The organism is Shewanella gelidii (assembly GCF_014647855.1).
GTDB classification, from domain to species: domain Bacteria; phylum Pseudomonadota; class Gammaproteobacteria; order Enterobacterales; family Shewanellaceae; genus Shewanella; species Shewanella gelidii.
This window is the reverse complement of record NZ_BMPZ01000003.1, coordinates 461,371-512,178: the sequence shown is the minus strand read 5'-3', so window position 1 is coordinate 512,178 and position 50,808 is coordinate 461,371. Positions and strand designations below refer to the sequence as shown.

Below are 50,808 nucleotides of genomic sequence, written 5' to 3'. Positions count from 1 at the left end.
GGCTTAACCATACAACCCTGATGGGTTTTACCAGCGATGGTAGTGGTTGGTTGCTATAACTTAGTATGAATATGAAGCACTTGATTAAAGTGAGAACAGCTTTCCGAATTATTATTTACTGTTTAATCGAGTTAGATGGTAGATAAAAGAATTTGTCTGGAAACCATAGAGCTTCATTTCCAGGCGCCTAATTAAAGTATAACCTGCAGAAAGCGTAAGACAGGGATATACGAGAAGACTTAAGCTGATATGGCTCAGTCGGTAGAGCGCATCCTTGGTAAGGATGAGGTCCCCAGTTCGATTCTGGGTATCAGCACCACATTATAGAATTTGTTTGGAAACCATAGAGCTTCATTTCCAAGCGCCAATTTATGTAGAAAAGCCACCTGAATAGGTGGCTTTTTTGCGTTTAATGCCTGAAAAATTATCGGTCAGGGACACCTAAACATTATATTATTTGTGCGCCGTGGAAGTCCTTGGCGTTTACAATGTCATGTAAACAAGTCTATCTTGGCGCTACTCAGCGTTAATTTGAACATGTGATGAACTGCTTTTAGTATTCGATAGGAAGCAACGCTTATATCAAAACCTTTGGGTTACAGCGAGTGATAGAGTTGAATTATCGAATTCAGGTTTCATTTTATGAATGGTTACTGCAAGAGAAGTGCAACAGCGTTTAGAATTTTCGCTTTACAACAAAGCGCCATTCCCAGTCATTTACTTCTTCCCCTGATGTAAAAGGAAGGGTCAAGTCGATATGGGCGACATTACCGTAGCTAGAGCGAGATGAGTAGAGCCTGGCGCCTATGCCAATACTGCCTAAGACACCACTTTCTTCGTTTCCGGCGTCTGCGCAGCCATAGGCATGCCCGATATCAATAAAGGCAGCCCAGCCTAACTCAGCAAGTTGATAAAGGTTAATGTTAGGATAGTTACGGACCTCAGCGGTGACTAACCATTGCTGATCCCCATATTGATAGTCATTTGGATATCCCCTGACACCGGTTTCATCCCCGAGGGTAAATGGTCGATCTAGATAGTTGTTCTGAGATGAGCTTACTCTTGTTTTGGCATAAGCCGTCCAGCGTGGGTTAATTTTGTAAAAGTATTCTGCTTGTAAGTTTGCCTGATAGAAGTCAGCTTGCGTTGTACCGAGCGTCGCTTTGGCATCAAATGAAAGTAAGGCCAGTTGGTTGGCAAACTTATAGCCTTTAGTAACATCGAAATTGAGGTGGTAGCCAAGGTCATCATGACGGTCTTTGGTTTCCACTCCTACTTTAATTTGGTATTGCCAGCCTAAATTGAAATCTTCGTTGTAGTTGATGAGGTTAACATTGGTCAAAACATGATAATCATCTTCGATGTGTTGATAGCTAACCCACGGATAGGTGAATTCTCGATCTTGAGGAAGTGGTTCTTGGGTGAATTCGCCGGTATGTCTAAATGAATGATGATCTTGTGTTGCACCGACCATGATACGTTTAGTGACCTGCTTATCGTGGTGGAGTCGCCAACCATAAGCAAAGTTTAGATATTCTATATCGTGGTGAAACTCATTCACATCACGACCATTTTGCCGCAATGTATCCACTTGTTTGGTGTGTGCAAAAGACGATTGATACATGTGCTCACCATTCAAAGTGTAGAAGGGCTTTACAAAACGCATCTGTGAGGACTGCCCATCGCTGTTATCGTAAAAACTGAAGCCGAGCGTGGCATGTTTGATCCATTTTAACGGTGCTTTTACCGCAAATTTGTAGCCGGTCCGATCATCGTCGGAGGAGTATTTAATGCGGGTTTTAATGCCCAGTCCCAGTAGGTTGTCCTCTTTGATACCGGCTGAGAATTTGCTTTCGCCACCACTTCGACCAACACTCATGGTCGGGAGTAAAGACCAATTATCCCAAGTCTCGACAATCACGACTTCTCCGTCTTCTTTGATATCGGCATTTGGATCTTGGTGGGCAAAACTAATCTTTGCGTCTCTTAAAAATGGCTCAGCACGCAGTAATCGTTGTGCTTCTTCCAAGTCATCTTGATCAATTTCATCATGAGCGCCAAAGCTGAGTAAGTCGAGTATTGTCGACTCTTTGGTGTTGATGTGTAAGTAGTTTGCCCAGTGGTGTAGAAAGAATGCGTTGGGTGCTGACTCATCAAAGATTGGGTGGCTAATCACAACAATTCTGGCGACCTTTTTCGGTTGCTCCAAGGTTTGACTTGTGACTGGGATTTTTGGGTCGGTTGCACTTGCGACCTGTGGTGTAAATGAGAGCAGCACAGTGAAAAAGAGTGGTTTTATTGATAGCATAAATTCACTCCTTTCTAGTCACTTAATTGTGATAACGGCTCGATAAAGAAAACATAGTGCTTGCTTTATAACAGTTGGAATTTGGAGTGAAGTCAAGGGAATTCAAGTAAATTGAATGTTCTGATTGGTTTGAAATTCAGGTAGAGGATCCGCAAGCCCATACTACATCAGGGCTGCGGCATAATATTGGTCTTACAGCGTTTTTTTCGGTGGTACAACAACGTTAGCAAATATTAACCCAGCGACCAGTGACATAAAAATTAAGAATACTTGTGCGCCAATATGAGACTGATTGAGCATGGTTTCACCTACAATCAATACATTTAGACCGATATACGCTTTACTGCCCGGAACCAGAATTACCAAGCCTTGTAGCAGCGCAATCGATGCCGGTGCTTTCATCCACCTTGAGAAAAGGTTGGCATAGATACCAACGGCTAACGCCCCAAAGAAAATGCCAATAGACGGATCGAAATAACGCGCAGCGAGTAGCGAAGAAAAGAAAGCCACGATCCCTGCCAAAATACCCCAGGGTGAATCCTGAGGTCGCGCTTTAAAAATCACAACAAGGGTCATTGATAGGATCGGTACGGCTAGCCAAATAGCCCATTGTGGAATCAGAGCTGGTTCAACATAGGTGGTTTCGCCAAATAGTGCGCGGCCAAGCACCATACCTAATATGGCGCCGAAATAGAGCTTAAATAGCGACATCATGGCGTCCATAATTCGAGCAGTGCCCGATATTAAGTCCCTCGCTGCAAGTTCTGAAAGCCCAAGGGTTAACGCAAGGCCTGGTATAAATACGATGATGCCTGAAAGGATGACAACGGGAATATTGATGCTGGGATCAAATTGCGCAATCCCACAAGCGACGATTGCGCATAGAATTGCGGACAGTGGTTCTAATGTCTCTGTTAAGCGTTTGGAATGCTCAGCTCGATATACCAGACCAAAAACCATTAAACCGAGTAAGGTCGACCAGAGAACGTTATTCCAACCAATGCCCATTAGCATGGCAAAGGCACCCGCAGTTGTGCCAAAAGACAGAAAGGTCGACCAAGTGCTGTAAGGTGCCGGTTTGTTTGCGATCTCTTCTAGTCGATTTAGTGCTTCCGTCAAGCTGCGCTTACCTGACACGAGCTCTTCAACAAGTTCATCTGTTCGTGCAAGTGAGCCTAGATCAAGCTCCCCAGGCTTAACCCGCGCCACATGGTTATGCTGCTGATCCTCATCGTGTTGCAGCACAAATGTCATCGCGGTAGGAGAGATAAGAAAGTAACCATCGATTTCAAGAAAATCAGACACAGCTTTGAGGTGGGCTTCGAGGCGGTAAGCTGGCGTGCCGAACTTATGCAATGCCTTGCCAAGCCGAATAATAAAACGTCTTTTTTCTAAAAACTCTGGAGTGTTCAAATGGGTAAGCTCTAGTTTGCAAATAACACGATATTGGACGCGCGCATCTTATATCAGATTGGCTTGAGTTTTAACCAAAATAACAGCGAAATATTCGATTTTGTGGGTGTAGTTGGCGTGAGAGTCAATTCCAAGTATGCTGAATTAATCACCAAATGTATATGAAGGACGATGAATGGTTCTGGTAGTCACGGGTTTTTACGGCAGTTTAACGGCATTACTTATACTTGCTTTGACATTCAATGTGGTGAAAATGCGTCGCCGCTTTAAGATTGGTGTCGGTGATGGCGGGAATATGCAGTTAAAAATCGCTAACCGGGCACATGGTAACTTACTTGAGAATACTGCAATCGTGCTCCTATTGTTGGCAACGGCGGAGGCAAATGGTCTCGGGCATTTTTGGTTACATAGCCTTGGGCTGATTTGGATTGTGGCTAGGGTGTTGCACGCAATCGGTTTGGTACAAGGAGAAGGCGGTTACCACTTTGGGCGAGCGAGCGGCACGTTGGCAACTTGGCTGGTGATATTGGTTTTGGTCTTGGTAAATATCGGATTGTTCTTGACCTTGTAGCTCGATATGTTGTGCTAGGTGAGCGCGGATTATTGATGCGCTGGCTGTTTTTTAGTCACACTTGAGTGCTTTTGCCTGCTATACTCCGCGTCCGGTAAAGAAATGAGCAAATAACGAAGCGTGATTTGCTCATCGGTACATTAATTATCGAAACACATCCATCGATAGAAAAGCTAGTAGGTCAGATTGCATGCAAGTCGAGTCAACCCTCTTTAAATATCCTAAGTTTTGGGCCGAGAGCTTCGGCACTTCGCCATTTTTGCCGATGTCTCGCAAAGAGATGGACAAACTAGGCTGGGATAGCTGCGATGTGATTTTGGTTACTGGCGATGCATATGTTGATCATCCCAGCTTTGGTATGGCTGTGATTGGTCGCGTGCTAGAGGCGCAAGGGTTTCGAGTGGGAATTATCTCGCAGCCAGATTGGTCAACTAAAAAGGATTTCATGAAACTTGGACGGCCGAACCTGTTTTTTGGGGTAACCGCCGGCAATATGGATTCAATGATTAACCGCTATACCGCTGAACGTCGCATGCGTCATGATGATGCGTATACGCCGAACAATGAAGGCGGAAAACGACCTGATCGCGCTGTCACGGTATATACCCAACGTTGTAAAGAAGCATTCAAAGAGATCCCTGTTGTTATTGGTGGGATCGAAGCAAGTTTGAGACGGATTGCCCATTACGACTATTGGTCTGACAAAGTTAGGCGCTCTGTTATATTTGATGCCAAAGCTGATATTTTAATGTATGGCAATGCAGAACGGCCGTTAGTTGAAGTTGCACATCGTCTGGCAGCTGGAGAACATGTCAGTACATTACATGATGTACGTGGCACCGCCGTGATCCGTAAAGAGCCATTGCCTGAATGGCGAGGAATGGACTCGCGCAAGATTGACCAGCTCCATAAAATTGATCCAATCCCAAATCCTTATGGTGCAGACGATGTTGGTTGCCGTGATTTGTCAGGCCCCAGTGATGTCAAAGTGTTTGATAGCGAAGCTCCTCAAGCCATCAGTGTGCAGCCGCCGAAGCCAAAACCTTGGGAGAAAACTTACGTATTGTTGCCCGCCTACGATAAAGTTGCGGCCGACAAGTATCTGTATGCGCACGCATCACGAATCCTGCATCAAGAGACCAATCCAGGTTGTGCCCGTGCCTTATTTCAGCCCCATACCGACCGTGGTGTGTGGGTAAATCCACCTGCTTGGCCACTCTCGACAGAAGAGATGGACCAAGTTTTTGGTTTGCCCTATCAACGTGTTCCGCACCCAGTGTACGGAAAGGCAAAAATTCCTGCGTACGACATGATTAAAACCTCGGTAAACATTATGAGGGGCTGTTTTGGTGGTTGTTCATTTTGTTCGATTACAGAGCATGAAGGGCGAATCATTCAAAGTCGTTCGCAAGAATCTATTGTGAAAGAGATTGAGGATATTCGCGATAAAGTACCGGGTTTTACCGGTGTGATTTCAGATCTGGGTGGACCCACGGCCAACATGTACCGCTTGGGGTGCTCGAGCGTAAAGGCTGAAAAAACTTGCCGTCGTTTATCTTGTGTTTTTCCGTCGATATGTGGGCATTTAGATACCGATCATAAAGCTACGATAGATTTATACCGTACCGCGCGTGATATTCCCGGCATTAAGAAAATTTTGATTGCATCAGGTGTGCGCTATGACTTGGCAATTGAAGATCCACGCTATGTAAAAGAGCTGGCAAAATATCACGTAGGGGGGTATTTAAAAATTGCCCCTGAACATACAGAAGAAGGGCCGCTGAGTAAGATGATGAAGCCCGGTATGGGCAGCTATGATAAGTTTAAAGAGTTGTTTGATATGTACTCTCAAGAGGCTGGAAAGAAACAGTACCTCATTCCATATTTTATCTCTGCACATCCTGGGACGACCAATGAAGATATGGTGAATCTTGCTTTATGGCTGAAAAGCGAAAAGTTTAAGCTTGATCAGGTGCAAAACTTTTACCCGTCTCCGATGGCAAATGCCACGACAATCTATCACACCGGTTTGAACTCACTGAAGAACGTGAAGCATGGCAGTGAGGAAGTTACAGTGCCAAAGAAAGGTCGGCAAAGGAAATTGCATAAGGCGTTGCTACGTTACCACGACCCTGCTGGCTGGCCGATGATCCGTGAGGCACTGATAGAAATGGGGAAAGAGTATTTAATCGGCAATAAACCAGAGTGTTTGGTGCCACCAGAAGGAAGAGCTAAGCGGCTCGCGAGCCAAAAAGGTGGCTCGAACAAGGGAGCTGCAAATCGGGGCAAACAAGGCTTAACTCGTTTCTCTGATAATCAGTTTCAACACGATAAAGCGGGTACTAAGCGCAAACAAGGCGCAAAGAATAAACCAAACGCAGCTGGAAACAAAACGCAAGAGTTGACGGGGAACGGCACGAAATCTCAGTCAAAGCCAAAACCACAGTCCAAAGCGAAGTCAAAAAAAGGCTGGGCGACACCCTCTAAATATGCCCGATAAAAGCGGTATGGCAGTTTAGGAGCAACCCATATAAAAAAGCGCCATAAAGGCGCTTTTTTATATGATGCTGTTCAGAGATAAAGACTAACGGTCTTCGAAGGTAAACGATTGTCCTGCGAGTGCCGCTTCATACATTAAGCCGCCCTTGGCCAATGTAAAGACAGCCATGTTGTTAATGTACGCTCCGAGTGCTGCATTACTTGAATCATCAGCATGGTTACCTGCTCCGGCAGAGTTACCGGTTGACCCTGCCTGGGCATTGGCACCTAACGTAATGGCTACTGCAGAAGCTTGTGCGCCAAACTCGAAGGTTCCGCTGGTGAACTCGTTATAAGCTTGTGCATTCTTAAAGAAAATAATTTCGCTATAGGCTTGGCCGCCTAACTGAAAGCCGATGGAGACTTGGGTGACCGTTGTGTCTCCGGTATAAGTGCCGCGCTTGTATACACGCCCTTTCCCGTAAGCCGCGCCAATGCCAATACCACCTTTGCCAATGGTAGGAAAAAGCGCATAGCCATAGGCATTGTTAAAAAACTTTTGCGTTTGGCTGGCAGAGCGAAATTTTTTAAGTGCGGCTTGATAATCATCACTTGCGTCAGCGTAGGGGGTAAATCCTACCCCCAAAGCTAGGGCCAAAATTGCTATTGCGGTACATAAAAACCTGCTCATGAATGTTCTCCGATCACTTTAATGGCTTCAGCTTACGCTGAATTGGTAAAGATGTTAATCATTGCCAAATTAAAAAGCGCATATACAAGCCTGTTTTTCTCTAGCTGACAGCTCTGGTTCAAGTTAAAGGCGTTGACCTTATTTCAAGCTCTCATAATAAGCGGCAAGATTCGCTATGTCTGCATCACTTAAGGGGGCTGCCATCGGTGCCATGATCGCATCGGCGCGACTACCGTCTTTAAATGCTTTCAGCTGCTTCTCTACATACTGCGCTTTTTGTCCCTTGAGGTTGGGGTACATAGGGATCATTGAAATACCATCGGCCCCATGACATGCTGCGCACACCGCTGCTTTGGCTTTACCAGCTTCAATATCAGCAGCAGATACAGACATAGAAAATAGACTGACTAATCCAACGATAAGTAATTTTTTCATCGTGCTTCTCCTAGAGTCGTAATAACTCTTTTTGTTTGGCGTCGATACCATTACTGCACGTCTTTGGTATCCTACATTCGATTGCTTAATTTGTTGATTTTTAGTTTAGGTCAGACAATATTAACGCGAGCTGAATAGTGGAATGTCGACTTGGCTGCAGAATTATTAAGGCTCATTTGTATAACGAGGTATTTTTTATGGCATCGAACGGGTGGGGCATCACGTGAACTGGCAACTATTATCTTTTGCGGAATTAAGTGTCGATCAGCTCTATGAGCTACTGAAGCTTCGTGTAAATGTATTTGTTGTCGAGCAAGATTGCGCGTATGCAGAACTTGATGAAAAAGATCGTCATCCACAAACCATGCACCTACTCGCATTTGAAGAGGAGCAACTTTGTGGATACGCGCGCATTATTCCGCCAGGAGTGAGTTATTTGCAAGCGAGCATCGGGCGAGTCGCTGTCGCTGCTGAATTTCGAAATAAAGGCGTTGCTAAGCAGCTCATGCTCAAGTCTATTGAGACGACCAAAGCGCACTGGCCAACACAAGGCATTCAAATAGGTGCTCAAGAATATTTGAGCGGTTTCTATCAACAACTTGGATTTGAAGCCGTATCGGAAGTTTATTTAGAAGACGGTATTCCACATCTAGATATGCGGCTTAACTAAAGCGTTGCAAATCTTCGGCAACAAAAAAGCGCGTGATGAACGCGCTTCTTCGTGACGATCCTGTGGATCGCTAGTGACGAATCTGGATCTCGGGTTGATAGTCGATATCACCATCTTCTGTAATGGTGGCAATATCATTTTGCTGGGCAACAATTGCCAGCGGTCCAGACTCTAATTGACGGACAAATAATAACCTATAGCCATAAGGGTGAAGGTTATATAGGGCCATTTTTTGCTCAGCGTTCATGGCTTGCCAATGAACGTTATGATGCAGCGCAGTCCCTCGCCTTTCACTTACTTGTTGTGCTATGTATGACATAGTTATGTGTTCGCTATTTGAATATTTATTCGCGTAATCGGTAACTTATCACGCTTTTAATGCTGATACAGTATTTAACTGTGTTAAAAATGTAGCAAATTGCGTAATTCTAAAGTTTGAGCTAGCTCAAGTTTATGTTTGTTAAAAGCCATATGCTGAGTATTTTTTACCTGTTTTATAAGGGGTTGATAAATTGATCAAATACATTGAGCCGGTATTTCGCCCGCCATCAGAATGGAAATCTCTAATCCTACAAGTCACCAATGGGTGCAGCTGGAACCAATGTACCTTTTGTGACATGTATACCCAGCCCCAGAAAAAGTATCGCGCACAGAAGATAGAAAAGATCGAACAAGAAATTCGAGCGATCGCTGCTTCAGGGGCTATTGTGCAGCGAGTATTCTTAGCCGATGGAGATGCAATGACGTTGCCATTTGCTCGGCTAGAAGCGATATGTATGCTGATCCGCTCGTTGTTGCCACAAGTTCAGCGCATTAGTTGCTATTGTCTCCCAAGAAATTTAAACAACAAAACTCCCGAGCAACTAGCTCGGCTGAGATCGCTTGGGCTAACGTTAGTGTATGTTGGCTGCGAAAGTGGTGATGATGACGTGTTGCTTCGGGTTCAAAAAGGTGAAACTTTTGCTACATCTTTGGCGGCTTTACAAAAACTCAAGACCGCGAATATTAAGTCATCGGTGATGATCTTAAATGGATTGGGCGGCACTGCGCTATCAAAGCAGCATGCCGTCAACTCGGCAAAATTGATGAATGCAGCACAGCCAGAGTATTTATCTACCTTGGTTGTCACTTTGCCTTTGGGAAAAGTGCGAATGGATGAAGCTTTCGATGGTCAGTTTGTTTTGCCTGATCAACAAGGGCTTTTTCGTGAGATGCACGACCTATTGAGTGCGCTGGAACTAGATAAAACCATATTCCGATCCGACCATGCTTCAAATTATTTGGTCCTGAAAGGAATATTGGGACGAGATAAAGCGCGGCTCGTTAATCAAGTCGAACAAGCGATGGCTCAACCACAAAGTATACCGTTGCGTGAAGAGTGGCAAAGGGGTTTATAGCCCCTTCGCCAGAGGAACAAGAAGGCTTTAGTTTTTGCCGTGCTCAACAGTTTGCACATGAACTTCACGTATTGGGCAAGCAATATCAATCTTTGCGTCGGTTAATGCGCGGTGCAGCGCTAGGTTGATGTGAAACTTTGACTGGTAATATTGCTCAGTCGGCACCCAATAGCGCACGCCAATTTCAATGCCAGAATGATTAAACCCATTAATGCCAATTTGCGGATTGGTAACTGTGGCTTCTTGTGGATTGTTGAAAACAGTGCGGATGACGTCAATGGCGTGATTGGGATCCATGCTGTATTGAATATTGAAGTGATTCTCAACCAGTTTGTTTGCATGTGAATTGTGAATAATTTCGCCAACGATATGTTTATTTGGAATGCTAATGACTTCCCCTTCTTCATTGGTCAGTAGCGTTAAACCCAAGTGAATATCTTTAACTACGCCTGTGACGCCCTGTACGCTAATCGTATTCCCCACGATAAACGGTCTCGTCACAATAATGGTAATTCCGGCTGCGTAGTTTGACAGCATCCCTTGTAATGCCAACCCGGCGCCTAGAGATGCCGCACCAATTGCCGCCACCATTGGGGTTACACTAATCCCTACCTTGCCTAGTGCAATGATTGCGACCATCACGATGATACTGATTTTTACGAGATTGGTGATGAAGTTGCTAAGGGTGATGTCAATTTCATGCTTCTTGAACTGTTTGGCGACGATTTTGGCGACCTTGTTTGCAACCCATAAACCCGCTAAAAAAATCAGAATGGCGCCAATGAGTTGAAAGCTGTATTTCACAAGGAATTCAGTAATGAGATCGTATATTCCCTGAAGCTGCTCAAGTTCTTGTTTTAAATTGGGTTGTAACATTGCAATGTCCATATTTGGCGAGATATATCGATAGCTTACTGAATTCACTTGAGTTTGAATACATTTTGTTGGCAAAGTGCTATTGATTTGCACTAATTAAACCTGATCCCTAGCACATGGAAAAGTGGCCGAATCGTGAGCAAGCTCATGAAAACCAGCATTGGACGCTGAGTTCGCTTCTCGACCCATGTATCCTGAAAATAATGAAGGATTCGCAGAGGGTATCGAATGAAACATTGGATTGCCGTGTTTTGCCTCGTCGTTGCGAACTTTGTCCAGGCTGATACTTACCGTGAAGGAGATGTACTAATTCCAACGGTGATTGACGATCAATTTGGCAATGAGTTGGTAATTGATGAGAAGACACACATGTTGCTGTTTAGCCGCGATATGGAAGGTGGCAAGGTGGTGCAGCAAGCATTAGAGAAGTTTCCGCAGGGTGAGTTGACCAATCGTGTCGTTTACGTTGCCGATATCCATCAAATGCCTTTGCTCGTGGCTAAATTTGTCGCGATCCCCAAAATGCAGGATTTTGATTTTTCCGTGGGATTAGACCGCGCAGGTGAAAAAACAGCAGCTTTACCTGGAGAAGCGGAAAAGGCGACTTTAATTCTTTTAGATGGTTTAACAGTGAAGCAAGTAAAACTGTTTGATAAACCAGAGTTATTGGTGAAAGCGTTAGCAACAAGGCTATAGTGTTTTAAAGAGGGTGCAGCGATGAGTTGCGCCCCAATAATGGGTGTTGGCAAACTCAATTCGCTGCCCAGCGAATGGCTTTAATTAAAAGTTATTCGTGAGATTTTAGAATTTGATGGATTTCTTCTTTTAAGTGTAACTTCTTCAATTTGAGTTCTTTTACTTCAGATGTGTAGTCACTCGCATTGCTTTTCTCTAGTTCTTTGATGTCTTCATCCAAACGATTGTGCTCATCAAACTTTCTTTGGAAGTGTGCATCTTTGCCTTTAAGGTTTGTAATTAACTCTCTGTACTCTGGGAACATAGGCGTCGTCCTTTTTTGCAGTTTTAGATAAGGTCACAACTTCAAGTTACCGTGATTTAACTGAGCAGAATGTGAGCGAGATCTTGTTCTGTGCTCTTGGGCGAGCAAAGGGAATTATCTGTTTGTGAGAGCATGAAACGAATCATGTTTACCCTGATTGTGTGAATTGTATTAGGCGCGTTGCTGTTGGCAGCTTACCGCTAATTTCTGACTTTGTGTTGTTTTGGGGAAGTGAAGTTAAGACTGAACAATAATTATGCAATGACAGAGGAATTTTGGTAACTACATTACAGCTCTGGCTGGATAAAAGTGAATCAAAATGTGATCTAGCTAACCTTATCTTGTGCCTTTCTAGGTTAAAGTCGCATTTATTAGAATTTAATTACAAAAATTGAAAGGGGTTTTCACAATGTCTGATGTATTTCACTTGGGCCTGACCAAAGAGATGCTTAAAGGCGCGACGTTAGCGATTGTACCTGGCGATCCTGAGCGCGTTAAAAAAATTGCTGAGTTGATGGATAATGCAACTTTTCTTGCTAGCCACCGTGAATACACGACTTACTTAGCCGAAATTGATGGCAAGTCCGTTGTGGTATGTTCAACAGGTATTGGTGGCCCATCTACTTCTATTGCAGTGGAAGAGCTTGCACAGCTTGGTGTATCAACATTTCTTCGCGTCGGTACCACTGGTGCAATCCAACCACATGTGAATGTGGGTGATGTGATTGTAACACAAGCGTCAGTTCGTCTTGATGGTGCCAGTTTGCACTTTGCTCCACTTGAATTCCCTGCGGCTTCTAACTTTGAATGTACCACAGCGATGGTTGCAGCTTGTCGTGATGCTGGTGTGGAGCCTCATGTGGGAATTACAGCATCTTCAGACACTTTCTATCCTGGTCAAGAACGTTACGATACCGTTTCTGGGCGTATCACCAGCCGCTTTGTGGGTTCGATGAAAGAGTGGCAAGATATGGGGGTATTGAACTACGAAATGGAGTCTGCAACGCTATTTGCAATGTGTGCCACTCAAGGTTGGCGCGCAGCATGTGTTGCAGGGGTGATCGTTAATCGTACTCAGCAAGAGATCCCAGATGAAGCAACAATGAAGCAAACAGAAACTAGTGCAGTATCTATTGTGGTTGCTGCTGCGAAAAAACTGCTCGATTAAAGGGTGGTGATGGCATAAAAAAGGCGCCGACGGCGCCTTTTTTAATGCTCAAATCAAAGCACTATATGCTGTTGACCCATTTTAGAAGTGGTATTGAGCAATGATAGAGTATGTGCTTTGGTCAACGTTTTTCACGCCGTACTTGTTTTTCCAGTAGTCATACTCGAAACCAACAAAAAGCTTGTTGCTCTTTGCTTCACCCATAAGTGACTTACCAAGATCGTATTTGACTTGTGGATTGAAGTGAATGTTCTCTTCGTAGCCAGCTTTGTCCGCTGAGAATACCCAATCAATGTAACCATCGATGACAATGTTGGCATCGCCAACTGGTATGTCAAAACGGTACACCGGAGTCAACTGCCAGCCATCGCTATTGTTGCCAGAGCTAATTGGATCACGCTTGTAAGTGTTTAGGCTGAAGTAAGTAAAGCCTGGAACTTTTAGATCAAGACCCACACCGTAAAGGAAGCTCTCTACTGGGCCTTCACCTTCTTCATAAGTTAGCGCTAGAGATACGTCGGTCACTGGACCAAAACTTAAGTCTTTACCTAAGATCTTACCAGCGCTGAAACGTGGAGAGATTTCACCATAAGTAGTAGAGCTATCAGCACCATTAAAAGTGATGAAGTCTTGGAATGCGAACCAGTCGCCATATTTCCAAGCGCCAGCAGTTTCAACTGTAACCGTTGTTTGGCGATGTGAAGGAGCAAGATCATAGTCATCACCGTGTAATACAGTCACGCTAGCGTCCCACCATTGGACCAAATCGTCAGCCAAAACTGGTTGCGATACTAATAAAGCTAAGCCTAGGCATGCCTTTTTCATCATATTTACCTTTCAGTTTGCCAAGTCGATTATTTTCTATTTGGCATAATTATTAATATTTGTAGGGGACTTACATCGCAGAGGCAATGCCACTTTCAACGGCAACTACTCTTCCTGTTGAGTATCGGTGAGTGTGGATTGTTCGTTGTAGCAACATAAAGTGGGGGCAATATAGGGAAAATCACTGCAAGACTCAAAGTATTTATCATCGTTCAGTAATATTTTTGCTGTAGGCGCGATGCATTGACGACGTAATGTGAGCAATGTCTAAATTACGGCGGTAAAATAGCCATTTGGCGATTGTTGATTGAACGAATCGTAGAAATTTAGTTCAATCGGTAGAGGTGAACATCATGACATATTATGTCGATATTGCCGAGAATAGCTGTTATATTAGGGACAAGTTAGCCATGCATGCTAGGAGGCAATATGGCATTTTCAAATCCAATTGTGATTTGGTTAGTTGTGGGTGTTGTGATGATGCTTGCTGAATTGGTAATTCCTGGTGGGATTATCATTTTATTAGGGGGAGCTGCGGTTATTGTTTCTGGCGCACTTGCTCTTGATATTGTAGAAGGCGTGGTACAAGCGCTGACACTTTGGTTTATTGCTTCTATTGCACTCGTGATGAGTTTCCGCCAGGTAACACAAAAGCTGGTGGGCGGAGATTCGCACGTTGGTAACACTGATGAAGAACTCGATCTTTTCAATCAAACCGCTCTCGTTAAACAAACCATTGGGCCGGGGCAACAAGCTGGCAGAATCGAGTTTCAAGGGACGGATTGGACTGCGATTGGAGATGGCAGTGAAATTGTTGCTGGAAGCCAAGTCAGAGTGATTTGTCGGGAAAATATCGCTTTGGTTGTTGAACCCATTTCTGATTGTTAATTCTACTTTTTAAGGAAGGACTCTATGTTGCTATTTACTATAGCATTTCTAATTTTCTTGTTTATTTTATATAAACTGCTTTTGATTGTTCCTATGCGTGAAGTGAATGTGATTGAGCGTTTAGGTAAATTTCGCACAGTGTTGCAACCAGGGTTTCATTTTCTGATCCCATTTTTTGACCGTGTTGCTTATCGCCATGACACCCGCGAAGAGGTGCTAGATGTACCACCACAAAGCTGTATCTCTAAAGATAATACCCAGCTTGAAGTGGACGGACTGGTGTATCTAAAAGTCATGGATGGTCGTCTCGCAAGTTATGGAATTGAAAATTACCGTAAAGCTGCAGTGAACCTCGCTCAAACCACAATGCGATCAGAAATTGGTAAATTAAGCCTAAGTCAGACATTTTCTGAGCGTGATAGCCTCAATGAATCGATTGTGCGTGAAATCGACAAAGCCTCTGATCCTTGGGGAATTAAAGTGCTGCGTTATGAAATTAAGAACATTACGCCTTCACGTCACGTGATTCATACGCTTGAAAAGCAGATGGAAGCTGAGCGTAGTAAGCGAGCTGAAATTACCTTAGCCAATGCCGAGAAAGCCGCCATGATTAATATGTCGGAAGGTGAGCGTCAAGAAGCGATTAACCTCTCTGAAGGTGAAAAGCGGAAACGGATTAATGAAGCGCAGGGTACCGCACAGGAAATTGCTATTATTGCCCGAGCAAAAGCAGAAGGCATGCTGCTTGTTTCTGGCGCGCTGTCAAAAGAAGGGGGGCATGCGGCAATGAACATGCAGCTGAAAGAGCAGTTCATTAAGCAAGTTGGTGGCATCCTTGAGAATTCGGATGTTTCGGTTGTGCCAGCTGAAATGGCTAAGCTCGAAGGCTTCTTTGAAGGGATGGAGCAGGTTACAAGTGCAGTGAAAGCACCACAAGGAGGTCGCGCATGATTAGTATCGCAGGCGTCGTTATTTCATTAGATCTTATCGTCATGGCAATTTGGGGAATTATCTTTGCCATTTTTATCATCAAGCTGTTTCAGTCCATTCGCTTGGTACCAACCAAATCTGCCTACATTGTTGAGCGTCTAGGAAAGTATAAATCAACGCTGGATGCTGGGTTTCATGCGCTTATCCCCTTTATCGATAAAGTTGCATATATCCATGATCTTAAAGAAGAGACCATTGATGTACCGCCACAAGAATGTTTTTCCAGTGACGAAGTCAATGTCGAGGTGGATGGCGTTATCTATATCTCAGTCGTTGATCCAGTCAAGGCCAGTTATGGTGTGACAGATTATCGTTACGCGGCCATTCAATTAGCGCAAACGACAACGCGTTCAGTAATTGGAACGCTGGATTTAGATCGCACGTTCGAAGAGCGAGATTTGATAAGCGCGAAAGTGGTTGAAGTTCTGGATCAAGCCGGTCTCACTTGGGGGATTCGCGTCCACCGTTATGAGATTAAGAACATCACACCACCGGAAACGGTGAAAAATGCCATGGAAATGCAGGTCAACGCAGAGCGCGAACGCCGCGCATTACTCGCCAAGAGTGAAGGGGACAAGCAAAGTAAAATTAATCGCTCTGAAGGTTATAAAACAGAGATGATTAACCTCTCTCAAGGTGAAATGCAGCGGCGCATTAATGAAGCTGAAGGTAAAGCGGAAGAGATCCTGACTATTGCGAAGGCTACCGCGGAGTCCATCGAGCGCATCGCAGAGGTGATTGCTAAACCGGGCGGTGAAAATGTAGTTCGGTTGCAGCTTGGTGAGCAATATCTAAAACAGCTAGACGGTTTGGCTGAAGGTTCAAAGGTTGTATTACCTGGAAATATGGTCGACTTTGATCATTGGATGGATAGTATTGGGCTGCAGGAGAAAAAATAGCTTGTTGTGACCCAATACGTTTAAAAATCTAGTTATAAAATAGGCCCTCCTTACGAGGGCTATTTTTTTGGCTTAGCGCCACTGTTTCATGGAGAGCACAATATTTTGAATTCGTTTTTATTCCCTGCCGGATAAAAAAAGAGTGAAACCCGTGTAAAAATACCGTGGTGTTTTCTAAGAATCCGGATCTTTAGGTGAAAGCTATGCCAAATGACATCGCATGTTGTTGAGCATGGTCACACTAATTTCTTTGTTAATTCTTGATTTTTAAAACGATCACGATCACTTTGCGTTGGCGTGTTTTGTGATCAGGTCAAAGCAAAATTGCTTGAATGTGAAGTTAATGGCTGTTTTTTGAACGTTTTATAAAAACCGCAAAACATTAGTGTTTTTGCATGGAAAAAATTGAGATCTAGAGCGTGCAAATAATCTAATTAATCGGATCTGGACGATTTACAGGCTTCTCGAATAGGTCTAGCCTGAAATCACATTAGTTATTCCTTTAAATTAAGAGATGACTAAATCAGGGTGTAACTGACTGACTTATATTGAATTGTAGATTCAAAAAAAGGAGTTGTTTAGCTTACATCCTTTCAAAGCTGAGGTTGAAAATGAATTGTTAATATCCTTTGCTTGTGACAAGCATGGGAACGAGAGGTGAGTATTATGATCAAGCGAGTAACTTTATTAGTAGGTTTGGCAATCTGGTTAAAACTAGCAGTATCCCCTGTGATTATGGGTGCGCTTGTTGGTACCGCGTTAGGGGTTGTGCTTGAAGATATTAGTCATCATCTCATTTTTGGATTGAGCCTTGTTGGCCTCATTGTTGGGGTGCTTTGGGCTGAATGGAATCGTTTAAAAAGAGTCTATTAACCGACCTGTTCCTCAACACATTACATCGATTTAGATTCGTGGTTTGCCGGAGTTCTTAAGCTCCGGCATTTTCATGCTTGCCTACTAATTTACTCGCCTTTCTTGGACGCCTTTTTGCTATACTGCCTGCTCGATTTTTTTGGAGGCAAGAATGGACGTATCGACTTTATTAGATGGCTTAAATGACAAGCAACGAGAAGCCGTTGGTGCGCCGCAATCGAGTATGTTAGTGCTTGCGGGAGCCGGTAGTGGCAAAACCCGAGTTCTCACCCATCGAATTGCGTGGCTAATGCAGGTCGAACAACAAAGTCCTTATTCTATTTTAGCCGTGACGTTTACCAATAAAGCCGCAGCTGAAATGCGAGAGCGAGTTGAAAAAGTCGTGGGTAGCAATATGGGGCGCATGTGGATTGGTACTTTTCATGGCTTAGCCCACCGGTTGCTTCGTACCCATTACCAAGACGCAAATTTGCCGCAAAATTTCCAGATTATTGACTCCGATGATCAATTGCGGCTGATTAAACGCATTCTAAAAAGCCTCAATTTGGATGATAAGCAATATCCACCGAAACAAGCACAGGCTTATATCAATGGCAAAAAAGATCAAGGGTTACGTCCGAAGCACATAGAGAGTCATGGGTTCCCGATTGAGCAAACCCTCAGGCAAATTTACCAGGTTTACCAAGATGCCTGCGATCGCGCAGGCCTGGTTGATTTTGCCGAAATCCTACTGCGTGCCCATGAACTTTGGCTCAATAAACCCCATGTTCTGGAGCATTATCAAGACCGTTTCAAGCACATACTGGTTGATGAGTTTCAAGATACCAACGCAATACAATATGCGTGGATTAGAGTGCTTGCGGGTCAAAGCGCAAACGTGATGATTGTCGGTGATGATGATCAGTCTATCTATGGTTGGCGTGGTGCTCAAGTAGAAAACCTGCACCGCTTCTTAAAAGATTTCCCGGGATCAACCACGGTTCGATTAGAACAAAACTATCGTTCGACAGGCAATATTCTCAAAGCATCTAATGATTTAATCGCCAATAATAGCGGACGCATGGGTAAAGATCTTTGGACCGATGACAAAGATGGTGAACCCATTGCCGTGTATTGTGCCTTTAACGAAATGGACGAAGCACGGTTTATTGTGGGGCGAATTAACGAGTGGCATGACAAGGGCGGAAGTCTCAGTGATTGCGCCATTCTGTATCGCTCTAATGCACAATCGCGAGTACTGGAAGAGGCGTTGTTGCATAAAGGTTTGGCTTATCGGATTTATGGCGGCCTTCGCTTTTTCGAACGTCAAGAGATTAAAGATGCAATGGCGTACATGAGGTTGATTGCGAATCGAGATGATGACGCAGCGTTTGAGCGTATTGTGAATACGCCGGCTCGTGGCATTGGCGGTCGCACGCTGGAAATATTACGCAGTACAGCAAAGCAGCAAGAGATGACGTTATGGCAAGCGTGTTTGCGGTTACTGGAAGAGAAAGTACTGAGTGGCCGAGCCGCGAACGCAGTGCGTGGTTTTATGGATTTGATTGTGGGAATGCGAGAAGACACAGAGTCCCAACTTTTGTACCGCATGACAGATCAAGTCATTGTTCAATCCGGTTTAAAGGCGATGTATGAAGCGGAAAAAGGAGAGAAGGCACAAGCGCGAATTGAGAACTTGGAAGAACTCGTTACCGCAGCACGCAGTTTCGAAATCCCCGAAGAGCTAGAAGATATGGGCGAGTTGAATGCCTTCTTGTCCCATGCGGCGCTAGAAGCTGGAGAAGGTCAAGCAGATGCGTTTACTGATGCGGTGCAACTCATGACCTTACATTCCGCAAAAGGACTTGAGTTTCCTATGGTCTTTATGGCTGGCGTCGAAGAAGGGATTTTCCCAAGTAAAATGGCACTGGAAGAAGGCGATCGGCTCGATGAAGAACGTCGATTGTGCTATGTGGGTATGACGCGTGCGATGGAGAAACTATATATTACCTATGCTGAGTCTCGGCGTATTTATGGCCGTGAAGACTATGCACGTCCATCTCGGTTTATTAAAGAAATTCCCGAACAGTATGTAGATGAAATTCGCATGAAGGCAAAGGTGACTACACCGAGTTTTTCTCGTGGTTTTGCCAGCCAACCTTCTGCAGCCAGTATCAATCAAACGGGCTTTCAAGTTAGGCAAAGAGTGAAACACCCGAAGTTTGGCGAAGGTGTGGTTACTAACCATGAAGGTGCCGGTGCACAGGCAAGAGTTCAAGTAAATTTTGATGATTTCGGAAGTAAATGGTTGGTTGTGACCTATGCGCGATTACAGTCGGTTTAAAATCAATTGTGAGCTTGCGCAAGATTAAACTTGAATAGTTTTAGACCTCAGTCATAATGCTGAAAGATGGATAGGATTTACCGGGTTCAGGAGCAGCTAATATAGTGAATTTGAAGGAAAAAATAGACGTTTACAAACGTCTCACTCGCTTAGACCGTCCGATTGGGACTTTGCTACTCTTGTGGCCCTGTATGATGGCACTGGTTCTTGCCGCTGGTGGCATGCCTGACATCAAAGTCCTTGTTATTTTCGTCATTGGTGTGGTGGTGATGCGTGCATGTGGCTGTGTTATCAACGACTATGCCGATCGCAATTTAGATGCGCATGTTGAGCGCACGAAATCTAGGCCTTTAGCGGCAGGAGAAATATCCTCTAAAGAGGCATTAGCCTTATTTGTGGTCATGGGGCTGTTTGCTTTTGGGCTAGTTTTGATGTTGAACCCACTCGTGGTTCAGTTGTCATTTGTGGGGATTGCGCTCACCGTTATTTATCCGTTTACCAAGCGCTTTACCAATATGCCTCAGATGTTTTTGGGGATCGTTTGGAGCTGGTCGATTCCGATGGCATATGCAGCACAAACAGGAACTGTCCCGGCAGAAGCTTGGTGGCTGTTTGCTGCAAATTGGTTCTGGACGGTTGCTTACGACACCATGTATGCCATGGTTGATCGCGAAGATGACCTCAAAATCGGCATTAAGTCGACCGCTATTTTGTTTGGCCGATACGACCGTCATATGATCGCTTTGTTTCAATTTGCAGCACTGATGTGCTTTGTTATTGCGGGCTTAGTCGCAGAGCGAGGGATGCTCTACGCCTTTGGCATCATTGCGTTTTTAGGCTTTATTTTATATCAACAAATGCTGATCTCTGGGCGAGAGCGCGCGCCATGTTTTCAGGCCTTTTTAAACAATAACTGGGCTGGATTGGTACTCTTTATTACCTTGTCGATTGATTATGTGATTTAGTTGGTTGCTCACCTGATTGTTATTTGTTTTTTAAGGAGCTGTCGATGTGCAGCTTCTTTTCATTTCGGTCTAGCCAAAACTTCCCTAGTACTTTCAATGCTTATCGTGATTCGCAGCTTCACGCGGCGCTGTTGAAATAATGCATATAACTTGTTGAATCTTAAGTCGGCGCATATACTGAACAGCACATTCGTACGACGTGCTGTATGTGGTGTTGATGTTGACGTTAATCAACACGGCATGCATTTAAAAGTCTCGCTATTCAGGTCCGGCTTCACGCCAGGGAGCGCATTGATGGTGCGGAAACAACTACTTATTCTTTGGGTTGGTTTTCTCTGTTTGCTGAGTTTCGAACTTCATGCCAACCAGCAAACAAGAGTGATCCCGACCTATCTTGTTGCCGCGAAAAATTACCAGCTTAAAGACTTCACGTTGGCTTATCTGAAAGATCCAAGTAAACAGCTCGGTATTCACGACGTTGCGAGTGATCAAGCCAATTGGGGGCTCATTGCATCTCGTTTTATTGTTCCCAAAGCAGACGTGAACCATTGGTTTGCAATTAACTTGGTCAATGACACCCCTGTTAACTTAAAGCGATTCGTGCGTTTTGACGAAGCGTATATGAGCCAAGCAAATATATTCTATAAAAGGGAGGGGACTTGGCATTCCGAGCAAAGTGGCCTTTCGCAACCTTTAGAGAATCGCTCGCTCAGAAGTCGTTTGCCGAGCTTTGTAATTGATTTAGCACCGTATGAAACGAGAACCGTGTATTTACAAATGTACTCGGACTACTACTTGTTAACGATGGGGATAGTGATTGAACAGGCGGAGGCATTTCTCTCGAGTGAAAAGCGCTACACCGCGGGCTACTTTTTCTATTTTGGTGCGGCATTATCTCTGATCCTATACAACATGTGTCTGTTTCTATCGTTGCGGGAAAAGTTGTATGCATTTTATGTATTACATGGTTTGAGCTTTCTTGTTTTTGCATTTATTTATAGTGGCTTCGACTTACATGTGCACTCTAGCGAGTCGTTTAGATATATGCTGAATACTTCGCCAGCCTTGGCTTTAGGTTTTTTCACGCTGTTTACACGAGAATTACTGAAAACGAAAAAGAATGTGCCGGTTGCCGATTTAATGCTGCAAGTGCTTGTGGGGTTGTTCTTTGCTGCAGCCGTGGCAATTGCGATAGATATTCATCATTACTACTGGCTTATCGTGCTCGGTGTTCCGAGTACTTCCTTGCTATTAGCCGTGGGGATCTATTGTTATAAGCAGCGACTACAGTTTTCCGGAATTTATGTGTTTGGGGTTAGCTGGTACATTTTGGGCGTGTTTTTAATTGCTGGGGTTAATATTGGGTTTATTCCCTATGGCATGATTAGTCGCTATGGCTACCTAGCAGGATCGCTGGTTGAACTCAGCGTACTTTCTTTTGCACTCGCATACCGAATCAAACTGCTGCAGTCAGAAACATTAGCGTATCAGCAGCAAATTTTAACCAATGAACAGAAAGCTACTCAGCGATTGGAGCAACAAGTTCGAGAGCGTACATTGGCGTTGGAGAAAGCGAATCAACAGTTAGAGCAGCAAAATCGAATTGATGGCCTTACAGGGTTATTTAACCGTGCATATTTTGATGGGGCGTTAGCGACAGAATGGCTGCGGGCAAAAAGAGAGCAGCAACCTTTGTGTTTGATTATGTGCGATATTGATCATTTTAAAGATTTCAATGATCACTACGGTCACCAGCAAGGCGATGTATGTATTCAAGAAGTCGCTAAGAGTCTGCAGCAGTTTTGCTTACGCCCAAGTGATATATGTGCACGCTATGGTGGCGAAGAGTTTATTATCATTCTGCCAAATACCAGCCTCAAAAGTGGAGGTCAAATCGCGGAACGTATTCGACAACATATTTTGGAAAAAAGGATAGAAGATCAATCACCACAACAAGTCGTGACGCTGAGTTCGGGTGTTGTGGCTCTGATTCCTGATGCTGAGCGTCAGCCGCAATACCTGATACAACTTGCAGATAAAGCGCTCTATGAAAGCAAGCATCAGGGACGCAATCGAGTGACTCTTGTGGACCAGAATGAAGTATTTTCGGTGTTTGAGTTAAGGTAACGCATTGCATGTTAGCCGAGGCGAACACTCAAGCGGAGTTAACGTCATATACTGAGAACTTGCTGTCAATTCACCCTGTTGATATAGTGCTATGCGACTTACCTTTAGCTGTATGGCATTGATAAGTAAATAAAGTTATGTAACATATTATTCGAGCATTACACCATCTTGGTGAAGATTTTGAAGTTAACCAGCGACATATACGAGTCAATTTCCCATGGGTTCTCGGGCATTTGGATATTAAATTCGATTATGCTAAGAATCAATGGGTTTACCAATATCGGCAAATCAGGGATGTTTTGCTTGTGTTCATGTTGTTTGCCTACGCCGCAGTAACATTTAGTGAACATCACTTTGTCATACCTATGCTGATGTTGGCATTTGCGCTGACCAAAGTCATGACGAGTGTATTGAAGGAAATCCGAGTGATGGCGATTAAACAGCAGGTGAGCGCCGCGAAAACCTCATTGGCAAGTTCATTTACTGACACTTAGTTTTTATCCGCGAGGTTGTCTATTGACTCGAATCGATAGCTGATGGCTCTAGTCGATAGCTGATGGCTCCAATAGGTGCAATTGAAAAAGCCAGGGCTGACCATGCAACCCTGGCTTTGTATATTTCAACAAATACAGCTTTCGGTGACGAACTAACGCTTCATTCGTAATGATAAGTCCAGTGCTCGAATGTGTTTGGTTAAAGCGCCAACGGAAATGTAGTCAACCCCCGTTTTCGCATATTCGGCTAAGGTATCTAGCGTTACATTGCCTGAAACTTCTAATTTCGCGCCTTTATTTGCGGCTTGATATTGATGGTTAAGCTCCACTGCATCAACCATCATGGTGATATCAAAGTTATCCAGCATAATAATGTCAGCACCGGCATCGAGCGCGAGTGTTAGCTCTTTAAGTGACTCGACTTCAACTTCAACTGGTTTGTCTGCGTGCAATTGATTGGCTTTTGCCACAGCTTGTTCAATGCTGCCGCAAGCCATGATGTGGTTTTCTTTAATTAAAAACGCATCAAAAAGGCCAATGCGATGGTTTTTACCGCCGCCACAGGTGACGGCATACTTTTGCGCAGTGCGTAGCCCCGGAATCGTCTTACGGGTATCAAGCAGTTTGGTATGGGTGCCAGCTAAGCGATCGACATACAGCTTGGTCAAGGAGGCGACGCCACTGAGCATTTGAATAAAGTTCATTGCGGTGCGCTCACCAGTTAAGATCGTGCGCGCAGGGCCAGAGAGCTCACAGAGGACTTGGTTTGGCACCACAAGGTCACCATCATCCACGTGCCAATGCAGTGCAACTTCTCCACCGAGTTGGTTAAAAACCTGCTCCGCCCAAGCTTTACCGCAGAAGACGCCTTCTTCTCGGGTAATTAAACTTGCTTCTGCATATTTGTCTTGCTCAATGAGCTGGGCTGTGATGTCACCCGAGATTGCATCTAAGTGGCCTAAATCTTCATCGAGAGCCACTTTCACCATCAGACGAATATCATTTTCTAACATATTTGTTTCCTTGCACCCGAGTCAAACACGGCTAAAACGGTGATTTCCAAACCCCACGTGCGAATCCGATTCAATGGATCTTGGCAGATTCATTGAACGTCGTGATAAAGATTGAGTATTTGGATAATAGTATCCATTATTGTAACTGCTTCAAGGTTGATATTTGAAGTGATTTAGCGTTAATGGCCGATGTAATCATCTGGCGAAGGTTTTTCTTCGTTGAAATTGCAGGCTTACGTGGTCTTGAAATCTGCCACTTATTTTACTGGGCAGAAAACACCGCCTTGAATTCGCGTAAACAGGACTATTCCTGAATTGAGTATGTAGAGGTCAGTATTGAAATTTGAATTTGACCAAGGTTGGCTTAGGCCGTGTCGACACGAGCCTTCGCCGCATAAAAATGACCGGCCTAATGCTGAAGTGAGCTTGTTGGTGATCCACAATATTAGCTTGCCTGCTGGTTGTTTTGGTGGCGAGCATATTGATGCTCTTTTTAAGGGCTGCATTGATGCGGATGCGCACCCCAGTTTTCAGGAACTTGTGGGGCTAGAGGTCTCCGCGCATTTTTTGATCCGTCGTGATGGTCAAGTGACTCAGTATGTGAGTTGTGATGATCGAGCCTGGCACGCGGGCGTTTCTGAATTTCAGGGGCGTCAGCAGTGCAATGACTTCTCTATCGGGATTGAACTTGAGGGAGCCGATGATATTGACTATACATGTCAACAGTATTCACAACTCCAAAGATTAACGCTTGCCTTGTTAGAACAATATCCTATGCTCGATAGCAACCGAATTGTCGGACACAGTGATATTGCACCGGGTAGAAAAACCGATCCGGGCCTGAGTTTTGATTGGCCTCGGTATCTAAAGTCATTGGCTTAAGTGACCGTTTAAACAAAAAGTGAGGATGTCATGGCGCTGTTTTCTCTATTAATTGCCATTTTGGTCGAGCGATTAAAATTGCTGCCACAAAGTTGGCAGTTCGATAGCTTGATGTCTCACTACCACCCTTTGTTGTTCGGTGATAAACAATTACAGTCTGGTTTGATGATGCTAATTGCGATGTCGCTGCCTACTGTCGGTGCGGTCGTTTTATTGTGGGTCATTGAGGGTTGGCTATGGGGAGGGGTAACTCTTTTTGTGTGGCTGTTCACCGCAATCCTTTGTTTTTGTCATCAGCAACAGCGGCAAGCGTTTAAAGCATATATACAGGCGGCGTGTCGAGGTGATGTGCAAGCTTGCTATCATTTTGCGAATGAATTAGATAGCTCGATCTGTATTGATTCGACTTCAGAAGACGAGCTAGGGGAGTTAGCCGGTAAAAGTGCGGCGTGGATTAATTATCGGTTTTATGGGGCTGTTGCCCTGTACTTGATGGCGTTAGGCCCTGTAGGAATTGTGTTTTACTGTACGGTGCGTTTTTATGCCGAATATGCCCAAAGAAAAGAAATTGAACTGCCATTGGTTAAATCTGTTTTGCATATCTTAGATTGGATCCCGAGCCGAATAGTCTCATTTGGCTATGTTTTGAGCGGTGAGTTTGCCCCAGCATTGACGGTATGGCGTAAAAAGGTGCTGTCGGTCACGCTGCCAGCGCGCGAGTTGGTGATTGATGTAGCCGTTTCTGCGGAGGATTTACCTGAGGTTTCTTCTGCGCCAGTTTGTTTGCGGCCAACATTAGCACTTTTGCAGTTAAGTAAAAGAAATTTCATGTTACTTGTTACGTCCCTGTCTTTACTCACAATTTTTGGAGTAGTAAGTTAGAGGTTGTTGATTTTGTATGCAGGCTATTAACTTTTGTTAATTGGTCTGACCCCTTTACAGCTATTTTCCGCTATGCTCAATTGCGTGCCGTGCAATGACTTAGATCACAAGCTAGACATTAAAAGTGTGATTTGATAAAGTGCCTTCACTTTCATAATTGGTAAGACCAATTGACAACGGAGCTGGGGGCCACATGGCTTATAGCAAAATCAACCAACCAAAAATTTCTGATGTCATCATGGCGCAGCTTGAGCAAATGATCCTTGAAGGGAGTTTGCAGCCAGGACAAAAGCTCCCACCAGAGCGCGAATTAGCAATTCAATTTGAAGTCTCGCGCCCCTCTTTACGTGAAGCGATCCAAAAGCTTGAAGCGAAAGGTCTACTAATGCGCCGCCAAGGTGGTGGCACTTATGTAAAAGAACAACTTTGGCAAACCCTTGCCGATCCGATTGTTGAACTAATGAATAGTGACTCTGAAAGTCAATATGACTTATTGGAGTTTCGTCATGCGACTGAAGGCATGATGGCCTATTTTGCCGCCTTACGGGGAACCGATGCCGATATGCAAAATATCGAGCGGATGATCGCCGAGGTGGAAGCGGCCGATGATGTAGATACCAAAGCCGCTGCAATTGTACGTTTTTACCGTGCCGTTGCAGAAGCTTCCCACAATGTAGCCATGCTGCATTTGGTATTAAGTCTGACGCCGGTATTGCAGCAAAATATTGCTCAAAACCTAGAGCTTTTGACCCGCCGTGAAGAAGCCTCTAAAAAAGCGAATGCTCACCGCCATGCGTTACTCGCAGCGATTGTGCGTCGTGATCCTGAAGCAGCAAGAGAAGCCTCGAATGAACATTTAAGTTACATCGAGGAAGTGATGTTGTCTGTAAGGGAAGAAGACAGTCGACTGCAGCGTAGCCTGCGTCGTTTAAAGAGTGGCGTTTAATACCGATTTGGATTATAGCCGTACCAATCATTAATTAATTTGTATAGAGATAAGGACAGTGTCATGTCTGAAGATATCCTACAAGATTTAGACCCATTAGAAACTCAGGAATGGGTCGATGCCCTTCAAGCCGTCTTAGAACAAGAAGGCCCTGAGCGTGCGCATTACATTCTAGAAAAGCTCATTGATAAAGCTCGTCGCAATGGTACTCACCTACCTTACAACGCGACCACGGCCTATTTAAACACCATTCCAGCAGGCCAAGAGCCACACATGCCTGGCGATTTGGAAATGGAGCGCAGAATTCGAGCGATTATTCGCTGGAATGCGTTGGCCATTGTGCTTCGCGGTTCAAAGAAAGATCTTGAACTTGGCGGTCATATTTCAAGCTTCTCTTCAAGTGCGACCATTTATGACGTGTGTTTCAACCACTTTTTCCGTGCGCCAAACGAAAAAGATGGCGGTGATTTGGTTTACTTCCAAGGGCATATTGCTCCAGGGATTTACGCCCGTTCTTTCCTTGAAGGTCGTATCACTGAAGACCAAATGGCAAACTTCCGTCAAGAAGTTGATGGCAAGGGCCTATCTTCGTACCCACACCCTAAGTTAATGCCTGATTACTGGCAGTTCCCTACGGTTTCTATGGGTCTAGGTCCAATCCAAGCGATTTATCAAGCACGTTACCTGAAATACTTGACTGACCGTGGCTTAAAAGATTGTTCAGAGCAAACCGTATACTGTTTCCTTGGTGATGGTGAGTGTGACGAGCCAGAAGCACTTGGTGCAATCAGTCTTGCTGCTCGTGAAGAGCTCGATAATCTTGTCTTCATTGTTAACTGTAACCTACAGCGTCTTGATGGCCCTGTTCGTGGTAACGGTAAAATTATCCAAGAGCTTGAAGGCGATTTCCGCGGCGCAGGTTGGGAAGTTGTTAAAGTTGTTTGGGGTCGTTACTGGGATGCGCTACTTGCACAGGATACAACGGGTAAACTGCTCCAGCTGATGGAAGAAACCGTTGATGGCGAATACCAAAACTGTAAAGCCAAAGGTGGCGCTTATACACGTAAGCATTTCTTTGGTAAGTACCCTGAAACTGCTGCGATGGTTGCCAATATGTCTGACGATGACATCTGGCGTCTAAATCGTGGTGGTCACGATCCAATCAAAATGTACGCGGCGCTTGATCGAGCGAAAAACACCAAAGGTCGTCCAACCGTGATTCTCGCTAAAACAGTGAAAGGCTACGGTCTTGGTGAGGCAGGTGAAGGTAAGAACATCGCGCACAACGTCAAGAAGATGGGCGTCGAATCTCTACGTTACTTCCGTGACCGCTTCAATATCCCTGTATCTGATGAGCAGCTAGAAGATATTCCTTTCTACCATCCGGGCCCAGATTCAGAAGAAGTGAAGTATATGATGAGCCGTCGCGAAGCATTGCATGGTTGCATGCCTGCACGTCGCGAAAAGTTCTCCAAAGAGCTAAAAGTGCCAGAGCTAAAAGCATTTGATGCGGTTCTGAAGGGCTCTAACGGTCGTGAGATTTCATCAACCATGGCATTTGGGCGTGTTCTCAATGTACTGATTAAAGATAAGAATATTGGTAAGAGTATTGTGCCAATTATTCCTGATGAAGCACGTACTTTTGGTCTTGAAGGTTTGTTCCGTCAAGTGGGCATATATGCGCACGAAGGCCAAAAATATGAACCACAAGATTCGGATCAAGTTGCTTATTATCGTGAAGATAAATCAGGACAGGTCCTTCAAGAAGGGATCAATGAGCTTGGTGCGATGTCTTCATGGGTTGCAGCTGCAACGAGTTATTCTGTGAATGATACGCCAACTATTCCATTCTACATTTACTACTCTATGTTTGGTTTCCAACGGATTGGTGACATGGCATGGGCTGCTGGCGATATGCGAGCTCGTGGCTTTATGGTGGGTGGAACGGCTGGTCGAACGACGCTAAATGGTGAAGGTCTACAGCACCAAGATGGCCATAGCTTGATCCTTGCGAACACGATTCCGAACTGTATTAGTTATGACCCAACTTATGGTTACGAGATCGCGGTGATTGTGCAAGACGGTGTGCGCCGTATGTATGGCGAAGATCAAGAAGATGTCTTCTACTATCTAACAGCGATGAATGAAACCTATGAACAACCTGCAATGCCGGAAGGTGTTGAAGAGGGTATTGTTAAAGGTATTTATAAGTTTGAAAGTGCTGCAGGTTCTGGTACAGGCAAAGTACAGCTACTCGGTAGTGGTACCATTCTTGAGCAAGTCCGTAAAGCGGCGCAAGCCCTTGCGAAAGACTTTGGTGTTAGCGCTGATGTTTATAGCGTGACCAGCTTCAATGAGTTGACCCGTGACGGTCAAGAAGCGGAGCGTTGGAACATGCTGCATCCGACTGAAACACCGAAGACTGCTTATGTGACTGAAGTGCTCGCTGATGATGCACCAGTAATTGCCGCAACCGATTACATGAAACTATATGCAGACCAAATCCGCGCGTTCATACCAACGGATTACAAGGTGTTGGGGACCGATGGTTTTGGTCGCTCTGATAGCCGCGACAACTTACGTCACCACTTTGAAGTGGATGCCAAGTTTATCGTGGTTGCAGCATTGAAGTCGCTCGTTGAGCGTGAAGAGCTACCTGTTGAAGTCTTGTCAAAAGCGATCGAAGAGTACGGTATCGACGTTGACAAAAACAGCCCACTATTTGCGTAAAAGGGAATCAAAATGGCTGAATTAAAAGAAGTTTTGGTCCCTGATATCGGTGGGGATGAAGTACAAGTTATCGAAATTTGTGTGGCTGTAGGTGATGCACTAGAAGCTGAAGAGTCCATTATTACTGTTGAAAGTGATAAAGCGACCATGGATATCCCGGCACCATTTGCGGGAAAGCTTGCTGAGTTGAAAGTCGCGGTTGGTGATACCATCGCCGAGGGGCATCTCATTGCCATGATGTCTGCTGAATCAGCGGCTGCAGCACCTGAAGAGACTGCTCCAGCTCCAGCGGCTCAAGCACCTGCTCCTGCTGCAGAACCCGCTGCGCCAGTGGTTGAAGCGGCTCCGGTAGCTGCAGAGCCAACGGTACAAGTGATCGAAGTTGCAGTGCCAGATATTGGCGACGCAAGTGATGTTGATGTCATTGAAGTTTTGGTTGCTGCCGGCGAAGAAATCGAAGCCGATGCGGGCCTGATTACTCTGGAAACTGACAAAGCGACGATGGAAGTGCCAGCCCCTGAAGCCGGCGTTATTCAATCTGTTGCAGTGAGTGTCGGTGATAAAGTTTCTCAAGGTTCATTAGTCCTTACTCTTGAAGTCACATCTTCTGCACCTGCACCTGCACCTGCACCTGCACCTGCACCTGCACCTGCACCTGCACCGAGCGCACCAGCGCCAAGTGCTCCGGCACCAGCCCCTGTTGCTAGCAAGCCTCCAGTGCCACACCATCCAAGCGCGGGTAAGCAGCCAACAACGGGTGTTGTCCATGCATCGCCAGCCGTTCGCCGTTTGGCGAGAGAGTTTGGCGTGGATCTGACTTTGGTGAAAGGTACGGGTCGTAAAGATCGTATCGTGAAGGAAGATGTTCAAGCATACGTGAAGTATGAGTTATCTCGCCCGAAAGTGTCAGCTGCAGCAGCTGGTGAAGGTGGATTACAGGTTATTGATGCGCCGAAAGTTGACTTCAGTAAGTTTGGTGAAGTTGAAGAAGTGCCATTGAGCCGTATTCAAAAGATTTCTGGACCTAATTTGCATCGCAACTGGGTGACGATCCCACATGTGACGCAGTTTGATGAAGCGGACATTACCGAGCTTGAAGCTTTCCGTAAGCAACAGAATGAAGTTGCAGCGAAGAAAAAGGCTGATTACAAAATCACACCTCTCGTCTTCATGATGAAAGCGGTTGCTAAAACTTTGGCTGAATTCCCGGTCTTTAATTCAAGCTTAAGCGCTGATGGTGAATCGCTGATTCAGAAGAAGTACTTCCATATTGGTGTCGCGGTTGATACGCCGAATGGACTGATGGTTCCGGTTGTTCGTGACGTTGACAAAAAAGGCATTGTTGAGCTCTCGCGCGAACTCATGGATATTTCTGTTCGTGCCCGTGATGGCAAGTTGAAAGCGGTTGATATGCAAGGTAGCTGTTTTACCATTTCAAGCCTTGGCGGCATTGGTGGTACGGCTTTCACTCCGATTGTGAACTATCCTGATGTAGCGATTCTCGGTGTTTCTAAATCAGAGATTAAACCGAAGTGGAACGGTAAGGATTTCGAACCTAAGCTGATGTTACCTCTATCACTATCATATGATCATCGTGTCATTGATGGTGCAATGGCAGCTCGCTTTAGTGTCACCTTATCTAGCATTCTATCCGATATCCGCACCATGATTTTGTAGTTGAAAATGGCTGCTCTTCATGGGCAGCCATTTTTATCACGGTCAGATCTCTAAGTTAGACGATATGTTATTGTGATCTGTGTCAAACACAGGTTAAAATGCGGCCAAACTAGGGGACGTCAAATTTCTTTAGCTGGCGACATTCTGAGCTAAACATAGTCTTGTTTTAGCTCCATAAAAAGAATTAGAGGAAAACATGAGTAACGAAATCAAAACTCAGGTAGTGGTATTAGGTGCAGGTCCTGCTGGTTACTCTGCAGCATTTCGCGCAGCGGATCTCGGTTTGGATACTGTGATTGTTGAGCGCTTTAGTACTTTGGGTGGTGTTTGTCTTAATGTAGGTTGTATCCCTTCTAAAGCTCTATTGCACGTAGCTAAAGTGATTGAAGAAGCAAAAACAGTTGCTGACCATGGCGTTGTTTTTGGTGAGCCAAAAATTGATTTAGATAAACTACGTAGCTTCAAAGAGAAAGTGATTGGCCAATTGACTGGCGGATTAGGCGGCATGTCTAAAATGCGTAAAGTTGATGTGGTAAACGGCTACGGTAAATTTACAGGGCCAAATACAATTGAAGTTGCAGGTGAAGACGGTGTCAAAACCGTTCACTTTGAGCATGCTATTATTGCTGCTGGCTCACGTCCAATCCAGTTACCATTTATTCCGCATGAAGACCCACGTATTTGGGATTCAACTGACGCTCTAGAACTCAAAGAAGTGCCTGGCAAGTTGTTGGTGATGGGTGGCGGCATTATTGGTCTAGAAATGGGGACTGTATATTCGTCGCTCGGTAGCGAAATTGACGTGGTTGAAATGTTCGATCAAGTCATTCCTGCGGCTGATAAAGATGTGGTTCGCATCTTCACCAAGCAAGTGAAGAAGAAGTTCAATCTGATCCTAGAAACCAAAGTGACCGCTGTTGAAGCGAAAGAAGATGGTATTTACGTATCGATGGAAGGCAAGAAGGCGCCTGCTGAGCCGGTTCGTTACGATGCTGTGCTTGTTGCGATTGGACGGACACCAAATGGTAAGTCGATCGATGCTGAAAAGGCGGGTGTAAATATCGATGAGCGCGGTTTCATCAATGTTGATAAACAAATGCGTACCAACGTGCAAAATATCTTTGCGATTGGTGACATTGTGGGTCAGCCAATGTTGGCGCACAAAGGTGTGCATGAAGGTCATGTCGCTGCGGAAGTGATTTCAGGCATGAAGCATTACTTTGATCCAAAAGTGATCCCTTCAATCGCCTATACAGATCCAGAAGTTGCTTGGGTTGGCTTAACGGAAAAAGAAGCGAAAGAGCAGGATATTGCTTATGAAACTGCAACTTTCCCTTGGGCGGCAAGTGGCCGTGCAATTGCTTCAGATGCAAGCGAAGGAATGACCAAACTTATCTTTGATAAAGAATCTCATCGCGTTATCGGTGGTGCGATTGTTGGTGTGAATGGTGGCGAGCTATTGGGTGAAATCGGGCTTGCGATTGAGATGGGTTGTGATGCTGAGGATTTAGCATTGACAATTCATGCGCACCCAACACTTCATGAGTCTGTTGGTTTAGCTGCGGAGATCTATGAAGGCTCTATTACTGATCTGCCAAATCCAAAGGCTAAAAAGAAAAAGTAATCTTGCAAGCTGAGATATACTCAGTCGAAGAGATAGACAAAATGCAGAAAAGGTGCTCAATTTGAGCACCTTTTTTATTTGGGAAATGCCAAGTTAGTCATGCAAGTTTTGTATGAACTGATATCTTTAAAGCAGGGGAATCATTGGTCGTATCTATGGGTCGAGTTGCAAGATTTTTTCATTTTTTCATTTTGTTATGCATGGTGTGGCTCTGCGCTGCAGCTTCAGCAGACGATATTGTAAAAAGGGTCTTCACGCTCAAAGATGGGCTGGGCAACACGACCATCAATGACATCAGTTTTGATACGCTTGGCTTTGTTTGGGTCGCGACAGAGCAAGGCCTATACCGAGTCAGTAACGAGAAAATCCGTCGCGTAGATAAAGTGGGTTCAAAAGCACTTGTGAGTGATGACTATATTACTCACGTGATTAACATTGATAAAGAAAACTTACTTATTGGCAGTTACACAAACCTTTATCTCTACAACATCTATTCCAATACTTTTACTGAATTTGGTACTCCTGAACTTTTCCCTCATTTTCAAGCTTCTGGGCTCGCCGATCACGCACGCTTAGATGCTGATACGTTACTGCTCCTGAGTTACAGTGGCGAACTACAAGCGCTATCCATCAAAGATAAAACCCTAACCGATCTCGCAACATTAATACCTCAAACCGGCCAAAATTTCGATACCATGCAGTTACTGAGCAATGGTCATCTTCTGATTGCGAATGAAGCCCATATTGAATTGCGACAGTTAAATGGTGCACTTATCCAAGCAGTGCCATGGCAAGCTGAATTTGGTCATGTGAAACAGGTCTATCAGGATTCACTTCTGCGCGTCTGGGTTACTTCAAGTGAAGGTCTATTCCAAATTGCGACGGATAACTGGGAGGTTCAACGAATTGAGGAGTTACCTTTCTATCTGTCTACAATTCAAGAGGATGACGAACATAACTTATGGTTAGCGGGGCGATCTGGGTTATTGCATTGGTCGCCACAGACGCGTGTTCTCAATTCATACCAACAAACATTAAAACAGCGTGCAGACATAGAATATGTGACCGATATTAGTATCACTGCAGAAGGTTTAGTTTGGGTTGGCGGCGCCGGTGATGGGATCGCTGTATTAACCTTGCCACCCGATTTTTTATTGGCAACTATGGATAACCTGCCGCCCTACTATATCGGTAATGAAGTTGTTTGGAGTATTTACGCAGAAGAAAATGATGTGTGGCTAGGGACCGATGGCGGAGTCGTTAAGGTGGATCAAGCGCTACGGCGCTCACAGCCAGTCATCATTGCAGATCTAGAGCTGAACGATAGCGTTTATAAAATTGACCCGTTAGATGATGAGCACCTGCTGATTTCGACGACCAATGGCTTGTATGTGATTCACAAGAAGAATAGCAAGTCACAACGCTTTTCGAGTTGGGCTGGGGGGCAAAGCTCTTTAGAGTTGCAAGCGATATACAACAGTTATCAAGATCCAATGATTGAAGGGCGCATCTGGTTTGCAACCTACGATCAATTATTTTACTGGCAGCCGGGCATGCTGGCACCACAACTTATGCAGACCTACAGAGTTGATGGGAGTAACAAGCCTTTGAACATTAACTCAATGTTTAGAGATAGCTCGGGAACATTTTGGGTAGCAGGTGAATTCCTGTTTGGACATATACAAGAAGATGGGGCGTTTTACGCGCAACCCTTGTCGAATGCCCTCAACGGCAAACTTGCAACCATTAGCCAAATCATTGAGCCCAAACCGGGCAAGCTCTGGTTGGGGACGGGTCAGCAGGGCGTGGTTGAGTTTGATATTGCTTCGGATGAATTTCGTGAGGTTCGAGGTCAATGGAATGAAGAATGTGGTGCCATCTACTTTTTTGAAAGGACGCCAACCTATACGTTGATCGGTTGCGATAGCAGTATTGTTCGGCTCGATGAGGACACAGGTGGTGTGATTGTGGTTTCGCAAGCCGATGGTCTCATCGGGAATGAGCTGAATGAAGGCGCTGTATATTACGCCCCCGAAAAAGGTTTATATGTGGGGACTCCCGATGGCGCCATGCTTCTTGACATGCATACGTTAACTAATCGTATTCCAAGTCGTGGCATCGTATTAGAGTCTATTGCGGTTTACTTTGAACATGATACCGATGTATATCTCGTTCCTGAAAGGCTAAAGCGGGTCGCGCCCGATGCCAAGATGATCAGCTTTCAGTTATCTAACTTTGATTATTTAAATGATGCACCTTTAAAACTCAAATATCGAATTCGCCGGCCAGGTGACTCAAGTGAGATGAAGTATTTAGCATTAGAGGGACAATCTCAGGTTAATTTCTCCGGCTTGACCGCGGGCCACTATACCCTTGACGTGCTGAGTTTGCGCCATGGTGTATGGCAAACAGAGCCGTTTTCATTCCCTTTTCAAGTTGATCAACACTGGTGGCAAAGCCGACTATTTAAGTTGATGGTTATCCTGTGGGTGATCGGTGTCATTTATATGGTTGCATGGAATCGCAAGCGCCGAGTCACACGATTTCAGCGAATAAACACGGCGCTAACGGAAAGTGATCAGCGATTGAGACAATCACTCAAAGGGAGCGACTCTGATCTGTGGGAATGGGATCGTCAAACCGACGTATTACAGCTGGATAATCGCAGCGGGGTTTTGGAAACTCCAAATGACAAAATCATTTCAACCCTAGATGCTCTCCCCATCCACCCAAGTGACCGAGAGCGGGTGAATCAAGCTTGGCAAAAGCTGATTCAAGGGGAAGTCGACCGATTTGATGAAGAGTATCGCTTTCGTATTGAAGGGCTAGACTGGCGCTGGCTTCGGGTGAAAGGAAGTCCAGTTGATGTGCATCCAAAAACGGGAACATTTCAGCGTGTGGCAGGGATTTATAGTGATGTCACAGTGCAGCGCACTTTAGAAAGCGAAGTGAGCCTATTGGCGCAAGCCTTTGGCAACACCACGGAAGGGGTGCTTATTTTAGATGCGAATGAGCGAATTCAAGTGGCCAATGCCGCAGCTGAAAAGATTCTTGGTCTGGATAAAGAACAACTTAAACAGCACTTTTTCTCAGAGCTGGTGTGCAAAGGGCATGTGAGTTCCGATGAAGTGATGCAGCTATTATCTGGTAAAGATTCGTGGACGGGTGAACAATCAGTATTGTGCCAGAAAACGTTTGAACCTTGTCCTGTTTGGCTCAATATTTCAGTTATGCGCGGTCATCGCAATAAGCTAAAAAATTATGTGGTGGTATTTTCTGATATTACTGAGCGTAAGGTGCATGAAGCAAATCTACGACGTCTTGCCAATCATGATGTGCTGACCGGGTTGATCAATCGCTCTGCTTTTAGCGAGCACTTGAAGCTGTCAATTCATGAAGCTCAAGAATCCCATCAGAAATTGGCTCTTTTATTCTTGGACTTAGACAGGTTTAAACATGTAAATGACTCCTTTGGTCATGGCATGGGGGATGCGCTTTTGATGGAGGCCTCTGCTCGATTACAGCATTGTATTGGGCATGAACAGGCTTTGTGCCGGTTTGGTGGAGATGAGTTTGTGATTTTGGCCAATCATGCCGATGATTTGGATAAAATAAACCATTTAGCAGAGCGAATATTGGCGCAATTTCTCGAGCCGTTTGAGCTCTTTGGTCGCGAATTTCATATTTCAACAAGTATCGGAATTAGTATTTTTCCTGATGATGCAAGAAGCTCTGAGGGGCTCATCAAAAACGCCGACTTGGCCATGTATCATGCAAAAGATGAAGGTCGCGGAAACTTCCAATATTACTCATCTGAACGCAATGAAGAAGCTTTGTATCATTTACGATTAGAAGCAGATTTACGCAAAGCCATCGAACGAAATGAATTTGAGCTGCATTATCAACCGCAAATTGATATTGAGCAGGGTGAAACCTTGGTCGGTATGGAAGCACTGATTCGTTGGAAGCATCCAATTGATGGTTATATTCGCCCTGATATATTCATCGGTGTTGCAGAGGGCTGCGGCTTGATATTAGAAATCGAGCATTGGGTACTGCAGCAAGCTTGTCGTCAAGGTGCGCTCTGGTCTCAACGCACTCAACAAGCGTTTAAACTCTCAATTAATATCTCTGCGGTTCATTTTAGGCAGGCCAATTTCGTGGCAGATATACAGCAGGTGTTGGAAGCGACGCAGATGCCGAAGCAGATGCTTTGTTTAGAAATTACAGAAGGCGTGTTGATGAAAGAGTTGCATGTTGCCCGATCTCATCTAAAAGCGCTAAAGCAGCTTGGCATCTCGGTAGCGATCGATGATTTTGGCACTGGCTATTCGTCCCTTGCTTATTTGAGTCAGTTTGAAGTTGATACATTGAAGATTGATCGTTCGTTTTTAATTAATCTAGCCCATAGCGCTACTGATCAGGCGATAGTCAGCAGTATTATTGAGTTGGCTCGACACCTGAAAATGGATGTTGTTGCGGAAGGTGTGGAAACACAAGAACAGTTGGAACAAGTTTTTGAGCGCGGTTGCTCTGTGATACAAGGATATTATTTCTCCAAACCATTACCACACGTAGCAATGCAGCAATATATGGAACAAAAGCTCGATTACTGACCACTAATGTAGATTTTTTGTTAGAATGCGCAGCAACTTGGCGCATTCAAATAAAATGAACTGGCAATGATACGAGCACTTCTTTTTACTCTTTTCTTAGGTTTCCCTCTTTCTGTACAAGCTCAGAAGGATACTTCGTCTGAGCGATTGGCGCAGGTTTATACGCAATCGATGCCAGGAACGCAGGCAAATCAGCGACCTAAAATTGGTTTAGTTTTAAGTGGTGGTGGTGCGAAAGGGGCTGCGCATGTTGGCGTGCTTCAAGTTTTGGAGCAGCATCGCATACCGGTTGATTATATAGCTGGCACGAGTATTGGTGCCTATGTTGGTGGTATGTATGCTCTTGGTTATAGCGCTACCGAGTTAGAGGCTATCATGCTTGGTATTGATTGGAGCCAAGGCTATTCCGATACTATTGCGCGTGAGGCGCTGACCTTTCGAGATAAGCAAAAACGCGATCAATATAATATCCCAATAGATATTGGCTATAGCGAAGGAGAGCTAAAAACGCCAAGTGGTTTATTACGCGGGCAAACCATGTCGCAATTATTGCGAAAGTCTACCGATCTAGTGCAGCAATTTGGCCACTTTGACGAGCTCGCAATTCCTTACCGAGCCGTAGCTACGGATCTAGAAACCAGTCACGCAGTCATCCTCAACAATGGCAGCATTGTGAGTGCGATGCAGGCTTCTGCGACCGTTCCTGCAGCACTTCAGCCTGCACAAATTGATGGCAAGTTGTTGGTGGATGGCGGAATCGCCAATAACATACCGATTGACGTCGTTAAGGGAATGGGCGCGGATATTATCATTGCGGTCGATATTGGCTCGCCGTTGGTCAACAAAGATAAATTGAATAGTGCACTTGCTGTGTTAGATCAACTTTCGACTATGTTGACTAATGCTAGTTCTGACCGGCAGAAGCTACTGCTCACTGAGCATGATATTTTGATCCGCCCACAAATTGATGACTTAAGCACTACAGACTTCTCTATCATGCCCATTGCCTTTCCTTTAGGCGTAGAAGCTGCAAATCTCCACCTCACGCGATTAAAAGACTTTAGCTTGAGTGAATCGGAGTACCAAGCTTATCTGCAACAAAAACAAGCAAAGAGCCTTGCATGGTTGCGCCAGATCGATCGGCCAATCGTTGATGTGGTATTAAACAATGACTCAAAAGTGGGTGAGAGCTTAATTCGCGAATCTTTAGATATTAAGCCGGGACAAGTGGTGGATACACAGCTGCTGGATGCTGCAATCAATCAATTGTATGCACTTGATAAATTTGAGCGAGTAGATGCTGAATTTGTCGATACCCAGAAAGGGCGAATATTAGAGGTCACGACCAAAGCGAAATCCTGGGGACCGAACTACTTCGAAGTTGGTTTTAGTTGGGAGGATGACTTTACCCTGGATTCTGCAGTGACGCTGGATGTCGCTTACACTCTCACGGATTTAACAAAGACCGGGGGTGAGTGGCGTAGCGAACTTAAAATGGGGTTTGAAAAAGTACTCGCGACAGAGTTTTACCAACCGTTAGACTTAGACCAATTATTTTTTGTGAAAGCTAGATATCAATTTGAAATTGATAACTGGGACTACTTCGATGAAGACAATAATTTGGTTTTTGAGCTTGATAAAGAAACCCATTCTGTTGAGCTCGGTTTGGGGGTGAACTACACGCGTCAGGGAATGATTGAGTTTGGTGTCATTGCTGAGGAGGGCGCGATTTCTAATGATGCAATCTTGGCAACGGATGTTGACTTTAAATCTAAAGGCGCCTATTTCCGCTTTGGTTTTGATAGTTTAAATAGCATCAACTTCCCTACGGATGGTCGTCGGATCACCATTGATACCTATTTAATTAAGGAAGATTTTCACGACTTTGTCGGATATGAACCTGAGTATACTTGGCTTATTGAAGCAAACTGGAAAGGCGCATTAAGCCTTGGTAACCATGCGTTTGTTGGGAAGGCATCCTATGCAACGTTAGAAAAAGATAAGCTGGCAACCACGCATGTCTCTGAGCTTGGTGGTTTTCTGAATCTATCTGGTTATCACAAAGACTCATTAGCCGGAAATCACAAAGCTTTTGGTGCATTTATTTATCAATATGATTTGGGCCGGAGTGTATTGGGAATGACGGATTATCCACTGTATCTCGGGGGGAGTATTGAGGCCGGTAACGTGTGGATTGATCGCGATGATATCGCATTTAATGATTTGATTTATGCTGGTAGTTTGTACCTAGGAACGGATACAGACCTTGGTCCTGCGGCACTCGGTATTGGTGCATCAGATGATGGTGAACGAACCTTCTATCTGTTTATTGGTAAGAATTTTTAAATTCCCGTCGTACGGGGGCTGGCACTTATAGGTGCTAAAGCCCCCAGAAAAAATCACAAAGTTCATATCCATTTACAAATTTGCTCTGTAGCAATGCTCTGAGTATTGGTAACTTGTCGGGTTAAATCTAAGCCTATTGATACAAGGAATTGGGATCATCATGAAAAAAGTAAGCACACTTGCTCTGGGTATAGCCTTGAGCCTAGGCCTTGCGGCGTGCAGCACGAGTGACGCAGACAAAGCACTAACGGCACAAGCAGCTATGAGCTCTGGTATTGAACTGGAGAATTTTGACCATCAAGTACGCCACCAAGATGACTTCTATTATAGCGTGAATGGCAAGTGGCTCGCTAATACGCCAATTCCGGCCGACAAATCAAATTATGGTGCATTTAGTGTGCTCTACGAGCGCAGCCAGAACTCATTGCGGACAATTATTGAAGAAGCTGCCGCAAAATCTGGCAAAGTCGATGGTTCAAGCGAGCAAAAGGTCGGTGACTTCTATGCAAGTTATATGAACACTGAAAAGCTTGAGCAACTGGGTGTGACACCACTGAGTCAGCAGTTACAGTCGATTGCCAGTGCCAAGAGCCACGATAAAATTGCGTCACTTATGGGTGAGTTATTAACCAGTGGCACGAGCATGCCTTTTGGTTTCTATGTCAACAATGATGCTAAAAACTCAAGCCAGTATGGTGTGTATTTCTATCAGTCAGGTCTGACGCTGCCAGATAGAGATTATTACTTAAAAGATGATGCGAAGTTTGTCGGAAACCGTGAGGCGATGGTTGCCTATATTACCGATGTGATGACGCTTGCTGGTTATGAGCAGCCGCAACGCGCAGCCAAAAATGTTGCGAAAGTAGAGAAGTTTTTAGCGCAGAGCCAATGGAGTCGCGTTGAATCTCGCGATGCCAATAAGAGTTACAATAAAATGGACGTGCAAGCGCTCCAGCAACTGTTGGGTGGGTTTAATTTAGAACAGTTTGCTAAAGCTGCGGGCATGCAAAACGTTCAAGAAGTCATTGTTCGTCAGCCATCATTCCTTGAGAAGTTTGGTCAACAGTTTGATCAATTCCCTTTAGCCGCTTGGCAAGATTACTTAGCTTTCCATGTGGTTGATAACTACGCTGAGTTACTGAGCAAAGATTTTGTCGATCTCAATTTTGCTTTCCATGGCACGCGCCTGAAAGGTGTGAAAGAGCAATCTCCGCGTTGGAAAAAAGCGGTTGATGCTGCCGACCAAGTGATTGGTGAAATCGTGGGTATTGAATACGTGAAACGTAACTTCAAACCCGAAGCGAAAGCACGTATGGAAACCATGATTCAAAATCTAATTAAGGGCTTTGAAGTTAGCATCAATGAGCTTGAGTGGATGACACCGGAAACGAAGGTGGCAGCACAAGAAAAGTTATCTAAGTTTACTTATAAAATTGGCTACCCAGACAAATGGAAAGACTATAGTGGTCTGACGATTCAAGCGGATGATTTGGTGGGTAACTACCAACGTTATGCCCAGTTTGAGTATCAAGGCATGCTTGATAAGCTCGGTAAACCGATTGACCGTACCGAGTGGCATATGACGCCGCAAACAGTAAATGCATACTATAGCCCTGTAAACAATGAAATTGTGTTCCCAGCAGCAATCTTACAGCCACCATTTTTCAATATGGATGCTGATGATGCAGTGAACTACGGTGGTATCGGCGCTGTGATTGGCCATGAAATCAGTCATGGTTTTGATGATCAGGGTGCCAAATATGATGGTGATGGTAACTTGCGAAACTGGTGGTCAGATAAAGACCGCGAAGAGTTTAAAAAGCGTGGTGCGAAGTTGTCTGCACAATATGCTAAATATGAAGCGTTACCGGGACGCTTTGTTAACGGTGATTTAACCTTAGGTGAAAACATTGGTGACTTGGGTGGCTTAACGGTTGCAGCGAGATCTTACCAACTCAGCTTGAATGGCCAGCCGGCTCCAGTGCTTGATGGTTTGACGGCTGAGCAGCGCTTGTTTGTGGGTTGGTCGCAAGTATGGCGTCGAAATTACCGTGATGAAGAGTTGGGTCGCCGTTTATTGACGGATTCTCATTCGCCAAGCCATTTCAGAGCAATGGGAACACCACGGAATATTCCAGCGTTTTATGAAGCGTTTGAGTTGAAAGAAGGTGATGCAATGTATTTGTCACCTGAAGATCGCGTAAAAATCTGGTAGTACGTTTTAAGCATGAAAAAGCCCATCAATTGATGGGCTTTTTTTGTTTGAATATTGCTTGCACGGGCTTATTTGTGTGTTGAAACTTAGCTTTTATTCAGCAGCTGGGTTGCAAGTTCATCTAAGTCGTTGAGTTCTGCATGAGCGAGAACCCAGCGGGCTTGCCCCCGGTCTTCAGGCGCTGGGATGACAATGGTTTGCATGTTCGCTGCTCTGGCAGAAATCAAGCCATGATAAGAATCTTCAATTGCTAAGCAGAGGTGGGGTTCTATATTTAGCTGTGCCGCACAGTTTAAATAGACCTCAGGGTGAGGCTTGCCATAGCGAAGCCCCTCTGCGGATTCAATGGCATCAAAATGCTGGCGAATATCTAGACGCGTTAAGACGGCCTCTAAAATGCATTGAGGTGAAGAGGTGGCTAGCCCGATTTTGAGTTTGGTTTGCTTGCATGCCGCTAAAGCCTGCAAAACCCCTTTTAAAGGCGTTCCTGATTGTAAAATCGTTGCGACCATTCGCTCTGAGATTTGTTGAGTTGTTTCGCTATTATTGTAGTTGGCCCACGGGCGGCGTTGGTGCCAATAGCTCACCACTTGATCAATCCTGAGTCCAGTCGTTTGTTTGGTGTCTGCAAGCGTTAAGTTTAGACCCAGAGCATTAAACACTTCTAGCTCGGCTTGTTGCCAACTGGGTTCTGAGTCAATAAGTACGCCATCCATGTCGAAGATGACGGCTTCAATTTTAGATATCTGCATAAAAGAGTCATATTGTTGCGTGAAATATATTCAATAATGCCATTCATTATTATTTTTATGAATGATTATTAGCTTATCATTTGTCAGAGTTATAGTGACTATTTGATTTTGAGTATGGCGCTAGTTGTCCATTCATATTAGATTAGAGACTCGGATATAACTAACTGTAAAAATAGTTATTTTTTCTGCTTTCACACTATTGTCTAATTTTAAACAGCAGTTCAAAAGCATAGTCTACGGCCTATATCCAAATTGGCTCGTGATTTCTTTTATACCAGAGTGTGATCTAATTCATACTATTGCCAAGCTGTAGTATACTGCGGTCTGGAAAATCAGGTCGCCCCTGCCGGACTGTATCCTTCAATTGGGAAGAAGCGCAGTTACATCATAAGAGCGCCGCTAAAACAAAGAGGAATGTTGTCGTGCTAGAAGCATATCGTAAACACGTCGCTGAACGTGAAGCACAGGGTATTGTCCCTAAGCCACTCGATGCCACCCAAGTGGCTGATCTTATAGAACTCGTAAAAAATCCTCCAGCAGGCGAAGAGTCTTTTATTCTCGACTTGCTAGAAAATCGTATTCCACCGGGTGTTGATGAAGCTGCTTATGTTAAAGCAGGTTTCTTAGATGCGTTGGCGAAAGGTGAAGTGAGTTCGAGCATTGTTTCCGCTGCGCGCGCAGTTGAACTCTTGGGGACCATGCAGGGCGGTTATAACATCGACCCTTTGATTGCGCAGTTAGATGTTGAAGCACATGCTCCACTTGCCGTGACTGCATTATCTAAAACATTATTAATGTTTGACGCGTTCCATGATGTCGTCGAAAAAATGAATGCAGGTAACGACTACGCCAAACAAGTTGTTCATTCGTGGGCAAATGCAGAGTGGTTCCTGAACCGTCCTAAGCTAGCTGACAAGATCTCCCTGACTGTATTTAAAGTGACGGGTGAGACTAACACTGATGACTTATCTCCTGCACCAGATGCATGGTCACGTCCAGATATCCCATTACATGCACTAGCTATGCTCAAGAATGCTCGCGATGGCATTGAGCCTGATGAAGCGGGCGCTATTGGCCCAATTAAAAAGATTGAAAGCTTAAAAGAACAAGGTTTCCCACTCGTATACGTGGGTGACGTTGTGGGTACTGGTTCTTCGCGCAAATCAGCAACCAACTCCGTATTGTGGTTTATGGGCGATGATATCCCGAATGTACCGAATAAGCGTGGTGGTGGATTCTGTCTCGGTGGAAAAATTGCCCCGATTTTCTTCAACACCATGGAAGATGCTGGTGCACTGCCAATTGAGCTCGATGTTAGCAAAATGAATATGGGTGATGTGATTGATATTTATCCATATGAAGGTGCGGTGAAACGTCACGGTAGCGAAGAAGTGATCTCAGAGTTTGCTCTGAAAACTGACGTATTGATGGACGAAGTCCGTGCTGGTGGCCGTATTCCATTGATTATTGGTCGCGGTTTGACTGATAGAGCTCGTGAAGTGTTAGGTCTTGAGGCGTCAACTGAGTTTGTTCGCCCACAAGATGTCGCAGATACCGGCAAAGGGTATACATTAGCGCAAAAAATGGTGGGTAAGGCATGTGGCGTAACGGGTATTCGTCCGGGTCAATACTGCGAACCGAAAATGACATCTGTTGGATCGCAAGATACGACGGGGCCGATGACTCGTGATGAGCTTAAAGATTTAGCGTGTTTGGGCTTTAGTGCTGACTTAACGATGCAATCTTTCTGTCATACATCGGCTTACCCTAAACCTGTGGATGTAAATACTCATCACACGTTACCTGATTTTATTATGAACCGTGGCGGTGTATCGCTGCGTCCAGGCGATGGTGTTATTCACTCTTGGTTAAATCGCATGTTATTGCCTGATACTGTGGGTACAGGTGGTGACTCGCATACTCGTTTCCCTCTCGGGATTTCGTTCCCTGCAGGTTCCGGTTTAGTTGCATTTGCTGCTGCAACCGGTGTTATGCCGCTGGATATGCCTGAATCTATCTTGGTTCGTTTCAAAGGTGAAATGCAGCCGGGTATTACGTTACGCGATTTGGTTCACTCGATTCCTCTGAAAGCGATTGAGATGGGACTTTTGACGGTTGAGAAGCAAGGTAAGATCAATGCCTTCTCGGGACGAGTTCTTGAAATTGAGGGCCTAGAGCAACTCAAAGTTGAGCAAGCGTTTGAGCTTTCTGATGCATCGGCAGAGCGAAGTGCTGCTGGTTGTACAATTAAGCTTGATAAAGAACCCGTCATTGAATACTTGAATTCTAATATCGTCATGCTGAAGTGGATGATAGCTGAAGGATATGGCGACCGCCGTACCATTGAGCGTCGTATCACTGCGATGCAAGAGTGGTTAGAAAACCCTGAGTTAATGGAAGCTGATGCGGACGCAGAGTACGCCGAAGTTATTGAGATTGACTTGAATGATATTAAAGAGCCAATCCTTTGTGCGCCGAACGATCCAGATGATGCAGTGCTACTGTCTTCTGTGCAAGAAACTAAGATTGATGAAGTCTTCGTTGGCTCTTGTATGACTAACATTGGTCACTTCCGTGCGACGGGTAAGATGCTCGATAAGTTTGCCAAAACTTTACCAACGCGTTTGTGGGTTGCTCCACCAACCAAAATGGATAAAGACATGCTGACTGAAGAAGGTTACTACGGCATCTTCGGACGTTTAGGTGCACGTATCGAAACTCCTGGCTGTTCTCTGTGTATGGGTAACCAAGCGCGTGTTGCTGAAGGTGCGACAGTGGTTTCGACTTCTACGCGTAACTTCCCGAACCGTTTAGGCACAGGTGCCAATGTTTACTTAGCTTCTGCTGAGCTTGCGGCGGTTGCTGCATTACTTGGCCGTCTACCATCGCCATCTGAGTATCAAGAGTATGCGAAAGAGTTGGATGCCACAGCGGCAGACACCTACCGTTACCTCAACTTTGATGAGCTAGAGTCTTATACCAAGAAAGCTGAAGAAGTGATTTTCCAGTCAGCGGTATAACGGGGTTAGCAACAAACTAATCAAGTAACCATTCAATCCAAAAGCCGGCATTAACGCCGGCTTTTTTATGTCTCAGATTTGGGTTGAATTTGTGGCCTTCAAATGACCCTTTCCCGTTTCTTTTGGCCTCGCGGCCAACCAAAGTCGTGGCGCTTCGCCCACACCTGAGCAAAAGGGTAAAGCGTTTGTACCCCTTTGCAAACCCTCAACGCCCCATTGCGAAGTTGTCTTTCCTAGTGCTTATTCGAAATTAGCTAACATTTCCGATGGTATTTCCATATACCCCGAAAATTAGCTCAGCATCCATGCTGAGCTTACGCTATTTTCTTCAGCGCCCTGCGGCAGCTTCGAAGGGGGGGGCATCGCCAAGCCCATATGGATGTACTTGCGGCGTCACCTTGGGGATATGGATACAAAAGCCTGCGGCAGGCAATAGGTTGATTTGAAGTCATGGCTTTCAAATTGCCAAATTGATTGGAATGCGGCCTTGCGGCCGAGAAGGTCGTGGCGCTTCGCCCACACCCGACCAGAGGGGATCAACAGCAATCCCCTCTTGGATCACCCTGCCGCCCCTTAACGAAGTTGTATTTCCTCCCCCCTTTTGGATAAATCAGTAACGATTTCGATGGTACATCCTGTACCCCGAAATCTATGCTGACATCCATGTCAGCATCACCTGATTGATTCCAACGGGCTTCGGCAACTTCGAAGGGGAGTTATCGTAACCCGATGGTGCATCTGAACTTTCCAATTAAGGCTAAATCGAAGAGATAATTAACCCGTACAAGCGCGGCTGTGGATTTCCAAAACATGGATGTTTTGGTAAAGCCCCCAAGGATGGGTTCACGGCGTTCCACAGAAGCGTTTGTGCAAAAGCCTGCGGCAGGCAATAGGTTGGATTGAAGCCATGACTTTCAAGTTGCCAAATTGATTGGAATGCGGCCTTGCGGCCGAGAAAGTCGTGGCGCTTCGCCCACACCTGAGCAAAGGGGTAAAGCGTTTGTACCCCTTTGCAAACCCTCAACGACCCATTGCGAAGTTGCTTTTCCTAGTGCTTATTCGAAATTAGCTAACATTTCCGATGGTATATCCATATACCCCGAAAATTAGCTCAGCATCCATGCTGAGCTTACGCTATTGTCTTCAACGCCCTGCGGCAACTTCGATGGGGAGTCAGCTTAACCCGAAGGCGCATATGGAACTTCCAAATTTGGCGAAATCGAAGAGACAATTATCCCGTACAAGCGCGGCTGTGGATTTCCAAAACAGGGATGTTTTGGTAAAGCCCCCAAGGATGGGTTCACGGCGTTTCACAGAAGCGCTTGTACAGAAGCCTGCGGCAGGCAATAGGTTGAATTGAAGCCATGGTCTTCGATTTGCCAGCTTGATTCGATGAAGCGCAAGATGTTAACCATTGTAAGAAATAAAAAAGATACGATATTTTCACTGAAATTAAACACATAATAGGTGGGAGAATTCCGTGTTCAAACACAGGTTATTTCCGCTTCATACGCTGTTGGCTGAAAGTAATAAGAAGGATATTTAAAATGGGATGGAAAGGAACAGCCCGTTCATTTGGTGCAGCAGTTCGTGCTGCTGAGCGAGATGCCAAAAGAAGGCAAGGAGAGCTTGAACGGCAGCAAAAGCAATATGAAAAAATGCAAGAGTTAGAGCAGGCTGCATACGAAGTAGAAGTCTTTGAAAATCATATCGAAGTCATTCAATCAACCCACAAAGAATGCAATCCCACAATAGAATGGAAAAAAATTGCAGTATCTAAGCAACCTGCCGAACCTCAAAAGAGCAATCATAATGAAGCTGAGGCGCGTAAAATATTAGATGCTTATAAGCCTGGATTTATAGATCGTCTAATTAAGCGAGAGGAAAAGAAAAGAGCGAACCTTTCACAAAAAATCGATGAGGCTATTAGTGCCGATGAGGCTTACTACAAATCAAGAGCCTCCAAGTGGAAGAACGAAACAAAAGAATGGAAAGAAAGTGTCGCAATAGCTAAAGCTCTTTTAGATGGCAAAGCAGAAGCCAAAATAGAAGCAATTGAAATCCTTCAGCCATTTTCAGAAATTTCAAACCTTGGATCAAGCTTGTCAATATCTGTTTATGACAATGGTATTTTAGAGGCAACAATAAACGTCCACGGAATTGAAATCGTACCTAGTGAAACGAAAAGCTTACTAAAAAGTGGGAAGTTGTCCGTTAAGAATATGCCAAAGGGTAGATTTAACGAAATATATCAAGATTATGTCTGTAGCTGTGTGTTACGTATAGCCAACGAGCTATTTTCAGCTATTCCTGACAATCTCGTACTTGTCACGGCTGTAGATGAATTGCTTAACTCTAAGACCGGCCATTTAGAGGAAGCCCCTATTTTATCTGTGGCAGCATCACGCAGCACTATGGAAAGCCTGAATCTGGATGCAATAGATCCATCAGATTCCATGGTTAACTTTAAACACAATATGTCGTTCCAAAAAACTAAGGGCTTCAATCGGGTTGAACGCATAGAGCCAGAGGGTCTAGATTGGGTGTAGTCCAGCAGTTAACAAGCGTAACTACAAGGGAAAACAGCCGCTATTCTCCAATTTTCCAGTGTTGCGGGCGTTAATTTCTAAAATTCGATTTAGCTCGATGTTACCCGGATGGTAAGAGGTGAAAGTTCATTGATCAGTGATGTTCAAAAACATCACCACTGCGCCATGTAGGCAATGTCGCAGTGGTGACGATGTAGAGGCTTACGAGTGTTTCGTATGTAGAACTTCCAGCAGCTCATCTTCTAGAGCAAAGCGCGTTTCCATTGCATGGCCGAGAGAAGAGAGATCTTGATCGAGTTGGATCAAAACCTTATCACTTTCAGCTTCGGAGTATTTATCATTAAAATCTAGGGCACTATCTGTGGTATCGCTAATCCGCGGTACTAACTGCTGGGCAAGTGCTTTACTGGATTGACCATGCTTTTCACATGCCGTGACGAGCTGGTCGTATACCTCAAAATGTCCTTCCGAAACATAGTCGACAAGTAGCCCACAAAAAGCACGAATATTCTCAATTGTTGGTAAGGTTTTCTCTTCCGCATTGTATGGCGGTAACCCTGCAACTTGGCAGTAGTTCACGAGAAGCTTGCGACGATGTTCTAACCACTGATCGACGAGGGAGTTTGCTCCGCCCCATTTTTGTTGAGCCTTTTCAAGTTTTCTTAACATAATTGTGTCCACCTACTAGACCGCTATTAACTTCTAATGTAGGGGAGAGTGGGTAGGTGATCAACCGTTTTGTTGCAATTTTGAAAACAAAGTTTGAAGACAAAGCCGCTGTTTTCATGAAAGAAAATTGAGAATTAAATAACGGACAATAAAAAGCCCAGCCGTAGAGTCTACAGCTGGGCGAGTGCGATTTTTCAAGGGCTCGATTGAAACGAGCTTCTTCATAGTTCTTGCTAGCGCGTACTTTTTATATCAAACGGCTATTTTAGGTGCAACTTTTTTGTTCACCAGTGGGAGCAAGTCGCCAAGTCATCCCCGTTCTGTTAGCCAGTTCATGATAATGGTTATTTGCGCTGTGTGGCTTTTGGCTTTGTGAACAAGTTCCTCTCGGGTAAGCGGCACTAATTTGATCTCGAACCAGTTTTGGTCACAAAAACCTTGTTTCCTTAAGGTTACTTTAACAAGGTCGATGCTAAACTAGCGCCAATGCTGATCTAACTAAGTGTAGGAATTAAGCCAAATGGCAGAACTAAAAAATGATCGTTATTTACGTGCCTTACTAAAGCAGCCTGTTGATAGAACGCCAATCTGGATGATGCGTCAAGCTGGACGCTATTTGCCTGAGTACAAAGCGACTCGTGCAGAAGCTGGTGACTTCATGTCATTGTGTAAGAATCAGGATTTGGCTTGTGAAGTCACTTTGCAACCACTACGTCGTTACGACTTAGATGCTGCGATTTTGTTTTCTGACATTTTGACTGTTCCTGACGCCATGGGTCTTGGGTTATATTTTGAAACGGGTGAAGGCCCGCGTTTTGAGCGCCCAACAGATACAATTGATGCAATTAAAAAGCTATCAATCCCTGACCCTGAAGATGAACTTGGTTACGTGATGCGTGCAGTGAGCACGATCCGTCGCGAGCTGAAAGGTGAAGTTCCATTAATTGGTTTTTCGGGTTCGCCTTGGACGCTTGCAACCTATATGGTTGAGGGTGGATCAAGTAAGACATTCGAGAAAATTAAAAAGATGGCTTATGAAGAGCCAGCCACTTTACACCTATTGCTCGATAAACTTGCGGATTCAGTCATTCTCTATTTGAATGCACAAGTTGCAAACGGTGCACAAGCCTTGATGATCTTCGACTCTTGGGGGGGCGCACTGTCACACCATGCTTATCGTGAATTCTCTTTGCGCTACATGCAAAAAATTGTTGATGGTTTGACTCGTCATGCTGATGGCCGCCAAGTACCAGTGACCCTATTCACTAAAGGTGGAGGCTTATGGTTAGAAGCGATGGCAGATACTGGCTGTGATGCACTAGGTTTAGATTGGACTGTTGATATTGGTGATGCACGCCGCCGTGTTGGTGAGCGAGTGGCACTACAAGGCAATATGGACCCATCAGTATTGTATGCATCTCCAGAGCGTATTCATCAAGAAGTTGAGCAAATCCTTGCGTCATACGGTGAGGGTACGGGCCATGTATTTAACCTTG

Annotated in this window: 37 protein-coding genes and 1 tRNA gene (1 of these 38 only partly in view); 27 read left to right on the top strand and 11 right to left on the bottom strand. The window is 44.8% G+C overall.

Going from position 1 to position 50,808, the window contains the following annotated elements; translation table 11 throughout:
• The first annotated feature begins 243 nt into the window (after nt 1-243).
• A tRNA-Thr gene (locus IEY18_RS09190) sits at nt 244-319 on the top strand.
• A 357-nt stretch (nt 320-676) separates the two neighbouring features.
• On the opposite strand, the gene IEY18_RS09185 is transcribed toward IEY18_RS09190, so the two are convergent.
• Both IEY18_RS09185 and IEY18_RS09180 read right to left on the bottom strand, forming a co-directional pair.
• Nucleotides 677-2,308 carry a ShlB/FhaC/HecB family hemolysin secretion/activation protein gene (locus IEY18_RS09185; RefSeq protein WP_188919990.1) on the bottom strand — a complete coding sequence of 544 codons (1,632 nt, stop codon included), beginning with the start codon at nt 2,306-2,308 and terminating at the stop codon, nt 677-679.
• A gap of 192 nt (nt 2,309-2,500) precedes the next feature.
• Entirely contained in the window at nt 2,501-3,721 is a 1,221-nt protein-coding gene (locus tag IEY18_RS09180) for a threonine/serine exporter family protein (protein ID WP_188919988.1), read from the bottom strand.
• 175 nt (nt 3,722-3,896) lie between these two features.
• On the opposite strand from IEY18_RS09180, the gene IEY18_RS09175 reads away from it, so the two are divergent.
• Together IEY18_RS09175 and IEY18_RS09170 are read left to right on the top strand one after the other, a co-directional pair.
• A complete protein-coding gene (locus IEY18_RS09175) occupies nt 3,897-4,292 on the top strand; it encodes an MAPEG family protein (protein WP_188919986.1) in 396 nt (131 codons plus the stop codon).
• A gap of 190 nt (nt 4,293-4,482) precedes the next feature.
• Nucleotides 4,483-6,792, top strand: coding sequence for a YgiQ family radical SAM protein (locus IEY18_RS09170; protein ID WP_188919984.1), 2,310 nt, complete (start codon nt 4,483-4,485; stop codon nt 6,790-6,792).
• Between the two features lie 84 nt (nt 6,793-6,876).
• On the opposite strand, the gene IEY18_RS09165 is transcribed toward IEY18_RS09170, so the two are convergent.
• Together IEY18_RS09165 and IEY18_RS09160 are read right to left on the bottom strand one after the other, a co-directional pair.
• A complete protein-coding gene (locus IEY18_RS09165; RefSeq protein ID WP_188919982.1) occupies nt 6,877-7,461 on the bottom strand; it encodes a lipid-binding SYLF domain-containing protein in 585 nt (194 codons plus the stop codon).
• Nucleotides 7,462-7,599: 138 nt separating this feature from the next.
• Entirely contained in the window at nt 7,600-7,896 is a 297-nt protein-coding gene (locus tag IEY18_RS09160; protein WP_188919980.1) for a c-type cytochrome, read from the bottom strand.
• 223 nt (nt 7,897-8,119) lie between these two features.
• Here IEY18_RS09160 and IEY18_RS09155 point away from each other — a divergent pair, with 223 nt between their 5' ends.
• Nucleotides 8,120-8,566: a GNAT family N-acetyltransferase gene (locus IEY18_RS09155; RefSeq protein WP_188919978.1), complete on the top strand. Its 447-nt coding sequence runs from the start codon at nt 8,120-8,122 to the stop codon at nt 8,564-8,566.
• 70 nt (nt 8,567-8,636) lie between these two features.
• Here IEY18_RS09155 and IEY18_RS09150 read toward each other — a convergent pair whose 3' ends face one another.
• A complete protein-coding gene (locus IEY18_RS09150; protein ID WP_188919976.1) occupies nt 8,637-8,885 on the bottom strand; it encodes a hypothetical protein in 249 nt (82 codons plus the stop codon).
• Nucleotides 8,886-9,078: 193 nt separating this feature from the next.
• On the opposite strand from IEY18_RS09150, the gene IEY18_RS09145 reads away from it, so the two are divergent.
• Nucleotides 9,079-9,963 carry a radical SAM protein gene (locus IEY18_RS09145; protein WP_188919974.1) on the top strand — a complete coding sequence of 295 codons (885 nt, stop codon included), beginning with the start codon at nt 9,079-9,081 and terminating at the stop codon, nt 9,961-9,963.
• Between the two features lie 27 nt (nt 9,964-9,990).
• On the opposite strand, the gene IEY18_RS09140 is transcribed toward IEY18_RS09145, so the two are convergent.
• Nucleotides 9,991-10,839: a mechanosensitive ion channel family protein gene (locus IEY18_RS09140; protein WP_188919972.1), complete on the bottom strand. Its 849-nt coding sequence runs from the start codon at nt 10,837-10,839 to the stop codon at nt 9,991-9,993.
• 228 nt (nt 10,840-11,067) lie between these two features.
• On the opposite strand from IEY18_RS09140, the gene IEY18_RS09135 reads away from it, so the two are divergent.
• A complete protein-coding gene (locus IEY18_RS09135) occupies nt 11,068-11,535 on the top strand; it encodes a hypothetical protein (RefSeq protein ID WP_188919970.1) in 468 nt (155 codons plus the stop codon).
• Nucleotides 11,536-11,626: 91 nt separating this feature from the next.
• On the opposite strand, the gene IEY18_RS09130 is transcribed toward IEY18_RS09135, so the two are convergent.
• Nucleotides 11,627-11,839 (bottom strand): HP1242/YdcH family protein, encoded by a 213-nt coding sequence (locus IEY18_RS09130; RefSeq protein ID WP_188919968.1) that lies wholly within the window; start codon nt 11,837-11,839, stop codon nt 11,627-11,629.
• A gap of 409 nt (nt 11,840-12,248) precedes the next feature.
• Here IEY18_RS09130 and udp point away from each other — a divergent pair, with 409 nt between their 5' ends.
• Nucleotides 12,249-13,007 carry a uridine phosphorylase gene (gene udp / locus IEY18_RS09125; RefSeq protein WP_188919966.1) on the top strand — a complete coding sequence of 253 codons (759 nt, stop codon included), beginning with the start codon at nt 12,249-12,251 and terminating at the stop codon, nt 13,005-13,007.
• An 81-nt stretch (nt 13,008-13,088) separates the two neighbouring features.
• On the opposite strand, the gene IEY18_RS09120 is transcribed toward udp, so the two are convergent.
• Nucleotides 13,089-13,832 carry an outer membrane protein OmpK gene (locus tag IEY18_RS09120; RefSeq protein ID WP_188920054.1) on the bottom strand — a complete coding sequence of 248 codons (744 nt, stop codon included), beginning with the start codon at nt 13,830-13,832 and terminating at the stop codon, nt 13,089-13,091.
• A 429-nt stretch (nt 13,833-14,261) separates the two neighbouring features.
• Between IEY18_RS09120 and IEY18_RS09115 the strand changes: the two genes are divergently transcribed.
• The 8 genes from IEY18_RS09115 to IEY18_RS09080 all read left to right on the top strand — a co-directional run bounded on the left by IEY18_RS09115 (nt 14,262) and on the right by IEY18_RS09080 (nt 23,391).
• The gene (locus tag IEY18_RS09115; RefSeq protein ID WP_188919964.1) at nt 14,262-14,720 is read left to right on the top strand and encodes an NfeD family protein; all 459 of its coding nucleotides are present in this window, start codon (nt 14,262-14,264) and stop codon (nt 14,718-14,720) included.
• Nucleotides 14,721-14,744: 24 nt separating this feature from the next.
• Complete coding sequence (locus IEY18_RS09110) at nt 14,745-15,671, top strand: SPFH domain-containing protein (RefSeq protein ID WP_188919963.1); 927 nt, start codon at nt 14,745-14,747, stop codon at nt 15,669-15,671.
• Nucleotides 15,668-16,609, top strand: coding sequence for an SPFH domain-containing protein (locus IEY18_RS09105; RefSeq protein WP_188919961.1), 942 nt, complete (start codon nt 15,668-15,670; stop codon nt 16,607-16,609). Before IEY18_RS09110 ends, IEY18_RS09105 begins: the two co-directional genes overlap by 4 nt.
• Before the next feature lie 666 nt (nt 16,610-17,275).
• The gene (locus tag IEY18_RS09100; RefSeq protein ID WP_188919960.1) at nt 17,276-17,482 is read left to right on the top strand and encodes a hypothetical protein; all 207 of its coding nucleotides are present in this window, start codon (nt 17,276-17,278) and stop codon (nt 17,480-17,482) included.
• Nucleotides 17,483-17,633: 151 nt separating this feature from the next.
• On the top strand, nt 17,634-19,805 hold the full coding sequence (uvrD, locus tag IEY18_RS09095) for a DNA helicase II (RefSeq protein ID WP_188919958.1): 2,172 nt from the start codon (nt 17,634-17,636) through the stop codon (nt 19,803-19,805).
• Nucleotides 19,806-19,909: 104 nt separating this feature from the next.
• On the top strand, nt 19,910-20,770 hold the full coding sequence (gene ubiA, locus IEY18_RS09090; RefSeq protein WP_188919955.1) for a 4-hydroxybenzoate octaprenyltransferase: 861 nt from the start codon (nt 19,910-19,912) through the stop codon (nt 20,768-20,770).
• A gap of 294 nt (nt 20,771-21,064) precedes the next feature.
• Complete coding sequence (locus IEY18_RS09085) at nt 21,065-22,897, top strand: sensor domain-containing diguanylate cyclase (RefSeq protein WP_188919953.1); 1,833 nt, start codon at nt 21,065-21,067, stop codon at nt 22,895-22,897.
• Between the two features lie 233 nt (nt 22,898-23,130).
• Nucleotides 23,131-23,391, top strand: a complete 261-nt coding sequence (locus IEY18_RS09080) for a hypothetical protein (protein ID WP_188919951.1) — start codon at nt 23,131-23,133, stop codon at nt 23,389-23,391.
• Between the two features lie 152 nt (nt 23,392-23,543).
• Here IEY18_RS09080 and nadC read toward each other — a convergent pair whose 3' ends face one another.
• Complete coding sequence (gene nadC, locus IEY18_RS09075; RefSeq protein ID WP_188919950.1) at nt 23,544-24,404, bottom strand: carboxylating nicotinate-nucleotide diphosphorylase; 861 nt, start codon at nt 24,402-24,404, stop codon at nt 23,544-23,546.
• A 336-nt stretch (nt 24,405-24,740) separates the two neighbouring features.
• Here nadC and ampD point away from each other — a divergent pair, with 336 nt between their 5' ends.
• The 9 genes from ampD to IEY18_RS09030 all read left to right on the top strand — a co-directional run bounded on the left by ampD (nt 24,741) and on the right by IEY18_RS09030 (nt 42,322).
• Nucleotides 24,741-25,286 carry a 1,6-anhydro-N-acetylmuramyl-L-alanine amidase AmpD gene (gene ampD, locus IEY18_RS09070; RefSeq protein ID WP_188919948.1) on the top strand — a complete coding sequence of 182 codons (546 nt, stop codon included), beginning with the start codon at nt 24,741-24,743 and terminating at the stop codon, nt 25,284-25,286.
• Nucleotides 25,287-25,316: 30 nt separating this feature from the next.
• Nucleotides 25,317-26,168, top strand: a complete 852-nt coding sequence (gene ampE / locus IEY18_RS09065; RefSeq protein ID WP_188919947.1) for a beta-lactamase regulator AmpE — start codon at nt 25,317-25,319, stop codon at nt 26,166-26,168.
• A gap of 193 nt (nt 26,169-26,361) precedes the next feature.
• Entirely contained in the window at nt 26,362-27,114 is a 753-nt protein-coding gene (gene pdhR / locus IEY18_RS09060; RefSeq protein WP_188919945.1) for a pyruvate dehydrogenase complex transcriptional repressor PdhR, read from the top strand.
• A 63-nt stretch (nt 27,115-27,177) separates the two neighbouring features.
• Entirely contained in the window at nt 27,178-29,844 is a 2,667-nt protein-coding gene (gene aceE, locus IEY18_RS09055) for a pyruvate dehydrogenase (acetyl-transferring), homodimeric type (protein ID WP_188919944.1), read from the top strand.
• 12 nt (nt 29,845-29,856) lie between these two features.
• Nucleotides 29,857-31,521, top strand: coding sequence for a dihydrolipoyllysine-residue acetyltransferase (aceF, locus tag IEY18_RS09050; RefSeq protein ID WP_188919943.1), 1,665 nt, complete (start codon nt 29,857-29,859; stop codon nt 31,519-31,521).
• A 196-nt stretch (nt 31,522-31,717) separates the two neighbouring features.
• Nucleotides 31,718-33,145, top strand: coding sequence for a dihydrolipoyl dehydrogenase (gene lpdA, locus IEY18_RS09045; RefSeq protein ID WP_188919941.1), 1,428 nt, complete (start codon nt 31,718-31,720; stop codon nt 33,143-33,145).
• Nucleotides 33,146-33,345: 200 nt separating this feature from the next.
• On the top strand, nt 33,346-37,761 hold the full coding sequence (locus IEY18_RS09040) for an EAL domain-containing protein (RefSeq protein WP_229779797.1): 4,416 nt from the start codon (nt 33,346-33,348) through the stop codon (nt 37,759-37,761).
• Nucleotides 37,762-37,932: 171 nt separating this feature from the next.
• Nucleotides 37,933-40,107 carry a patatin-like phospholipase family protein gene (locus IEY18_RS09035; RefSeq protein WP_188920052.1) on the top strand — a complete coding sequence of 725 codons (2,175 nt, stop codon included), beginning with the start codon at nt 37,933-37,935 and terminating at the stop codon, nt 40,105-40,107.
• A 160-nt stretch (nt 40,108-40,267) separates the two neighbouring features.
• Nucleotides 40,268-42,322: a M13 family metallopeptidase gene (locus IEY18_RS09030; RefSeq protein ID WP_188919938.1), complete on the top strand. Its 2,055-nt coding sequence runs from the start codon at nt 40,268-40,270 to the stop codon at nt 42,320-42,322.
• Nucleotides 42,323-42,408: 86 nt separating this feature from the next.
• Here IEY18_RS09030 and hxpB read toward each other — a convergent pair whose 3' ends face one another.
• Nucleotides 42,409-43,074, bottom strand: coding sequence for a hexitol phosphatase HxpB (gene hxpB, locus IEY18_RS09025; protein WP_188919937.1), 666 nt, complete (start codon nt 43,072-43,074; stop codon nt 42,409-42,411).
• Nucleotides 43,075-43,496: 422 nt separating this feature from the next.
• Here hxpB and acnB point away from each other — a divergent pair, with 422 nt between their 5' ends.
• Together acnB and IEY18_RS09015 are read left to right on the top strand one after the other, a co-directional pair.
• A complete protein-coding gene (gene acnB, locus IEY18_RS09020; RefSeq protein ID WP_188919935.1) occupies nt 43,497-46,094 on the top strand; it encodes a bifunctional aconitate hydratase 2/2-methylisocitrate dehydratase in 2,598 nt (865 codons plus the stop codon).
• A 1,547-nt stretch (nt 46,095-47,641) separates the two neighbouring features.
• Nucleotides 47,642-48,643, top strand: coding sequence for a hypothetical protein (locus IEY18_RS09015; protein ID WP_188919934.1), 1,002 nt, complete (start codon nt 47,642-47,644; stop codon nt 48,641-48,643).
• Between the two features lie 201 nt (nt 48,644-48,844).
• On the opposite strand, the gene rsd is transcribed toward IEY18_RS09015, so the two are convergent.
• Nucleotides 48,845-49,312 (bottom strand): sigma D regulator, encoded by a 468-nt coding sequence (rsd, locus tag IEY18_RS09010; protein ID WP_188919932.1) that lies wholly within the window; start codon nt 49,310-49,312, stop codon nt 48,845-48,847.
• A gap of 520 nt (nt 49,313-49,832) precedes the next feature.
• Between rsd and hemE the strand changes: the two genes are divergently transcribed.
• A protein-coding gene (gene hemE, locus IEY18_RS09005; protein ID WP_188919930.1) for a uroporphyrinogen decarboxylase crosses the window boundary here: on the top strand, nt 49,833-50,808 show its 5' portion. Its footprint extends 89 nt past the window's final position; the window shows 976 of its 1,065 coding nt (coding positions 1-976); its start codon is at nt 49,833-49,835; the stop codon falls past the right edge of the window.

Coding starts and splice junctions, on each gene's coding strand:
- hxpB (WP_188919937.1), bottom strand. CDS start 43,074: ATGCAGATATCTAAAATTGAAGCCGTCATCTTCGACATGGATGGCGTA.
- pdhR (WP_188919945.1), top strand. CDS start 26,362: ATGGCTTATAGCAAAATCAACCAACCAAAAATTTCTGATGTCATCATG.
- lpdA (WP_188919941.1), top strand. CDS start 31,718: ATGAGTAACGAAATCAAAACTCAGGTAGTGGTATTAGGTGCAGGTCCT.
- IEY18_RS09135 (WP_188919970.1), top strand. CDS start 11,068: ATGAAACATTGGATTGCCGTGTTTTGCCTCGTCGTTGCGAACTTTGTC.
- IEY18_RS09150 (WP_188919976.1), bottom strand. CDS start 8,885: ATGTCATACATAGCACAACAAGTAAGTGAAAGGCGAGGGACTGCGCTG.
- nadC (WP_188919950.1), bottom strand. CDS start 24,404: ATGTTAGAAAATGATATTCGTCTGATGGTGAAAGTGGCTCTCGATGAA.
- aceE (WP_188919944.1), top strand. CDS start 27,178: ATGTCTGAAGATATCCTACAAGATTTAGACCCATTAGAAACTCAGGAA.
- IEY18_RS09085 (WP_188919953.1), top strand. CDS start 21,065: ATGGTGCGGAAACAACTACTTATTCTTTGGGTTGGTTTTCTCTGTTTG.
- IEY18_RS09100 (WP_188919960.1), top strand. CDS start 17,276: ATGATCAAGCGAGTAACTTTATTAGTAGGTTTGGCAATCTGGTTAAAA.
- IEY18_RS09110 (WP_188919963.1), top strand. CDS start 14,745: ATGTTGCTATTTACTATAGCATTTCTAATTTTCTTGTTTATTTTATAT.
- IEY18_RS09170 (WP_188919984.1), top strand. CDS start 4,483: ATGCAAGTCGAGTCAACCCTCTTTAAATATCCTAAGTTTTGGGCCGAG.
- IEY18_RS09185 (WP_188919990.1), bottom strand. CDS start 2,308: ATGCTATCAATAAAACCACTCTTTTTCACTGTGCTGCTCTCATTTACA.
- IEY18_RS09035 (WP_188920052.1), top strand. CDS start 37,933: ATGCCAGGAACGCAGGCAAATCAGCGACCTAAAATTGGTTTAGTTTTA.
- IEY18_RS09040 (WP_229779797.1), top strand. CDS start 33,346: ATGGTGTGGCTCTGCGCTGCAGCTTCAGCAGACGATATTGTAAAAAGG.
- IEY18_RS09130 (WP_188919968.1), bottom strand. CDS start 11,839: ATGTTCCCAGAGTACAGAGAGTTAATTACAAACCTTAAAGGCAAAGAT.
- rsd (WP_188919932.1), bottom strand. CDS start 49,312: ATGTTAAGAAAACTTGAAAAGGCTCAACAAAAATGGGGCGGAGCAAAC.
- ampE (WP_188919947.1), top strand. CDS start 25,317: ATGGCGCTGTTTTCTCTATTAATTGCCATTTTGGTCGAGCGATTAAAA.
- uvrD (WP_188919958.1), top strand. CDS start 17,634: ATGGACGTATCGACTTTATTAGATGGCTTAAATGACAAGCAACGAGAA.
- IEY18_RS09030 (WP_188919938.1), top strand. CDS start 40,268: ATGAAAAAAGTAAGCACACTTGCTCTGGGTATAGCCTTGAGCCTAGGC.
- IEY18_RS09140 (WP_188919972.1), bottom strand. CDS start 10,839: ATGTTACAACCCAATTTAAAACAAGAACTTGAGCAGCTTCAGGGAATA.
- IEY18_RS09105 (WP_188919961.1), top strand. CDS start 15,668: ATGATTAGTATCGCAGGCGTCGTTATTTCATTAGATCTTATCGTCATG.
- IEY18_RS09015 (WP_188919934.1), top strand. CDS start 47,642: ATGGGATGGAAAGGAACAGCCCGTTCATTTGGTGCAGCAGTTCGTGCT.
- IEY18_RS09160 (WP_188919980.1), bottom strand. CDS start 7,896: ATGAAAAAATTACTTATCGTTGGATTAGTCAGTCTATTTTCTATGTCT.
- IEY18_RS09120 (WP_188920054.1), bottom strand. CDS start 13,832: ATGAAAAAGGCATGCCTAGGCTTAGCTTTATTAGTATCGCAACCAGTT.
- IEY18_RS09115 (WP_188919964.1), top strand. CDS start 14,262: ATGGCATTTTCAAATCCAATTGTGATTTGGTTAGTTGTGGGTGTTGTG.
- aceF (WP_188919943.1), top strand. CDS start 29,857: ATGGCTGAATTAAAAGAAGTTTTGGTCCCTGATATCGGTGGGGATGAA.
- IEY18_RS09175 (WP_188919986.1), top strand. CDS start 3,897: ATGGTTCTGGTAGTCACGGGTTTTTACGGCAGTTTAACGGCATTACTT.
- udp (WP_188919966.1), top strand. CDS start 12,249: ATGTCTGATGTATTTCACTTGGGCCTGACCAAAGAGATGCTTAAAGGC.
- IEY18_RS09165 (WP_188919982.1), bottom strand. CDS start 7,461: ATGAGCAGGTTTTTATGTACCGCAATAGCAATTTTGGCCCTAGCTTTG.